Origin of the sequence: Actinoplanes palleronii, assembly GCF_016862315.1 — a bacterium.
GTDB lineage: Bacteria > Actinomycetota > Actinomycetes > Mycobacteriales > Micromonosporaceae > Actinoplanes > Actinoplanes palleronii.
This window is the reverse complement of the sequence record NZ_BOMS01000164.1, coordinates 1-53347: the sequence shown is the minus strand read 5'-3', so window position 1 is coordinate 53347 and position 53347 is coordinate 1. Positions and strand designations below refer to the sequence as shown.

General features: G+C 71.5%; 44 protein-coding genes and 3 tRNA genes. 31 read left to right on the top strand and 16 right to left on the bottom strand.

Annotated features, from left to right (window positions below):
* Positions 1-217: 217 nt before the first annotated feature.
* Genes Apa02nite_RS45915 through Apa02nite_RS45895 form a run of 5 tightly spaced genes read left to right on the top strand, consistent with a single transcriptional unit; the run spans position 218 to position 4217 of the window.
* The gene (locus Apa02nite_RS45915; protein WP_203830766.1) at positions 218-1468 is read left to right on the top strand and encodes a sensor histidine kinase; all 1251 of its coding nucleotides are present in this window, start codon (positions 218-220) and stop codon (positions 1466-1468) included.
* The gene (locus tag Apa02nite_RS45910; RefSeq protein ID WP_067708309.1) at positions 1465-1926 is read left to right on the top strand and encodes a roadblock/LC7 domain-containing protein; all 462 of its coding nucleotides are present in this window, start codon (positions 1465-1467) and stop codon (positions 1924-1926) included. The genes Apa02nite_RS45915 and Apa02nite_RS45910 overlap by 4 nt, the downstream gene beginning before the upstream one ends.
* 46 nt (positions 1927-1972) lie before the next feature.
* A complete protein-coding gene (locus Apa02nite_RS45905) occupies positions 1973-2323 on the top strand; it encodes a DUF742 domain-containing protein (RefSeq protein ID WP_203830765.1) in 351 nt (116 codons plus the stop codon).
* Positions 2324-2351: 28 nt separating this feature from the next.
* Positions 2352-2939 (top strand): GTP-binding protein, encoded by a 588-nt coding sequence (locus Apa02nite_RS45900; RefSeq protein WP_067708342.1) that lies wholly within the window; start codon positions 2352-2354, stop codon positions 2937-2939.
* Between the two features lie 24 nt (positions 2940-2963).
* Positions 2964-4217 carry a styrene monooxygenase/indole monooxygenase family protein gene (locus Apa02nite_RS45895; RefSeq protein ID WP_203830764.1) on the top strand — a complete coding sequence of 418 codons (1254 nt, stop codon included), beginning with the start codon at positions 2964-2966 and terminating at the stop codon, positions 4215-4217.
* A 96-nt stretch (positions 4218-4313) separates the two neighbouring features.
* On the opposite strand, the gene Apa02nite_RS45890 is transcribed toward Apa02nite_RS45895, so the two are convergent.
* Positions 4314-4988, bottom strand: a complete 675-nt coding sequence (locus Apa02nite_RS45890; RefSeq protein ID WP_203830763.1) for a hypothetical protein — start codon at positions 4986-4988, stop codon at positions 4314-4316.
* Between the two features lie 333 nt (positions 4989-5321).
* Positions 5322-5603, bottom strand: coding sequence for a hypothetical protein (locus Apa02nite_RS45885; protein ID WP_203830762.1), 282 nt, complete (start codon positions 5601-5603; stop codon positions 5322-5324).
* 221 nt (positions 5604-5824) lie between these two features.
* On the opposite strand from Apa02nite_RS45885, the gene Apa02nite_RS45880 reads away from it, so the two are divergent.
* The 10 genes from Apa02nite_RS45880 (at position 5825) to Apa02nite_RS45830 (ending at position 12891) form a co-directional block, all read left to right on the top strand.
* The gene (locus tag Apa02nite_RS45880) at positions 5825-6685 is read left to right on the top strand and encodes a S1C family serine protease (RefSeq protein WP_067708295.1); all 861 of its coding nucleotides are present in this window, start codon (positions 5825-5827) and stop codon (positions 6683-6685) included.
* Between the two features lie 35 nt (positions 6686-6720).
* On the top strand, positions 6721-7713 hold the full coding sequence (locus tag Apa02nite_RS45875) for an AAA family ATPase (RefSeq protein ID WP_203830761.1): 993 nt from the start codon (positions 6721-6723) through the stop codon (positions 7711-7713).
* Positions 7714-7716: 3 nt separating this feature from the next.
* Positions 7717-8772, top strand: coding sequence for a DUF58 domain-containing protein (locus tag Apa02nite_RS51690; RefSeq protein WP_239165034.1), 1056 nt, complete (start codon positions 7717-7719; stop codon positions 8770-8772).
* A gap of 61 nt (positions 8773-8833) precedes the next feature.
* Positions 8834-9802: a VWA domain-containing protein gene (locus tag Apa02nite_RS45860; protein WP_203830760.1), complete on the top strand. Its 969-nt coding sequence runs from the start codon at positions 8834-8836 to the stop codon at positions 9800-9802.
* Entirely contained in the window at positions 9802-10890 is a 1089-nt protein-coding gene (locus tag Apa02nite_RS45855; protein WP_203830759.1) for a VWA domain-containing protein, read from the top strand. The genes Apa02nite_RS45860 and Apa02nite_RS45855 overlap by 1 nt, the downstream gene beginning before the upstream one ends.
* Before the next feature lie 48 nt (positions 10891-10938).
* Positions 10939-12114: a cytochrome P450 gene (locus tag Apa02nite_RS45850; protein WP_203830758.1), complete on the top strand. Its 1176-nt coding sequence runs from the start codon at positions 10939-10941 to the stop codon at positions 12112-12114.
* A 118-nt stretch (positions 12115-12232) separates the two neighbouring features.
* Complete coding sequence (locus tag Apa02nite_RS45845; RefSeq protein ID WP_203830757.1) at positions 12233-12421, top strand: hypothetical protein; 189 nt, start codon at positions 12233-12235, stop codon at positions 12419-12421.
* A 186-nt stretch (positions 12422-12607) separates the two neighbouring features.
* A tRNA-Gly gene (locus Apa02nite_RS45840) sits at positions 12608-12679 on the top strand.
* 41 nt (positions 12680-12720) lie between these two features.
* A tRNA-Cys gene (locus Apa02nite_RS45835) sits at positions 12721-12791 on the top strand.
* Positions 12792-12819: 28 nt separating this feature from the next.
* A tRNA-Val gene (locus Apa02nite_RS45830) sits at positions 12820-12891 on the top strand.
* 170 nt (positions 12892-13061) lie between these two features.
* Here the strand turns inward: Apa02nite_RS45830 and Apa02nite_RS45825 are convergent.
* The gene (locus Apa02nite_RS45825) at positions 13062-13823 is read right to left on the bottom strand and encodes a methyltransferase domain-containing protein (RefSeq protein ID WP_203830756.1); all 762 of its coding nucleotides are present in this window, start codon (positions 13821-13823) and stop codon (positions 13062-13064) included.
* 55 nt (positions 13824-13878) lie between these two features.
* Between Apa02nite_RS45825 and Apa02nite_RS45820 the strand changes: the two genes are divergently transcribed.
* The 3 genes from Apa02nite_RS45820 (at position 13879) to Apa02nite_RS45810 (ending at position 14901) form a co-directional block, all read left to right on the top strand.
* On the top strand, positions 13879-14295 hold the full coding sequence (locus tag Apa02nite_RS45820; protein ID WP_203830755.1) for a MerR family transcriptional regulator: 417 nt from the start codon (positions 13879-13881) through the stop codon (positions 14293-14295).
* 70 nt (positions 14296-14365) lie between these two features.
* The gene (locus Apa02nite_RS45815; RefSeq protein ID WP_067708263.1) at positions 14366-14635 is read left to right on the top strand and encodes a type II toxin-antitoxin system Phd/YefM family antitoxin; all 270 of its coding nucleotides are present in this window, start codon (positions 14366-14368) and stop codon (positions 14633-14635) included.
* Positions 14632-14901, top strand: coding sequence for a Txe/YoeB family addiction module toxin (locus tag Apa02nite_RS45810; protein WP_203830754.1), 270 nt, complete (start codon positions 14632-14634; stop codon positions 14899-14901). Before Apa02nite_RS45815 ends, Apa02nite_RS45810 begins: the two co-directional genes overlap by 4 nt.
* A gap of 3 nt (positions 14902-14904) precedes the next feature.
* On the opposite strand, the gene Apa02nite_RS45805 is transcribed toward Apa02nite_RS45810, so the two are convergent.
* The 4 genes from Apa02nite_RS45805 to Apa02nite_RS45790 are packed head-to-tail and all read right to left on the bottom strand — an operon-like array spanning position 14905 to position 22257.
* Positions 14905-15864, bottom strand: coding sequence for an alpha/beta hydrolase (locus Apa02nite_RS45805; protein ID WP_203830753.1), 960 nt, complete (start codon positions 15862-15864; stop codon positions 14905-14907).
* Complete coding sequence (locus Apa02nite_RS45800; protein ID WP_203830752.1) at positions 15861-18482, bottom strand: helix-turn-helix transcriptional regulator; 2622 nt, start codon at positions 18480-18482, stop codon at positions 15861-15863. The genes Apa02nite_RS45805 and Apa02nite_RS45800 overlap by 4 nt, the downstream gene beginning before the upstream one ends.
* Positions 18479-19513 carry an alpha/beta hydrolase fold domain-containing protein gene (locus Apa02nite_RS45795; protein WP_239165035.1) on the bottom strand — a complete coding sequence of 345 codons (1035 nt, stop codon included), beginning with the start codon at positions 19511-19513 and terminating at the stop codon, positions 18479-18481. Before Apa02nite_RS45795 ends, Apa02nite_RS45800 begins: the two co-directional genes overlap by 4 nt.
* 32 nt (positions 19514-19545) lie before the next feature.
* Positions 19546-22257 (bottom strand): helix-turn-helix transcriptional regulator, encoded by a 2712-nt coding sequence (locus Apa02nite_RS45790; protein WP_203830750.1) that lies wholly within the window; start codon positions 22255-22257, stop codon positions 19546-19548.
* A gap of 173 nt (positions 22258-22430) precedes the next feature.
* Here Apa02nite_RS45790 and Apa02nite_RS45785 point away from each other — a divergent pair, with 173 nt between their 5' ends.
* Positions 22431-22751, top strand: coding sequence for a YciI family protein (locus tag Apa02nite_RS45785; protein ID WP_203830749.1), 321 nt, complete (start codon positions 22431-22433; stop codon positions 22749-22751).
* A 4-nt stretch (positions 22752-22755) separates the two neighbouring features.
* Positions 22756-24717, top strand: a complete 1962-nt coding sequence (locus Apa02nite_RS45780; RefSeq protein ID WP_203830748.1) for an RNA polymerase sigma factor — start codon at positions 22756-22758, stop codon at positions 24715-24717.
* A gap of 172 nt (positions 24718-24889) precedes the next feature.
* On the opposite strand, the gene Apa02nite_RS45775 is transcribed toward Apa02nite_RS45780, so the two are convergent.
* A complete protein-coding gene (locus Apa02nite_RS45775; RefSeq protein WP_373873098.1) occupies positions 24890-26056 on the bottom strand; it encodes an acyl-CoA dehydrogenase family protein in 1167 nt (388 codons plus the stop codon).
* A 133-nt stretch (positions 26057-26189) separates the two neighbouring features.
* Between Apa02nite_RS45775 and Apa02nite_RS45770 the strand changes: the two genes are divergently transcribed.
* The gene (locus Apa02nite_RS45770; protein WP_203830747.1) at positions 26190-27020 is read left to right on the top strand and encodes an MEDS and STAS domain-containing protein; all 831 of its coding nucleotides are present in this window, start codon (positions 26190-26192) and stop codon (positions 27018-27020) included.
* A gap of 22 nt (positions 27021-27042) precedes the next feature.
* Here the strand turns inward: Apa02nite_RS45770 and Apa02nite_RS45765 are convergent, their stop codons facing one another.
* The 6 genes from Apa02nite_RS45765 to Apa02nite_RS45740 all read right to left on the bottom strand — a co-directional run bounded on the left by Apa02nite_RS45765 (position 27043) and on the right by Apa02nite_RS45740 (position 36143).
* Positions 27043-28614, bottom strand: a complete 1572-nt coding sequence (locus tag Apa02nite_RS45765) for a ricin-type beta-trefoil lectin domain protein (protein ID WP_203830746.1) — start codon at positions 28612-28614, stop codon at positions 27043-27045.
* Positions 28611-29279, bottom strand: a complete 669-nt coding sequence (locus Apa02nite_RS45760; RefSeq protein WP_203830745.1) for a PulJ/GspJ family protein — start codon at positions 29277-29279, stop codon at positions 28611-28613. The genes Apa02nite_RS45765 and Apa02nite_RS45760 overlap by 4 nt, the downstream gene beginning before the upstream one ends.
* The gene (locus tag Apa02nite_RS45755; RefSeq protein ID WP_203830744.1) at positions 29276-30952 is read right to left on the bottom strand and encodes a putative Ig domain-containing protein; all 1677 of its coding nucleotides are present in this window, start codon (positions 30950-30952) and stop codon (positions 29276-29278) included. Before Apa02nite_RS45755 ends, Apa02nite_RS45760 begins: the two co-directional genes overlap by 4 nt.
* Positions 30953-31123: 171 nt before the next feature.
* Positions 31124-34219 (bottom strand): efflux RND transporter permease subunit, encoded by a 3096-nt coding sequence (locus Apa02nite_RS45750; protein WP_203830743.1) that lies wholly within the window; start codon positions 34217-34219, stop codon positions 31124-31126.
* 89 nt (positions 34220-34308) lie between these two features.
* On the bottom strand, positions 34309-34980 hold the full coding sequence (locus Apa02nite_RS45745) for a response regulator transcription factor (protein ID WP_203830742.1): 672 nt from the start codon (positions 34978-34980) through the stop codon (positions 34309-34311).
* Entirely contained in the window at positions 34977-36143 is a 1167-nt protein-coding gene (locus Apa02nite_RS45740) for a sensor histidine kinase (RefSeq protein WP_203830741.1), read from the bottom strand. The genes Apa02nite_RS45745 and Apa02nite_RS45740 overlap by 4 nt, the downstream gene beginning before the upstream one ends.
* A gap of 115 nt (positions 36144-36258) precedes the next feature.
* Here Apa02nite_RS45740 and Apa02nite_RS45735 point away from each other — a divergent pair, with 115 nt between their 5' ends.
* The 4 genes from Apa02nite_RS45735 (at position 36259) to Apa02nite_RS45720 (ending at position 41442) form a co-directional block, all read left to right on the top strand.
* Positions 36259-38619 (top strand): ATP-binding cassette domain-containing protein, encoded by a 2361-nt coding sequence (locus Apa02nite_RS45735; protein WP_203830740.1) that lies wholly within the window; start codon positions 36259-36261, stop codon positions 38617-38619.
* A 61-nt stretch (positions 38620-38680) separates the two neighbouring features.
* Positions 38681-39646, top strand: a complete 966-nt coding sequence (locus tag Apa02nite_RS45730; protein WP_203830739.1) for a quinone oxidoreductase family protein — start codon at positions 38681-38683, stop codon at positions 39644-39646.
* A 408-nt stretch (positions 39647-40054) separates the two neighbouring features.
* A complete protein-coding gene (locus Apa02nite_RS45725; protein WP_067708216.1) occupies positions 40055-40561 on the top strand; it encodes a SigE family RNA polymerase sigma factor in 507 nt (168 codons plus the stop codon).
* Positions 40558-41442: a hypothetical protein gene (locus tag Apa02nite_RS45720; protein WP_203830738.1), complete on the top strand. Its 885-nt coding sequence runs from the start codon at positions 40558-40560 to the stop codon at positions 41440-41442. The genes Apa02nite_RS45725 and Apa02nite_RS45720 overlap by 4 nt, the downstream gene beginning before the upstream one ends.
* 147 nt (positions 41443-41589) lie before the next feature.
* Here the strand turns inward: Apa02nite_RS45720 and Apa02nite_RS45715 are convergent, their stop codons facing one another.
* Positions 41590-44028 (bottom strand): glycogen/starch/alpha-glucan phosphorylase, encoded by a 2439-nt coding sequence (locus tag Apa02nite_RS45715; protein WP_203830737.1) that lies wholly within the window; start codon positions 44026-44028, stop codon positions 41590-41592.
* A gap of 16 nt (positions 44029-44044) precedes the next feature.
* Positions 44045-45094 (bottom strand): LacI family DNA-binding transcriptional regulator, encoded by a 1050-nt coding sequence (locus tag Apa02nite_RS45710; RefSeq protein ID WP_239165033.1) that lies wholly within the window; start codon positions 45092-45094, stop codon positions 44045-44047.
* Positions 45095-45255: 161 nt separating this feature from the next.
* Between Apa02nite_RS45710 and Apa02nite_RS45705 the strand changes: the two genes are divergently transcribed.
* The 6 genes from Apa02nite_RS45705 (at position 45256) to Apa02nite_RS45680 (ending at position 53315) form a co-directional block, all read left to right on the top strand.
* Positions 45256-46497: a sugar ABC transporter substrate-binding protein gene (locus tag Apa02nite_RS45705; RefSeq protein WP_067708208.1), complete on the top strand. Its 1242-nt coding sequence runs from the start codon at positions 45256-45258 to the stop codon at positions 46495-46497.
* Positions 46494-47420, top strand: a complete 927-nt coding sequence (locus Apa02nite_RS45700; RefSeq protein WP_203830736.1) for a carbohydrate ABC transporter permease — start codon at positions 46494-46496, stop codon at positions 47418-47420. Before Apa02nite_RS45705 ends, Apa02nite_RS45700 begins: the two co-directional genes overlap by 4 nt.
* Positions 47413-48222 carry a carbohydrate ABC transporter permease gene (locus Apa02nite_RS45695; protein ID WP_203830735.1) on the top strand — a complete coding sequence of 270 codons (810 nt, stop codon included), beginning with the start codon at positions 47413-47415 and terminating at the stop codon, positions 48220-48222. Before Apa02nite_RS45700 ends, Apa02nite_RS45695 begins: the two co-directional genes overlap by 8 nt.
* Positions 48223-48234: 12 nt before the next feature.
* On the top strand, positions 48235-50112 hold the full coding sequence (locus Apa02nite_RS45690; RefSeq protein ID WP_203830734.1) for a glycoside hydrolase family 127 protein: 1878 nt from the start codon (positions 48235-48237) through the stop codon (positions 50110-50112).
* Between the two features lie 4 nt (positions 50113-50116).
* Entirely contained in the window at positions 50117-51802 is a 1686-nt protein-coding gene (locus Apa02nite_RS45685) for a carbohydrate-binding protein (RefSeq protein ID WP_203830733.1), read from the top strand.
* Between the two features lie 709 nt (positions 51803-52511).
* Positions 52512-53315 carry an MOSC domain-containing protein gene (locus Apa02nite_RS45680; RefSeq protein WP_203830732.1) on the top strand — a complete coding sequence of 268 codons (804 nt, stop codon included), beginning with the start codon at positions 52512-52514 and terminating at the stop codon, positions 53313-53315.
* Positions 53316-53347 lie beyond the last annotated feature (32 nt).

The following is a 53347-nucleotide window of genomic DNA, read 5'->3' as shown; positions in this document are numbered from 1 at the left end:
GGCTAGGCGCTCCGCAAGGGCGGGCCAATCCACTGTGGATTGGTCCGCTTTCGCGTTTCCGCCAGGGGGTACGCGGCCCGAGCACATTCACGCTTGTGAGGTAATCCCGCGGCGCGAGCGATAGCCAGCCCGACAATCCGGCGGGTACGGTACAGACCTCGTAGCCGGTGATCTTCTGCCGTTTCGGTAGGACGGCAGGCTGATTGGGGAGCAATCGATGCCCGAGGCAAGCCGCTGGATGAGCTGGTTGCGGCGACGGCCTCCCCAGCAGGACGTACCCGAGGTCGTACCGGAAAAAGACCCGCCGCCGCAGACGCGGCCGGAACCACCGCCGGTCGACGGCCCGGTGGACAAAGCGGACCCCTGGCGTCCGGTGGCCGGTGAGTTCGCGCTCCGGCTGCTCACTCTGACGTGGGAAGCGGTTCATCACATCGGGGAGGCCGAATTCCGCGAGCAGGACGCCGAACGGCGCAAGATCCTGTTCCGGATCGACCACTCGGTCACCCGGGTCCGCCGCCTCGCCGAGAACCTGCGGGTGCTCACCGGCGAACCGCTCGACGACCCGGATCAGCAGATCACCTCACTGCACGACGTCACGCACGCGGCCGGCGCCGCCGTCGAACACTACGAGCGGCTGCACTTCGGCTCGATCGCCGACCTCGCGGTGGCCGCGGTCGCCGCCGACGACGTGATCCGGATCCTGACCGAGCTGATCGACAACGCCGACCGCTACTCCCCGCCGACCGAACCGGTCACCATCGCCGCGCACCTGACCGGCGACGGCGACGTGGTGATCCGGGTCGAGGACAACGGCATCGGTCTCAACCCGGCCCACCTGCCGTGGATCGAGCGGATGCTGGCCGACCCGGAGAGCCCGCCGGCCACCGAGCTGCAGCCGGCCCACCTGGGCCTGTCGGTGGCCGCCGTGCTCACCCGGCGGCACCGGTCGCTGCGGGTACGGCTGGTGCCGCGCCAGCCGCGGGGCACCATCGCGATGCTGCTGATCGGCGCGGACCTGCTCTGCGAGGCGCCGCGGGCCTCGCCGTCGACCTCGCCGTCGTCCTCGGCCTCGGCGTTCCCGGACTCTTCGTCGTTCGCGGGCTCCTCGGGATTCCCGGAGTCCTCGTTCCCGGAGTCGCTGTTCCCGGAGTCGGAGCCGCCGCCGGGGATGCCGCCGGCAAACCACCACGACGACGTGACGATGGTCCTGCCGCTGCACCGGCCGGTCCCGATGCCGCGCCGGGTGCCGGCCAGCGTCCGCGGCACCGACCCGCCGCCGCCCCCGCCCACCACTCAGGTCCACCAGACCACCTGGCACGACGACGCCGCGGACTTCAACGCGGGTGTCGACGCCGCACGCTCCAAGGCCCCGCGCCACGGGGTCGATTCCCCCAATGCCGCTCCCCATTCCTCGAGTGCCACCCCTCGCGCCTCGAGCGCCCCTCAGAATGCCGAAGGACCGCAATGACCGACTACCGTTCCACCGCCGACGGCGGGCCACCGGACGTCTCCTGGCTGATCGGCCAGCTCGTCCGTGAGGTGCCGACGATCACCGCGGTCGTCCTGGTCTCCGCGGACGGGCTGCAGCTCGCCTCGTCCGGCCACCTGAGCCGGGAACACGCGGAGAGCGTCGCGGCGCTGGCCGCCGGGTTCCTCGGCATCACCGGCCAGCTCGGCGGCCTGCTCCAGCTCGGCGCACCGGAGAACCTGAGCATCCGCTACCCGCACGGCCACCTGGCGTTCCTGCGGATCGACGACCCGGCCGGCGATTTTGTCGCGGCGCTGCTGGTGTCGGCACAGCCGCAGACCCAGATCGGCCACCTCGGGTACGCCATGACCACGTTCAGCCAGTCCGTCGGCCACGCGCTGACCCCGGAGACCCGGCACGCCATGCACCAGCGCACCCTGCCCGCACCGGTGCGCTGACCCCTTTCTCGCAGCACGTCGCACTTCGCTGAAACGGAGTCACCGCATGGCCCGAAGGCCGGGGCTGCACTGGAAGGTGCGCCCGTACATGACGGCGCGGGGGCGGACCAGCAGCCGCAGCCCGCTCCTGATCCACACCCTGGTGTCCACCGGCAACCGGTACGACCCGGTGCTGGCCGCGAGCCTGGCCCCGGCCACCCGGACGCTCTACGAGCAGGCCCGCCGGATGTGCTCGGTGGCCGAGCTGTCGGCGACCTGCGGGCTCCCGCTGGGCCTGACCCGGCTGCTGATCAGCGACCTGCTCAAAATCGGGCAACTCGTGGTCCACGAGGCCCGCCCCTCCCAAGACCTAGCGCTTCTGGAGAGACTCCGTGCCGGCCTTCTCCGACTCACCTGACCGGGAATCCGTGGCCTCCCCGGAGCAGATGTCCTCCGCGAAGATCGTCATCGCGGGCGGCTTCGGGGTCGGCAAGACCACCGCGGTCGAGGCCATCTCGGAGATCCCGGCGATCCGTACCGAATCCTGGATGACCGCGGCGGCGGCCCAGATCGACCGGCTCGACCCGGGCATCGACAAGGTCACCACCACGGTGGCGATGGACTTCGGCCGGGTCACCATCGACCCGGCCCTGGTGCTCTACCTCTTCGGCACGCCCGGGCAGCCCCGGTTCTGGCCGATGTGGGACGACCTGGTCCGGGGCGCGGTCGGCGCCCTGGTGCTCGTCGATACCAACAATCTGGAGAATTCGTTCGCCGCGGTCAACTACTTCGAGAACGACGCGGACGTACCGTGGGTTGTCTGCGTCAACCTGTTCCACGGTCTGCAGACCCACGAGCTCTCCGAGGTGCGCGAGGCACTCACCCTGCCGCCGTACGTTCCGTTGATCACTGCTGACATCCGCGAACCGCGCAACGTCGCACACGCCCTGCTGGCCGTGGTGAACCACGCGACCGAACGCGCTGCCGCGGCCGGTGTGCCGGCCATCCCCTTCGCCAACTCCGGCACCAGTTAGAGAAGCTCTACAGGAGGCAGTAACTTGCGCAAGATCCTCATTGTCGGAGCCGGTCAGGCCGGTCTCCAGCTCGCCCTCAGCCTGCGGGCCGAGGGCTACGAGGTCACCCTCATGTCGGCGCGCACCCCCGAGGAGATCCGCACCGGCTGGCCGACGTCCACCCAGGCCATGTTCCACCTGGCGCTCGAGACCGAGCGGGCCTACGGGTTGAACCACTGGGAGAACGAGACACCGGCGATCAACGGCCTGCGCGTCGCCCTCTCCGCCCCGCCCGGCCAGCTGGCCCTGGAGATCACGGCGCCGTTGGACCGGCCGGCCCAGTCGACCGACCAGCGGATCAAGATGGCCCGCTGGCTCCAGGACGCCGAGGAACGTGGCGTCGACGTCATCTACAACGCGGTCACCACCCAGGACCTCGACGCGATCACCCAGCTCGGCCGGTACGACCTGACCGTCGTCGCGGCCGGCAAGGGTGACCTGGTGGCGATGTTCGACCGGGACCCGAGCCGCTCGCAGTACTCCGAGCCGCAGCGGGGGCTGGCGGTCGCGTACGTGCACGGGCTCGAGCCGGATCCGAAGTGGCCGGTGCCGCATGTGGGGTTCCATGCCGTACCCGGTCTGGGTGAGCTCTTCGTGATCCCGGCGCTGACCCATACCGGCCCGTGCGACATCCTGTTCTGGGAGGCCGTCCCGGGCGGCCCGCTCGACCGCTGGGCCGGCAACACCGGCCGGATGGCACCCGAGCAGCACCTCGGGATCACCCTCGACCTGATCCGCGAATACCTGCCCTGGGTGCACGAGCGGGCCGGGAACGTCCGGCTCACCGACGCCAAGGCCACCCTGCACGGGCGGTACACGCCGACCGTCCGGCGCCCGGTCGCCCACCTGCCCGGCGGTGGCAAGGTGCTCGGCCTCGCCGACGTGGTGATCGCCAACGACCCGATCACCGGCCAGGGCAGCAACACCGCGGCCAAGGCCGCCCACCACTACCTGCAGGCCATCCTGGCGCGCGGCGACCAGCCGTTCGACGAGCAGTGGATGACCGACACGTTCGAGGCGTTCTGGACCGCGCACGGCATGGCCGTCACCGGCTGGACCAACGCGATGCTGCAGCCGCTCCCGCCGCACGTCCAGCAGCTGCTCGGCGCCGCCTCGCAGAACGAGCAGATCGCCCGTCGCTTCGCCGCCGGCTTCGTCGACCCGAACGACTTCCTCAACTGGTTCGTCGACCCGGAGAAGGCCTCCGCCTACCTCGCGGAAGTCAACGGCGCAGGCTGAGACCCTTTTCCGGTACGTCGTGAGCGTCGGGGGGCGCACCTCATCCGGGTGCGTCCCCGCGCCGCGTGCCGGCCGGCCCCGATCAGCGGCTTCCGGTCAGGTGCCGGTGCCGGTGCCGGTGGTGCCGCTCTGGGTGGTGCCCTGGTCGGTGGTGCCCTGATCGGTCGTGCCTTGATCGGTCGTGCCCTGGTCGGTGGTGCCGCCTTGCTGGCCGGACTGGCCGCCCATGCTGCCGCCGCCCCCGAAGCCGCCACCGCCGCCCGGCATGCCGCCGCCACCGCCGGGGCCGCCCTGCTGGGTGACGGCCGGGGTGGACGAGCCGCCGACCGTCGCCATGATCGCGGCGGTGATGCCGGAGCTGGCGACCGCGGTGGCCAGCACGGCGGCGATCAGGATCATCTTCGCGCTGCGGGGCTTCTTCGGCGCTTTGCCGCCACCGGTCGCCGGGCCGGCCGTCGGTGTCCAGGCGCCGGGCGGCGGACCACCGGCTGCCTGCCCCGGCATCGCCACCGGTCCGCTGAGGGCAGGACCGCTTCCGGCCGGGCCGCTCGGCGGAGTGGCGGCTGCCGGGGTGCCGCTGACCTCGATGACCTGACCGGTCCGGGCCCACTCCGGCGAGGTGGGCACCAGCTCGGTGGCCGGCTCGCCGTGCGGGTTCGCGGCGTTCTCGGCCCACGGGTCGCGGGGCTGCAAGGTGTCCACCGTGCCGGTGGGCTCGGTGACCGCCAGGGTCGACGTGGTCGGCAGGCCGGCTGCTTCGTTGTTGCTCATAACGGCGACTCCTCGGTTCATCGCGGAACACCAGCGTCGCCACCCGCACTATGTGGACCCTGTCCCCGTGATAGGCGTCCGCTGTCAGTCCCGACGCGCGCCGTGCGTGGGGCTTCTCGGCGCGAAGCGCACCGCAACTCCCCACGCTCACCTGGTTCGCTTCGTGTGTGGGGACTTTGGGTGCGGAGCGCACCGTAAGTCCCCACGCTCGTCTGGTTGGCTTCGTGTGTGGGGAGTTTGGGTGCGGAGCGCGCCGTAAGTCCCCACGCTCGTCTGGTTGGCGTCGTGTGTGGGGAGTTTGGGTGCGGAGCGCGCCTCAAAGCCCCACGCTTGTCAGGTGCCGGGGAAGGCTCGGCCGCCGGCCGGGCCGTTCTGCTGATTCATTCCCGGGGGGCCGCCTCGGCCGCCACCGGCGGGTGAATTGTCGTCGCCGGTGAGCGCTGCCATGATCCCCGCGGTCAGGGCCGAGCTGACGATCGCGGTGGCCAGCACCGCGGTGATCAGCGTTCGCTTGAAGGCGGGGGTGCCGGGCTCGCCCGGGCTGCGGGAGGCCGGCGGCGTCCACGGCTCCGGTGGTCCGTCGGCCTGTTCCGCTGCGGGTTGTCCGGTGGTCATCGGCTGCTCCTGAAAGTGCGTACGCGGGCGCGGGGGATCTTTCCGGCCGGGCCTGTGCGCGGGCTGTCGGTGATCTAGGTGGTACCTGGCAGCACTCCGGCATGACGGCTTTGCAGGTAAATGGGGGATCTTGCGTACCGGAAACCGTCAGAACTCTCACGGCGAATTCCTAGGAATCGCTTCTAGGGTCAAGTAATGCTGAGTGTGGCGGTCGTGCCGTGATGACCGTGCTCCGCCCGGACGGCTCCGAACCCCCGGAGCCCCGCCCGGAGGAGCCGGCCCCCAGCCGAGTGGCCCGGTGGAATACTCCTGACCTGCGCCGCACGGCTCTGATCGCGCTGGTCGCGGTCTGGGCCGTGTCGATCACCGCAGTCGTGCTGATGCGCGACGGCGGTGACACGACGACGCCCGGGGCCGCCGCGCCCAAGGTGTCGCCGTCCGCGTCGCAGGGCCCGCTCACCGTGTCCGAGGTCTACCAGACGCTGATCCCGTCGGTGGTGCTGATCCAGACCACCGGCCACGACGCCAAGAAGGCGCTCGAGGCGGGCACCGGCACCGGCGTGATCGCGAACGCCGACGGCACCGTGATGACCGCGAACCACGTGGTCGACGGCGCCGAGACGATCAAGCTGACGTACGCGGACGGCACCTCCTCGGCGGCCGAGGTGGCCAGCACCAACCCGGAGCAGGACATCGCCACGCTGACCCCGGCGAAACTGCCGGAGACGCTGGTCCCGGCGGTGCTCGGCGGCGGCGTCGAGGTCGGTGACACGGTCGTGGCGATCGGCAACCCGCTGGGCCTTGTCGACTCCACCACCAGTGGCGTCGTCTCCGGGCTGGACCGCAAACTGAACCGGGACGAGCAGGCCGACATCGCCGGGCTGATCCAGTTCGACGCGGCGGTCAACCCCGGCAACTCCGGCGGGCCGCTGATCAACGATCAGGGTCAGGTGGTCGGCATCGTGGTGGCGCTGGCCAACCCGACCGACGCCGGCACGTTCATCGGCATCGGTTTCGCCGTTCCGATCGGCGCCGCGCTCGGCGGCGGCGAGGACGGCGACGGCCGGGCACCGCCACTGTGAAGCCACAAGTCGAACCGAACCGAGGGACGGGTTACATGAGCTGGACCGATGCCCCGCCGGCCGCGGCCGGACCGATCGAGAAGGTGCTCTACGAGGTCAAGAAGACCATCGTGGGCCAGGACGTCCTGCTCGAACGCCTGGTCGTGGCGCTGCTCGCCCGCGGCCACATCCTGGTCGAGGGTGTGCCCGGGCTGGCCAAGACGCTCGCGGTGAAGTCCCTCGCCGAGGCGATCGGCGGCGACTTCCACCGGGTCCAGTTCACCCCCGACCTGGTGCCCGCGGACATCGTCGGCACCCGGGTCTACCACCAGCCGACCGGCGAGTTCCAGGTGCAGCTCGGCCCGGTCTTCACCAACCTGCTGCTGGCCGACGAGATCAACCGGGCGCCGGCCAAGGTGCAGAGCGCGCTGCTGGAGACGATGCAGGAGCGCCAGGTCACGATCGGCCGGGAGACGCACAAGCTGCCGAACCCGTTCCTGGTGATGGCCACCCAGAACCCGATCGAGAACGAGGGCGTCTATCCGCTGCCCGAGGCGCAGGTCGACCGGTTCATGATGAAGGTGCTGATCGGCTACCCGAGCCCCACCGAGGAGTTCGTGGTGGTCGAGCGGGCGCTCGCCCCGGCCGCCGTGATCCAGCGGATCATCGACCCGGAGACGCTGGTCGGCCTGCAGCAGGCCGCCGATCAGGTGTACGTCGACCCGTCCCTGATCGAGTTCGCCGTGCAGCTGGCCAACGCGTCCCGTGACCCGAGCCGGGTCGGGCTCACCGACCTGGCGCGGTATGTGACGTTCGGCGCCAGCCCGCGCGCCTCGATCAGCCTGGTACTTGCCGGTCGCGCCCTGGCGTACCTGCGCGGCCGGGAGTACGTCGTCCCCGAGGACCTCTCCGACCTGGCTCTGGACGTGCTGCGGCACCGGATGGTGCTCTCCTACGAGGCGCTCTCCGACGACGTCACGGCCGACCTGATCCTCTCCAAGATCATTGCGAACATGCAGTTCCCGGAGCCCGCCGGCCGGAGCCGCTGAGCCATGGTGACCCCTCCCGACCGGCTGCTGCGGCACCTGGAGTGGCGGCTCGGCCGCCGGCTCGACGGGCGGCTGCAGGGCGCCTACCGGACGGTCTGGCACGGCGCCGGGATCGACTTCACCGACCTGCGGGCGTATTCGCCGGAGGACGACGTCCGGCACATCGACTGGAACGTCACGGCCCGGCTGGACGAGCCGTTCGTCCGGCAGTACACCGAGGACCGTGAGCTCACCGCGTGGCTGGTGATCGACAAGTCGGCCTCGATGAAGTTCGGCGGTCACGAGGGGAAGGACTCGGTCGCCACCGAGCTGGCGGTCAGCCTGGCGCGGCTGGTGTCGCAGGGCGGCAACCGGGTCGGCGCGATCCTCTACGACAACGCGGCGCACCGGGTGATCCCGCCGCGCACCGGCCGCGACCAGATCCTGCGGATCGCGCACGAGCTGCTGAAACCGCCAGCTCCCGCAACAAAGCCAGAAAAGCCGAAAAATCGGATGTGGGGGAGGTGGGGCGGCGGCTCGGAGCAGAGCGCGGACCGCGCCCTGCCGGCCGGGCAGGGCGCGGGCGGGGCCGTCGGGAAGGGTGCTGCCGGGCAAGGTGCCGGTGGCACCGCGGGAAAGGGCTCCGCGAAGAACGCTGCACCCGCCACCACGGATCTCTCCGCGATGTTGCGGCTTGCCGCGATGACCACCGTCAAGCGGCGGAGTCTGATCTTTGTGATGTCCGACTTCATCGGGGAGCCGGGCTGGGACCGTCCACTGGGGATGCTCACCCACCGCCACGAGGTGGTGGTGATCCGGGTCGTCGACCCGGCCGAGCTGGACCTGCCCGACCTCGGTGTGGTCCTGGTCGAGGACGCCGAGACCGGTGAGCAGCTGCTCGTCGACACGAGTGACCCGCTGCTGCGTAGCCGGCTGGCCGGGGAGGTCGGCGCCCGCGAGGCGGAGCTCGCCGACGGGATGCGCCGGGCCGGCGTCGCCGCGCACCGGATCACCACCGACCAGGACCTGATGGCCGCGCTGGTCCAGATGGTCCACACCTCCGGGAAGGGCCGCCGATGAGCCGGGTGCGCGGGCCGGACCGGGCCGCTGTCACGGTACCGCCGACGAGACAGGGCCGCCGATGAGCTTCCTCTACCCGTTCGTGCTGGTCGTGGCGGTGTTGATCACCGGGGCCGCGGTGGCCGGCTACGTCACCCTGCAACGGCGCCGGACCGCTGCGCTCCAGACCGCCGGTTTCGGCACGCTTGTCGGCGGGGGCCTGCGGCGCCATCTTCCGTACGGACTGCTGCTCGCCGCGCTGCCGATCCTGCTGATCGGGCTCGCCCGCCCGCAGGCCCAGGTGGCCGTCCCGCGGGTGTCCGGAACCGTGCTGCTGGCCTTCGACATCTCCAACAGCATGTCGGCCACCGACGTGGCGCCGTCCCGGCTGGCCGCCGCGCAGGCCGCCGCCACCGCGTTCGTCGACGACCAGCCGGACACCGTGGACGTGGGTGTGCTGGTCTTCGGTGACCAGGCGCTGCTCACCCAGGCGCCGACCGACGACCACACCGCCGCGGCCGCCGCGATCGCCCGGGTGAAGGCCAGTGGCGGCACCTCGCTGGGCCAGGCCATCCTGGTCGGCCTGGGCGCGATCACCGGCAAACCGGTGAGCCTGCCGGAGGACGGCGCCACCACCGACACCGGCGCTCTCGGGTACTGGCCGTCGGCGACCATGGTGGTCTTCTCCGACGGGGAGAACACCGGCGGGCCGGACGCCGAGGCCGCCGCCGAGCTGGCCGCCGCGGCCGGGGTGCGGATCCAGACCGTCGGGGTGGGCACCGCCAAGGGCTCGACCGTCGAGGTGGACGGGTTCCAGCTGAACACCGCGCTGGACGAGCGCACCCTGACCGCGGTCGCCCAGGTCACCGGCGGGACGTACAACCCGGCCGGTGACGCGGCGACGCTCACCGACACCACCAAGTCGATCGACCTGCGGCTGACCACGAAGAAGGAGCCGCTGGAGCTGACCGCTCCGTTCGCCGGGGCCGCCCTGCTGCTGCTGGCGCTCGGCGGACTGCTCGGCACCCGCTGGCACGGAAGGATCGTCTGATGTCGTTCCACTGGCCGTGGGCGTTGGCGGCAGCCGGGATCGTACCGTTGCTGTTGCTCGTCCGATGGTGGCTGAACCGCCGCCGGAAGCGGACCGCGGTGACCGTCTCCAGCGTCGCCCTGATCCGGGCCGCGCTGCCCGGGCGGACCGCCTGGCGCCGGCGCATCCCGGTCTACCTCTTCCTGGCCGGGCTGGTGGCGCTGGCCGGCGGCCTGGCCCGGCCGCAGGCCCGGATCTCGGTGCCGTCCAACAACACCTCGATCCTGCTGGCCATCGACGTCTCCGGGTCGATGTGCAGCACCGACGTCGAACCGAACCGGCTGTCCGCGGCGATCGACGCGGCCCGCAAGTTCGTCGAGGCGCAGGACGACGGCACGAAGATCGGCCTGGTCGCGTTCTCCGGGATCGCCGGGCTGCTGGTCACCCCGACCACCGATCAGGGCCAGCTGCTGGACGCGATCGACACCCTGAAGACCGCGCGCGGCACCGCGATCGGCCAGGCCATCCTCACCTCGATCGACGCCATCGCGGAGACCAACCCGGACGTGGCGGCGACCGGTGTCGACCTGGGCGACGCGGCGCCGAACGCGCTCGGCGACTACGAGCCGGACACCATCGTGGTGCTCACCGACGGCTCGAACACCACGGGCGTCGACCCGGTGACCGCGGCCGAGCAGGCGGCGGCCCGCCGGGTCCGGGTCTTCACGATCGGCTTCGGCACCACCGAGCCGTCCCAGATGGTGTGCACACCCGATCAGGTCAGCGGCGACTCGTTCGCCGGCGGCGGATTCCGTGGTGGTGGCGGCGGGTTCGGCGGCGGCCGTGGCCGGGTTCAGGAGATCGACGAGGACGCGCTGACCAAGGTCGCCGACCTGACCGGCGGGCAGTACTTCAAGGCGCAGGACGCGGACGAGCTGGACGGCGTGCTCGGCGACCTGCCCAAGGAGATCGGGCTGCACCAGGCGAACGTCGAGATCAGCTTCTGGTTCGTGCTGGCCGGCGCGGTGCTGGTGTTCACCGGACTGGGGTTGTCACTGTGGTGGAACCGGGCTCCCGGGCTCACCGTCCGACCGGCGAAAAAGGTATGAAAGGCCGGAGTTAACCAGCCGATCTTCAAAGCTGGATAGGGTCCGCGGATGGCGCTCGACTTCGCGGACCCGGCGTTCCTGACCGACCCGTACCCGGCACTGGCCCGGCTGCGCTCGCAGGCGCCGTTGAGCTGGCACGAACCGACCGGGCGGTGGCTGGCGGCCGGGCACGCCGAGGCCAACGCGGTGCTGCGGGACCGGAGACTCGGCCGGTTCTGGACCGACCGGCAACCGGCCGGCGTGTGGGAGCCGTTCAACACGCTGCACCGCAACCAGATGATGGAGAACGAGCCGCCGGTGCACACCCGGCTGCGGTCACTCGTCGCGCAGGCGTTCGGGCGCGGGCACGTGGAGCGGCTCGGCCCGGCGATCGCCGCCGAGGCGAACACCTTGCTGGACCAGGCCGGGTCCGATTTCGACCTGCTCGCGGACCTGGCCGAGCCGCTCGCGGTGACGGTCATCGCCGAGCTGCTCGGTGTGCCCGCGCCGGACCGGGACCGGCTGCGACCGTGGTCGGCGGCGATCGTGCGAATGTACGAGGTCACCCGTACCGAAGCGGATGAAGCGGCCGCGCTCGACGCCTGCCGGGAGTTCGCCGGCTACCTGGACCACCTCGCCGCCACCCGCCGCGCCGCGCCGCGCGACGACCTGATCAGCCACCTCGTCGCGGCAAGCGACGGCGGCGACCGGCTCTCCGGCCCGGAACTCGTCGCGTCGGCGATCCTGCTGCTCAACGCGGGTCACGAGGCGTCGGTGAACGCGCTCGGCAGCGGTGTAGTGGCGTTGATGCGCCACCGGGGGCAATGGGAGCGGCTGCTCGCGGACCGCGGTCTGGTCCCGGCCGCCGTCGAGGAATTCCTTCGGTACGACCCACCGCTGCACATGTTCGTGCGCACCGCCGCGGCGGACGTGACGATCGGCGGGGTGACCGTGCCGGCCGGTGCCGAGGTGGCCGCGCTGCTCGGCGCGGCGAACCGGGACCCGGCCGTGTTCGCCGCGCCGGACACGTTCGACGTGGGACGCGACCCGAACCCGCACCTCGGGTTCGGCGCCGGGCTGCACTTCTGCCTCGGCGCCCCGCTGGCCCGGCTGGAACTGCGGGCGGCGCTGGGTGCGCTGCTCGAGCGGATGCCGGATCTCGACCTCGCCGTGGAGCCGCCGCAGCGGCCGACTTTTGTGCTGCGGGCCTTCACCGAGATCCGCGTGACGGCCACCGTGGGGTGATTCGGCCGACCGGCTTGACCTGCTCGGACGTTCAACAGGTCGGGACGGGTCGAACGGATGGCCCCCCTGGATCCGTACTCATGCGAGATTGCTGCGCGTGTTCGAGGAGGCCCCGTTGATGGAAGAAGCATTTCTGGCGTACACCGCCGGCCACGCCGACGGTTCGGCCGGGCGGCGTGACACCCATTCCGCCGAGGACCCGGAGACCGGGAACGACTACCGGATCGGGGTGGTGGACGGCAGCGTGGCGGCGTTCCAGGCCGAACTGGTCGCCGAGGTGCGCCGGCTGCTCGGCGAGACGCACTGACCCCCAGCAGCCCCGCTGAGCGCCGGCCGAGGCCGATCGGTCGGCGCTCAGCGTCGTCTCACCCCGTACCGCCGGGCCGTGCAGGTGTCCTGAGCAGGCGATTTCCCCGCAGGCGGGTACCCGCTTTGGCATCCGGTGGCCGGCTCGGCTAAGGTTTCCTTCGTCGCCAGGGAAACCTGACGCAACGCGGACGTGGCGCAGTGGTAGCGCATCACCTTGCCAAGGTGAGGGTCGCGGGTTCGAATCCCGTCGTCCGCTCGGAGAGGCTGTTGCCGGTTCCATTGGGCACCGGCCTGCTCGGTGGAGTGGCCGAGAGGCGAGGCAACGGCCTGCAAAGCCGTGTACACGGGTTCAAATCCCGTCTCCACCTCGCAAGCTGTGTGATGAACACAGCGTGAGGGCGATTGGCGCAGCGGGAGCGCGCTTCCCTGACACGGAAGAGGTCACTGGTTCGATCCCAGTATCGCCCACGAGTTGCACGGGCCGTGTGTTCGCAGAAAGCGCGAACCGCGGCCCTTCGTCATATCTGCTCCGGGGGCCGAGCCCCGGAAGCCCCGCATCACGGTGAGTGTGGCCCGTGGGTGGCTCGCGGTCACTGCTTCTGTGGTTTGCGGCTCTCGGGTGATGGTGTCGCCGGGGGTCAGCGGGTGGCTGCGGCCAGGAACATGGGGATTGCCAGCAGGAGCCGGTCGGTGGCGGCTCGGTGGTTCTGGTCGGCTGTCCACTGTTCGGCTTCGGCGGCGGTGATCGTGCCGGTGTCGTGGGCGGCGGTGGCGTGCTTGGCCAGCAGCAACCGCGCGGCGGCGTCAGTGCGGATCATGGTGTGCACCTCGAGCGTGACGTCGGTGAAGCCGCCGTCGAGCAGGAGGTTGCGGTAGGCGCGGGCGATCCGCGGGTGCGGGATCGTGTCGGCCCGCGCCGCGATGATCCGCCGGGTGAGTTCGCCCAGGCCGGAGTCGACGATCATGGTGTCCCAGTCCTGCCCGACCAGCACGATCCGCCCGCCCGGGGCCAGCACCCGCCGCGCCTCGGCGAGTGCCGACTCCGGATCGGGCAGGACGTGCAGGACCTTGTCGGCCCGATAGCCGTGGGCCTCGCCGGCCGCCAGCGGCAGGTCAGCGGCGTCGGCGGCGCGGACGTCGGCCCCGGGGAACCGCTCGCGCGCCGCGGCCAGCATCACCGGGTCGGGGTCCACCCCGATCGCCCGGGCCCCGCGCTCGGCGAGTTCGGCCACCGCACGCCCGGTCCCGCATCCCACATCGAGCACCGTCGCGCCCGGGTTCAGCCCCAGCAGCTCGTAGCCGCGCTCCCGCAGCGCGACCGCGCCGGGCGTGCTCTCCGCGGCGTCGAGCATCCGGATCAGCGTGGTGACATCGATGTGGTCACTGTGCGTCTTCAGCATCCGCCCACTCTGCGACTTAAGGTCGACCTGAAGTCAACCGTCACGGAGGTGCGGCGTGGAGTACGCGATCGGCGAGCTGGCGGCCCGGTGCGGCGTGGCCACCCACGTGCTGCGCCACTGGGAGCAGGTGGGCCTGCTCGCCCCCGCGCGCCGGGTGGCGTCCCGCCGCGCCTACAGCGAGGCCGACCTCGCCCGGGTCGCCGAGATCCAGATCTGCAAGGACGCCGGCTTCACCCTCGACGAGATCCGCGACCTCTTCGCCGCACCCACCCTCGAGGAGCGCCGCGCCATCCTGCGCGCCCAGCTGACCCGGGTCCGGGAACGCATCACCCGCTTGACCCTCTCCCGGACCCTCCTGGAACACGGCCTGCGCTGCCGCCACGACGACCACCGGGCCTGCGCGCACTTCCAGGAGATGATCAGCGCCCGCCTCGGTGGCGTCCCCCTCGCCGAGGCCCTCGACCACCCCTGAGCGGGCATGTAGCGCCCTTTTCGGAACAAGCTTTCCGACGTACGATATAACGTACAATCCTGGAGGGTTCATGAAGGTCATCACTGCTTCAGATCTACGCGCCAACCTTGCGAACGTCTTCGACGCGATCGAGGACGACGCTGAACACCTGGTGGTCACTCGGAGCGGGCATGAGCCGCTCGTCGTCATGCTCAAGAGCGACTATGACGCGTGGCGGGAGACCGAATACCTGTCTCGTGGCGCCAACGGTCGTGAACTGCGTCGACGCATCGCGGACATGGAGGCGGGCGCGCAGGTCCAGCATGAGTTGGAGGACCTCGACGCCGGAGGCGTTGCGTGAAGCTCCTCTGGCACCCGCAGGCCTGGCAAGAGTACGTGAACCTGCAGGCGAGTGATCGAAAGATCCTTACACGCGTCAATGCCCTCATCAGGGACATTCAGCGAGGTGATGAGGGGGGTATCGGTAAGCCGGAACTCCTCAAGGGCGATCTGGCGGGCTGGGCGTCACGGCGCATCACCGAGGAACACCGGCTTGTGTACCGCGTCGTGGAGACACGGGGGCAAGTAGAGATCCTGTCCTGTCGCTACCACTACGGCGACCGATAGCTGCTACGGGGCCAGGGCGTCGCGGAGGAAGGTGGCGGCCTGGGTGGTCGCGGCTCGGGCGGCGTGGGTGTCGCGCAGGGCCGCCAAGGTGGCGAAGTCGTGGATGGTGCCCTGGTAGCGGACCGCTGTCACCGGGACCCCGGCCGCGCGGAGTTTGGCGGCGTAGGCCTCGCCCTCGTCGCGCAGGACGTCCGCCTCGGCGACGATGACCAGGGCCGGGGGCAGGCCGGCGAGCTGTTCCGTGGTGGCCCGCAGCGGGGCCGCGGTGATCTCGGCCCGGGACGGGACGTCCGGGGCGTACTGGTCCCAGAACCAGGGCATGGTCTCGCGACGCAGCCAGTGGCCCTCGGCGAACTGGTGGTACGAGTCGGTGTCGAACGTCGCGTCGGTGACCGGGTAGAGCAGGGCCTGCGCGGCCAGCGTCGGACCGGAGCGCTGCTTGGCCATGACGGTCACCGCCGCGGCCAGGTTCCCGCCGGACGAATCGCCGGCGATCGCGATCCGGCACGGGTCCAGCAGGTGGGCGGCCCCGTGCACCGCCACCCACTCCAGCGTCGCGTAGATCTCCTCGATGGCGATCGGGTAGCGGGCCTCCGGGGCGCGGCTGTAGTCGACGAACACGATCGCGGCGCCGGACTGCACGGCCAACTCCCGGACCAGGCGGTCGTGGGTGTCGGCGTCACCGGACACCCAGCCGCCGCCGTGGGCGTACAAAATAGCTGGAAGCGGACCTGTCGCGGCGGCCGGGCGAACGAGCCGGAGCCGGATCCGGCCGGACGGACCGCCGGTGATCTCGACGTCCGTGGTCGCGGCGACCGGCAGCGGCACGTTGTCGCCGGTCTGCGCCGCGGCGAACGTCTTGCGGGCGAGCTCGATGCCGAGCTCGTGAAGGTACGGCGGCAGCGCGGTGTCCCGCGTGAACTGCTCGGCCGCGGGTTCCAGCACCGGCTTCGGATAGCTCATGACATCAGACTTCCGTCAGCGTCCCCCGCGCGTCGTCCGTCGAATGACTGCATCGCCGGCAGCTGCGTCCGGCGGGTCACTCCGAGGATCGGATATGCCCTGCTCAGGTGGGTTCCGACGGTGCGCGCCGAGAGCCCGAGCCGGGCCGCGATCTGCGGGTTGGTCAGCCCCTGCGCGGCCAGCCCGACCACCTGACGCTGCTGCGGGGTGAGCCCGGCCGCCGGAACACCGGGCCGGGGCGGTGCGGCGGCCGCGGCCAGTTCCGCCTCGGCGCGGTCCCGCCAGGCGGCCAGCCCGGCCGCCGCGAACACGTCCCGGGCCGCGCGCAGCAGCGGACGGGACTCGGCGGGCCGCTGCCGCCGGCGCAGCCACTGTGCGTAGTCCATCCGGGTCAGCGCCCGCTCGAACGCCCACTGGTCGGTGCCCGGGTCGGCCAGCGCCAGCCGGAAGAACGTCTCGGCCGCCGGGTCCGGGCCGGCCAGCAGCGCCCGCGCCCGGTGCCAGACCGCGGTCAGGCGCGCCGAGCGCAAGGCCCGCACCCTCGGCTCGGCCGCCGCGACGAGCACGGCGATTTCTTCCGTACGATCGAGCCCCGCCGCGACGAGCGCCAGATCGGCGAGCGCCAGATCGGCGACCCGGTGGTGCGCGGGCCGGCCGTCCCGGTCGAAGTGCCGCCGCAGCCGGTGCCGGGCCAGGGCGTGCTGGCCACGGATCCCAGCGATCAGGCCCTGCGCGCGGTCCAGCCGCAGGTCGTGCAGCGCGTGCCGTCCCGGCTGCAGGGCGTCCCGGGCGTCGCCGAGACGGTCGGCGGCGTCCGGATCCTCCCGGAGCAGGGCCACCGCGGCCAGGGTGGCGAGCGCGCCGGCCGCGGTGTCCGACGTGGTCGTGCCGTGCCGGGCGGTGTCGCCGAACTCCAGGGTGCGCAGCGCTTCGGTCCGTGCCGCGTCCAGGTCTCCGGCGTCGAAGTGCGCCCAGGCGAGGGCGCCCAGCGCGATCGGGCGGATCAGGCCACCGGGCGGGGCGAGCGCACCGGCCCGGGAGAGGTGACCGACGGCCAGGGCGGTCTCGTGCCGGGCCATCGCGATCGTGCCGAGCAGGACGGCGCGCTCGTCGGGCGCCAGGTGGTCCGGCTGCTGCGGCCGGTGGTACGCGTTGATCAGCCGCTGTGCGTCACCGCCCGGGTCGGCGTCGTCGACCACCGCGCGCGCCCACACGGCGAGCGGGCCGGGTGCGCCCGGGATCAGGGCGCGTACCTCGTCCCGGATCTGGTCGTCGCCCCGCAGCCAGGCGACCCGGAGCAGCTGGCCGAGCCCGGTGGCGGCCAGCGAACGCGCCGGGGTCAGCTGCCGTTCCCAGGCCGGTTCGCCCGCCATCCGGGCCTGGTGGGCGGCGAGCCGGTGCCGGGCGTCGGCGAGCCCCGGCTCCGGGCTGCGGGCGGCGGCCAGCCCGAGCGCGTATGCGGCGGCCCGCACCCGGCCGGACCTGGTCAGGTCGGCGCCGGTGCGTTCCAGGTGCGCGGCGACGGACTCGTCGGGGGTGGGCTCGGCGCGGGCCAGGTGCCAGGCGCGGGCCGGATCGTCGTACCGGAGAAGGTCGGCGATCTCGCGCCGCGCGGCCCGCCGGCTGACCGAATCTGCCCGGTCGAGCACGGCGGCCCGGACCACCGGATGCCGGAAATGTCGCCCGGGGCGCAGCACGCCGCTGTCGATCAGCCCGGTCCAGATCGCCGGGCTGATCGCGGTGGTCAGCGCGGCGGTGGTGTGCGGGCCGGGGGTCTCGGCGGCGGCGGCGACCAGCAGCGCGGCCCGGAAGTGGTGCTCGTCGAGGGTGTCGACGGCCGGCGCGAGGGCGCGGCGCAGGCGGGGCGGGACCGGGAGCTCGGTGGCGGTCGGCGGGAGCTCGGCCGGCGGGGGGAGATGGCGGGCGAGTTCGGTGAGGGCGAGGGGGTTGCCGGCGGCCTGGGCGAGCAGCAGGCGGGCGGCGGGGTGGGCGCGAGCACCGGGGATGCCGGCGAGGAGGCGCTCGGCCTCGAGGCGGGTCAACCGTCCGATTCGGATCGTGATCGCGCTGCGGTCCGGCGCGGCGTCGGCGGTGGGTTGCGGTGGTGCCGCGGCGTTGCGGTCCGGCGCGGGGTCGGTGGTGGGTTGCGGGAGTGCCGCGGCCAGGAGGGGGATGTGGGTCTGTGCGGCGATCACGGTACGGGAGAGCGCGTCCAGGCGGTCCAGGTCGTCGACGCACCAGAGCTGTCGGCCCCGGGTGGCCAGGTGCTCGGCGAGCAGGGCGACCGCCTCGGGCAGCGGGGCCGGGGTCACGTCGGGGGCGTCCGCGCCGAACAGCCGGGCGAACGCGGCCGCGGCGGGCGGGGGGAGGGCGACGGTCTCCTGCTGTACCGGGTTGAGCAGGCGTTGCAGGCCGGCGCCGGGCAGGGACTCGTCGCCGGGCAGTGCGCGGACTGCGAGCACGGACATTCCGGTCGGCGCGTGCCGGCGGACGGCCTCGGCGAGGAGCGCGGAGCGGCCGGTGCCCCGTTCGCCGAGGACCAGGACCGAGCGGCCGTCGCACAGGGCGGCGGTGATCGCGGCCAGCTGTGCGGAACGCCCGATGAGGGGCACGGTCATGCCTGCCCGGCGATGCGGCCGGTCTCCTCGGCTTCGGTCATTTCCGGCCGTGAGATGAAGGCGGTCACTTCCGGCAGCGTGGTGAAGGCGGTCTTTTCCGGCAGCGTGGTGAAGGCGGTCTCTTCGGGCGGGGTGGTGAAGGCGGTGCGGAGGTAGTCGGTGATCTGGGTGATCGCGGTCCGGGCCGGTGAGGTCCAGCGCAGGGCGTCGAGCACCGCGAAGTCGTGGACCGCGCCGAGGTAGCGGGTGACCGTGACCGGGACGCCGGCGGTCCGCAGGCGGTTGCCGAAGTCCTCGGAACGGTCCCGGGTCACGTCGGCCTCGGCGGTGATCAGCAGGGTCGGCGGGAGGCCGGTGGGGTCCGGGGTGCCGATCGGGTCGGCGAGGGCTTCACCGCGGGGGGCGTATTCGTGGCAGAGCCGCCGGACGTCGGCCAGGCGGAGGGCGGCGCCGGTGGCGAAGTCGGATGCGGAACGGTCGCCCGGTGCGGGACGGGCGATGGGGTAGAGCAGCACTTGGGCCACGAGCGGGGTGGGGCGGTCGAGCAGGGCCAGGGAGAGGGCCAGGGTGGCGCCGGCGCAGTCGCCGAGCAGGGCGATCCGGTGCGGGTCACCGGGGATCGGGAGAGTGCCGGAGCGGATCGCGGCCAGGGTGGTGGCCAGTTGGGTGATCGCGACGGGGTAGCGGGCCTCGGGGACCCGGTCGTACTCCGGCATCACCACGATGGCGCCGGTCTCCCGGGACAGCGTGGTGGCCAGGCGGTGGTGACTGGACCAGCCGCCGAGGACCCAGCCGCCGCCGTGGGCGTACAAAATGATCGGCGCGGAGACCGCGCCGCGCGGGATCACCAGATGGACCGGCATGGCCTCGCGTCCGGTGGTGATCTCGATGACCCGGTGCTCGAGGTCGGCCGGGACCTCCGGCGGGGCCTGCATCAGGTCCAGCGCGAGGCGCGCGTCGTCCGGGCCCATCGCATAGAGGAACGGCGGGTGCAGGGCACCGTCCGCCAGCCGGCGAGTGGCATCGTCCATTGCGGTCACGGGCACCTCATCGCGGTTGTGGATCATTGCTGGCGGTCCAGGGCGGTGACCAGGTCGCCGAGCTGGGTGCGGTTGGTGACGCCGAGCTGGGGGAAGAGCCGGTACAGGTGGGAGCCGATGGTGCGCGGGGACAGGAACAGGCGTTCGCCGATCTCGCGGTTGGTCAGCCCGTGCGCGGCCAGCCGGACGATCTGCTCCTGCTGGGCGGTCAGCGCGGCGAACCCGTCGCCCTCGGCCGGCGGCGCGGCGATCCGCAGGTCGGCGTGCACCCGGCTGGTCCAGGCCGCGGCGCGCAGCCGTTCGAACGTGTCCAGCGCGCCGACCAGCACGTCACGGGCCCGGGCCGGTTGCTGGGCGCGGCGCAGGCGGTCGGCGAACTCGACCGCGAGCACGGCCCGCTCGAACGGCCATCGATGCGTGCCGGGGTCGTCGAGCACCGCGGCGAGCCGCTCGGCGGAGGCGGCCGGATCCGGGATCAGGAGCGCGGCGGCCGCGGCGAGGCGGGCCCGTCTGCGACTGGTCAGCCAGGAATCGCCGGACGCCAGGAGCACCCGCTGGTGGATCGCCCGGGCCTCCGCCGGGTGGCCGGCGTGCCGGGCCGCGGTGATCAGATCCGGTAGTACCAGCATCTGCCACGGGTGCGGAATCTCCGCAGCGGCGCGGAGCGACAGGTAGGCCTCACGGTGGTTCCCGGCGGCTGCCGCGGCGACACCGCGGGCCCAGTGCAGGCGCAGCGCGAAGACCGGTTCGCGGGGCTCCGCATCCCCACCAGCCTGACCGAGAGCGATCGTCGTTGTCTCGGGGGTGCTGCGAGCTCGGCCGAGGCCGATCACCGCGAGCTGGACCTGGGCGCCGGTCCGGAGCACCGGGGCCTCGGCCATCACCGGGGAGGCGAGCAGCGGCACCAGCCACTGCTCCGCCTCGACCCAGCGGCCGGTGTCGATCAGTGCCCAGCAGGCGGCGCCGGGCGCGGCGAGGAATGCGCTGGCCGCGGTGCCGTCGATCGCGGCCTGCACCGCGGGCCCGAGCAGCCGCAGGGCGTGTTCCGGCTCGTCGCACAGCAGAGCTCCGGCGCCGGCCGACGCGGCCCGGCCGATCTCCGCGGGCGCGACAGGTTCGGGCACCGCCAGGATCGCCGCCCGGACGTCCTCGCCCGGCCGGGTCAGCGCCCGCGCCAGGAACCCGTCCCCGGAAGCGGTGGGCAGCGCGGCCCGCAGCGCGGCGAACAGCGGCCCGTGCCCGAGCAGAAACGCCGGAAAAGCGCTCGTCTCGACCAGCCCGCCCGGCACCGCACCGGCCGGCGGGGTGGCGTAGCCGGTGAGAGCTTCGGTGAGCAGGGCCGCGGCGTCGGGTACCCGGCCGTGCATGGTCAGGACCCAGGAGGTGAGGGAGGTCAGCGCGGCCCGCAGCTCCGGGTCCGGGTGGGGTGTCGCGCGGGCGCGGGCCAGGACACCGGTGGCCCAGCGGATCCGGCCGACCGCCGCCGCGCGGCCGGCCGCCTCGAGCAGGACCGGGGCCCGGTCGGCGGGTGGGAGCAGGTCGGCGGCGCGTTCGAGCAGGCCGATGGCGGTCACCGCGGCCGCGCCGTTCAACGGGCGGGCGGCGGCGATCAGCTCGGCGGCGAGGCCCGGGTCGGTGCCGTCGGCAGCCTCGGCCCGGTGCCACAGGGCGCGGCGCGGATCGGCGGTGACCTCGGCCAGCATCCGGTGAGCCCGGCGGCGTGCGCCCGCACCGGCCGCGTCCAGCACCGCGAACTCGACGAGCGGATGCCGGAACCGGACCACCGCGTCGGTCACCGTGATCAGCCCGGCCGCCTCGGCGGGCTGCCAGTCCGCGGGGGTCAGCGAAGGCTCGGCCCGGGTCAGCACGGCGACGCTGCGCTCGCCGGCCGCCACCAGGGTCAGGGCCCGCCGCACGGTTTCCGGCAATTCTCGTACGCGACGAGCGAAGACCTGCGCGACGCCGCCCTCTCCACCTGCTCGGTCCTCCGGGAGGATCCCGCGGCTGCCGGCCACGGTCGCCGCCACCGGGGTGGGGTCGGACAGGGCGCCGTACTCCCGCAGCGCCAGCGGATTGCCGGCCGCCCGACGCAGGATCTCCCCGCGGGCCGAGCCGGTGGGCGCGCCCAGGCGGTCCAGCAGGTGGTCCGCCTCCCGGTCGGCCAGTGGGGGCACCGGGATCTGGCGCAGGAGTTCGGCGAGTTCGACCGGGAGGTGTTCGGTGCGGCTCGCGAACAGCGCCACCACCGGCAACTGCCGCCAGGTCAGCACCGAGGCCAGGGTGAGCAGCACGTCGAGGGTCTGCGGGTCGGACCGGTCCACGTCGTCGACCACCAGCACCAGCGGTCCGTCGCCGGCCAGCAGCGAGCAGGCGGCACAGACCGCGGAGCGCAACGCCAGCAGATCCACCGGTGCGGCCGGGGTCCGCGGGGTGAGGGCGGCGCGCAGGGCCCGGCGCTGCCCGCCCGGCAACTCGTCGAGATCGGCACCGCCGAACAGCGCGCGGAGCACGGCGTACGGTTCCGCGCCCGCCTCGCCGGTCGCCCGGATCACCGGGAAACCCCGGTCCCCGGCGTACGAGACGAAACGCTCCACCAGCGTGGTCTTGCCGATCCCGGCGGCGCCCACGAGCAGCGCCCCGGTGCTCTCCGGCCGGTCCCGGTCCAGCAGCGTGAGCAACTCGGCCCACACCCCGGCCCGGCCGATCAGGCCCGGTGCGTCCCGGTCGAGATCCATCCCGCGTCCTCCCGGCCTGCCGACGATGGCCCGCCCAGTCTGCCCGCGCCCGCGGTGCGTCCCAAGCCGCAGTGACCCGTCCCACCAGGCCCGCGATCTGTGATTACCTGTCATATGAGCCGGTTCGACGTGGGGGTGACGGTTCACCAGGAACCCGGAGAACGGAGAAACCGATGCGTTACCTGATGCTCTCGAAGACCCAGGACAACCAGCCCGACGAGAAGCTCTTCACCGAGATGGCCGCGTTCATCGAGGAGATGACGGCGTCCGGCGTGCTGCTGGCCACCGGTGGCCTCGACGCGTCCGGCTTCAAGCTCACCTCGGCCGGTGACCAGGTGACGGTCACCGACGGCCCGTTCACCGAGGCCAAGGAGGCGATCGGCGGGTTCGCCCTGGTCGAGGTGCGCTCCCGGGAAGAGGCGATCGAAATCGGCCGCCGCTTCCTGGCGATCGTCGGTGACGGCGAGAGCCTGGTCCACGAGGTCTTCAGCTGATCTGATGATCGACATCCGGGCCACGGTCGGCGTCGTCTGGAAGCAGGAGTCCGCGCGGATCATCGCGGCGCTCCTGCGGATGGTCCACGACGTCGGCCTGGCCGAGGAGCTCGCGCAGGACGCGCTGGTCGCGGCGATCGAGCAGTGGCCGGTCCAGGGCCTGCCGGACAACCCGGGCGCCTGGTTGACCACGATCGCCCGGCGCAAGGCCGTCGATCACCTGCGGCGTTCGAGCAGATTCGACGGTACGGACATGGAGCCGCCGGACAGCCCCGCGGCGTCGTCCGGTGACGACGTTCTGCGGCTGCTGTTCATCTCCTGTCACCCCGTACTGGAAAAGCCGGCCCGGGTGGCATTGACCCTGCGCGTGATCGGCGGCCTCAGCCCGGCCGAAATCGCGCGGGCCTTCCTGATCGGCGAATCGGCGATCGCGCAGCGGATCGCCGCGGCCAAACGCACCCTGGCCGATTCCGGCGTCGCTTACGGACTGCCGGACGGTCCCGAACTCGTCGGCCGGTTGTCGTCGGTGCTCGAGGTCGTGTACCTGATTTTCAACGAGGGCTACTCGGCCACGTCCGGCGACGACCTGATGCGTCCCGGCCTGTGCCTGGAGGCGCTGCGGCTGGGCCGGCTGCTCGCCACATCGGCGCCGGACGATCCGGAAGTGCACGGGCTCGCCGCCCTGATGGAGATTCAGCAGTCCCGTGCGGCGACCCGGATCGGGCCCCGCGGCGAGCCGGTCCCGCTGCACGAACAGAATCGCGGGAAATGGGACCGCCTGCTGATCAACCGCGGTTTCGCGGCCATGTTGCGGGCCCGGTCGGCGGGTGCCGGGAAAGCGCCGGGACCCTACGTTCTGCAGGCGGCGATCGCGGTCTGTCACGCACAGGCGAGCACCGCCGCGGCAACGGACTGGGCCCGGATCGCGGTCCTCTACGACGCTTTGGCGCGACTGTCGCCGACCCCGGTGGTGCGACTGAACCGGGCGGTCGCGGTGGGGTTCGCCCGGGGTCCGGAGGCCGGGCTGGCCCTGGTCGACGAGCTGCGGGCCGACCCGGTGCTCCGGGACTACCACCTGCTGCCCGGGGTGCGCGGGGACCTGCTGCTGCGGGTGGGCCGGGTGGCCGAGGCGCGCCGGGAGCTGGAACGTGCCGCGTCCCTGACCCGCAACGCCGCCGAACGTGACTTCCTCCGAGCCCGGGCGGAAGCAGCCGCCGGCCGGCTCCGCCCCGACGTGCCCGCTGCTGACGCGGCTGCTGACCAGTTTCGGTCTGGTGCGGACGCCGGGGAGGGGCCGCTGCTCGGCGCGGCGGTGGACGATTTCCTCGGCGGGTTGCGGCCGGTGACCGCTCAGGCGTACCGGAAATCGCTCTTCCGGATGCGCCGGGCCCTGGGCGAACGGACTCCGTTGACCACCCTCGATCCGGCCGGCGTAGCCGCGGTCGTCGCCACCCTCTGGCCCGGCGCCGCGCCGCGTGGCTGGAACCGGCACCTGGCCGCGTTCCGCTCGTTCGCCGCGGCGGCCGGATTTCCGCAGCTCGCGAGCGGCCTGCGCAACCGGCCGGTGGAGCGTGCCGCCCGATCACCCGCAGACTCGGCCGGCGCGCACGATCCGTGGGACCGGGTGGATGTCGCGGTGCGGGAGCGGGTGCTGTGGCTGATGGTGCGGGAGTCGGTGGCGCCGATCGGTGCGGTGCTGGCGCTCGACGTCCAGGATCTCGATCTCGTGGCGCGCCGGGGGCCGGGGGTGAGCTGGGGGGAGCGGACGGCGGCCCGGTTACCGGAAGTGATCGCCGGGCGCACCCGAGGGCCGCTGTTCCTCTCCGACCGGCGCCCGGCCCCGGCCCGCCGGCCCGCGCCGGCCGATCTCTGCCCGGAGACCGGGCGGCGCCGGCTCTCCTACGAGCGCGCCGAATACCTGTACAAACAGGCCACCGGCCACACCCTCCGCACCCTGCGCCCTTGACCCCACCCCGCGTGGGGACTTTGGGTGCGGAGCGCGCCGCAACTTCACACGCTGGGGAGGGGACGCATCAGCCCGGATGCGGCGTCGCGGTCGGGAGGGAACAACCGCGTCGCGTTGAGCCACGGGACCGGGCAATGCTTGTGGGGACCTTCAGGTCGTACCGAAAAAGGGTTTATCGGTAGGCGGCGTGGCCGGTGAGGGTGTGGCCGATGACCAGGGTGTGGATCTCGGAGGTGCCCTCGTAGGTGAGGACCGACTCGAGGTTGTTGGCGTGGCGCAGCGGTGAGTACTCCAGCGTGATGCCGCTGCCGCCGAGGATCGTGCGGCACTCGCGGGCGATCGACAGGGCCTTGCGGACGTTGTTGAGCTTGCCGACGCTGACCTGGTGCGGTTTCAGGGTGCCGGCGTCCTTCAGCCGGCCCAGGTGCAGTGCGAGCAGGGCGGCGGTGTTCAGGTCGACCGCCATGTTGGCCAGTTTTTCCTGGGTGAGCTGGAAGGCCGCGATCGGGCGGTCGAACTGGACGCGGGTCTTGGCATAGTCCAGGGTGCTGCTCAGCGCGTCCCGGCCGGCGCCGGTGGCACCGAAGATGATGCCGAAGCGGGCCTCGTTCAGGCAGCTCAGCGGGGCGCCGAGACTGCGGGCGCCAGGCAGCCGGGCGGCGTCGGGCAGGCGCACGCCGTCCAGGATCAGCTCGCCGGTGATCGACGCGCGCAGCGAGAGTTTCTGCTTGATGGTGCGGGTGGTGAAGCCGGGGGTGCCGCGCGGGACCAGGAAGCCGCGGATGCCGTCCTCGGTCTGCGCCCAGACGGTGGCGATGTCGGCGATGCTGCCGTTGGTGATCCACATCTTGGTGCCGGTGAGGATCCAGTCGTCGCCGTCGCGGACCGCCCGGGTGCGCATGTTGGCCGGGTCGCTGCCGAAGTCCGGCTCGGTCAGGCCGAAACAGCCGATCGCCTCGCCGGCCGCCATCCGGGGCAGCCACTCGAGTTTCTGCTCCTCCGAGCCGTACTTCCAGATCGAGAACATCGCCAGGGAACCCTGCACCGACACGAAACTGCGCAGGCCGGAGTCGCCGGCTTCGAGCTCCAGACAGGCCAGGCCGTAGGCGACCGCGCTGGTGCCGGCACAGCCGTAGCCGTCCAGGTGCATGCCGAGCACCCCGAGTTTGCCCAGCTCCGGTGCGAGCTCGCGGGGGAACGTGCCCTCCTCGAACCACTCCGCGACATACGGCCGGACCCGGTCGGCGACGAAGCGCGCCACCGTCTCCTGGATCTGCCGTTCCTCGTCGCTCAGCAGGCCGGCGATGTCGAGCAACTCGAGCGGGTCGGTCATCGTCATGCGTCCTCCAAAGAAGCTTCCCCGGCAGTATGCCGCCTGCTGGGCACCCGATTCAGCGATGGTCCCCGGCGGGCGGCCGTGACTACGGTGATGGCCAGCATTTCCGGCACGGGGCGATCACCGAGAGGACACGATGGCCGAGGCCAGCACGCTCGACCACCTGAGCCCGGGTGACCACGCCTGTCTGATCTTCGACGACGAGCCGCTGCGGGCCCGCAGTGTGGCGGCGTACGTCCGGGCCGGGCTGCGCGAGCACCACCGGATCCTCTACCACGGGCAGCGCGCCGACCGGCTGCCCGCGCTCCTCGCCGAGCAGGGCATGGACGTCACGAACGCCCTGGCCAGCGGGCAGTTGTCGCTCGTCGAACCGGGCCCGGCGTACCTCAGCCTGGCGGCCTGGAAGGGCGAGGCGACCGCGTCCCGCGCGGCGGGTTACCGGGGCATGCGGGGCATCGGCGACATGTCCTGGGCCAGCCGGCGCACCCTCGTCGACGAGCTGTTCTGGTACGAGTCCCGGGTCAACCGGATCTTCGCGGACGGCTACGCGATGGGTGTCTGCCTCTACGACCGCCGCCTGTTCAGCGAGCCGGAGCTACGGCGGCTCACCCGTTCGCACCCGGCCACGATCAGCCGGAACACCGACCCGGAACGGGTGCCGCTGCTGCGCGGGGTGCGTACCCAGCGGCCGCTCGGGCTGCGCCTGGAGGGTGAGGCCGACCTGTCCAACCGGCACGCGCTGCGGGCCATGATGGAGCACCTGATCGAGGACACCGTGATGGGCCGGATGCCACTGGTGCTGGACCTGACCCGGCTGCGGTTCGCCGACTCGGCCGCGGCCCGGATCCTGCTCGCCCCGGCCGCGGCCGGCACGCATCGGCTGCGGATCGTCGGGCTGTCCCGGCCGGTCCGGCGGCTGCTGACCTTCCACTGGTCGGGGCCACCGGACCGGGTGTGGCTGGAGTGACCGCCCCCAACGGAGTGACCGGCTACTGCTCGGTCAGGTCGGTCAGCGGGGTCGGCTGGTTGACGTTCGGCGGAGCGTTCCACTTCTGCAGCTCGGACTTGTTGCACACGGCGACCTTGACCTTGCTGGTTCCGTCGCCGTGGAAGTCGTTGGCGACGCCGCTGGCCTGGTCGGTGGGCTGCAGGCAGTAGCCCTTGTAGTCCTTGATCCGGTAGCTGGTGCCGTAGTCGCCGGTGTCGTGGTAGACCGTCCAGGTCAGGGCCTGCTGGGCCTGGACCGCAGCGGTCGTGCAGCTCACCACGGTCACCCAGGACGTGCTGGTGGCGGTGCCCGGCGTCTTGAGGCAGTAGTTGTTGGCCGCGGTGCCGTTCTTGCTGTTGCTCGTGGCGTTGGTGTTGTTGACGATGATCGGCCCGGTCGCGGTGACCGCGGGGAAGACCGGTGTCGGGTGCACCCACTGCTGGTTGAAGTCGACGACGCCGCCCGGGTCCTGCTTGCAGAACCAGGCGATCATGTATGTCGCGGACATCGACTTGCCGGTCACGTCGAGGCACCGGCTGAACTGGGCGTAGTTGACCAGCTGGTTGGTGCTGTCACCGGCCATGCCCGCGCCGACCCCGGTCGCCGACCGGAAGATGCTCGTGGTGGCGCCGGCGGAGCAGCTGCCGAGGGTCACGCTCCGGGTCGTGGTCGACCCGGGTGACGTGACGTTCACGCAGGTGCCGCTCTCGGCCTTGCTCGCGGTGCTGGTGGAGTGGAACACCGAGTTGCCGTCCAGGCTCCACTGGAACGTGGTGGTCCGGACCGTCGGGCACGGCTGGAAGACCAGGGCGTTGCCGGACTGATGGGTCGCGCCGGCGTAGAGACACATGCCGTCCGAGGCACCCGTGGTATCCGAGTTGATCAGCTTGAGGTAGAGGTCCGGGGTGTAGCCGAACTGCTGCCGGCTGCTGCCGTCGCACGGCGCCATCAGGACCGCGGAGCCGTTCACCGGCGCCTTGCTCGACCCGGAGTCCATGCACTGGTTGCCGAGGGTGGAACTGGAGATCCGGATCTGGCCGCCCGGGATGTTCGTGTTGCTGGTGGAGAAGACGTAGGTGGCGGTCAGGGTCCGCTTGACCGAGCCGTCGCCGCCGACCGACGTGACCACCGCGGTGGCGGGTACGTCGGTGGTCGGGCAGGTGGTCAGGTCCTTGCCGTCCTGGTCGCGGTAGACGAGGGTGACCGCGTAGGTGAGCTTGGTGCCGGTGTCGCTCACCCCGGCGTCGCCGACCAGCGAGCAGGGCGGCAGGTTTTCCAGATACCCGTCCAGTTTGTCCGGGTCGGCGGCGGCGCGGACCCGGGCCATCATCATGTCCAGGCCGGCCTGGGCGGCGTTGAGCGCGGTGTTGCGTTCGGCCAGGTTCTGGGTGGACTTGATCTGGCGGAGCACGATCGGGACCATGATCGCCGAGAGCGACATCACGACCGTGATGACCAGCATCGCCATCGGCAGCGAGCCCTCGTCGTCCCGGCGTTGCCCTCCGCCGTCCCGGCGTCGCCCCTCGTCGTCCCGGCGTTGCCCCTCGTCCCGGCGTTGCAGCGAGAGCTTCATGTGGTCGGCCTTCCCTTGCTGCAGTCGTTGGGCGTCAGCTTGCCGGGGTCGGTGAAGACGTTCGCGGCGTTGGTGTTCTGCGCGGTGAACAGCACGTCGAACGGCAGCGTGGTGGTGCCCACCTTGCCGGTGAACTGGAGCCGGACCTGACTGTGCGCGAGCTGGTAGTCGACGCCGACGCCGGAGACGCCTGGTGCGGCCGAGGCGTACGGCTGGGAGTTGACCGTGTAGACGGTGAACGGCGGGGTCGTGCCGGTCAGGGCCAGGTCGGTGGCGATCGTGGTCGGCGTTCCCGGCGTGGTGGCGGGCAGGGTCCAGCTCGCCGTGGTCAGCACGCCGCCCTTGTACGCGAGCTGGCGGCACCCACCGGAGGTGGCGTACTCGAGATACCAGTTGCCGCCCACCTGGCCGGGGGTGTTGAGCCAGTTGGCGTACCGCAGCTCCTTGTCGAGCCGGCGGAAGCTGTTGCTCAGCTGGTCCCGGGCGACGGTGATGGTGTCCGCCCGGTTGACGTTGGCGTAGACCTCGATCAGCCCCCCGGTGACGATCACCAGCACCACCGACATCAGACCCATGCCGACCAGCAGCTCGATCAGGGTGAAACCACGATCGTCGGCGTCGTCGGCCGGGCGCGGGCCGGTGCTCAGGTCGGGATCGTCGATCATGTGATCTTCCAGATGAGGGTGAGGACGCTGGTGGCGGTGACGGTGGTGGCCGTCGCGGTGACCGTGTAGGTGCCCGCGGTGGTCGGCGTCCCGGAGATGACCCCGGTCAGCGTGTTGTAGGTCAGGCCGGCCGGCAGCCCGGTCACGGTGACCACCGGGCTCAGGCCGAGCAACCCGCCGTTGGTGGTCAGGGTCAGCGACGCGGCGGTGCCCTTGACGGTGCTCTGGTCGGCCGCGGTGAACACCGGTGCGGTGAAGACCAGCGAGGTGGTGGTGTTGACGATGACGGCGATCTGCTGGCTCGCGCTGCCGCCGGCGCCGCCGATGCCGTCGGTCACGGTGATCGTCGGCAGGAACCGGCCGGAGACGGTCGGCTTGTCGTTGATGACACCGCTGCTTTTGTTGATCGTCACCCCGGCCGGCAGCCCGGTCGCGGTGTACGTGTAGTTCCCGTCGCCGCCCCCGCCGTTCGCGGTGAAGGTGACCTTCGAACCCAGGGTGATCGCCTGGTCGGCGAGCAGGTCCAGGGTGACGGCGGGGTACACCACGTGGGTGTACGTACCGGTGCCGGCGACGCCGTTCTGATCCTTGACGGTCACCGTGGTCAGGTAGGTGCCGGCCGTGGTGGGCGTGCCGGTGATCGCCCCGGTGGTGGGGTTCACGGCCAGGCCGGGCGCCAGGGCGGTGCCGGTGTAGACGTACGGTGCGACCCCGTTCGCGGCGGTGGCCTGCAGGCTGACCGCGTCGCCGACGTGGTTGGCGGCGTTGGCGGGCATGGTCAGGGTGGGCGGCAGCACCACGGTGAAGGTGATCGGCTCGGTGTCGGTGCGGTTCAGCTTGTCGGTGACGGTCGTGGTGGTGACCGTGACCCCGGCCGTGGTCGGGGTCCCGCTGATCACGCCGGCCGGGGTCATCGAGAGGCCGGCCGGGAGCTTGGCCAGCGTCCAGGTGTTCGGCAGCTGACCGCCGCGCGCCTCCAGCTGGGCGGTGGTGACGACGCCCTTGTAGAAGGTGAGCGACGAGGTGAGGACGGTCGGCGACGGCCGGTGGATGTCGAAGTTCGGCTCCGAGGCGCGCGAGACCAGCGTCGTGATGACGTACTGGCAGGTGTTCGCGGGGTTGCCGGTGGTGCCGGGGCAGGAGTTGTCCGGCCAGCTGACCAGTACCACGGTGCGGAAGAACTTCAGGATCTTGGTGGTGTCGGCCGGCGCGCCGACGGTCAGCGGATAGACGCAGTCGGTGCTGCCGGTCAGGTAGACCTCGCAGGCGCCCACATAGATCATCCGGGTGAACGGCGTGCCCTCGATCGTGCTGACCTGGGCGATGGTGGAGAGCGGCGCGTTGGCGCCATCGGTGGTCGCGGTGGTGTCGTCCTCGTCGTGTTGCACCTTCATGGTGGCCAGGTAGGGCTTGACCACGGCGGGTGCGGCCGCGAACTGCGCCTCGCCGGCCTGCTGGCCGTGCCCGCTCAGCAGCGAGCTGCCCTTGAGCCCGCGGACCTGCTCCATCGCGGTGTCGGCGAGCTGGATCGCGGCCTGCTTGGTCCGCTGTTTGTTCACGTACGTCAGGCTGCTGACGAAGAACGGGGTGCTGGCGAGCAGCGTGACGGACAGGATGGCCAGCGAGACCAGGATCTCTATGAGGGTGAAGCCCTCGTCGCCGTCGCTGTCCAAGGCACGCTCCCGCTGCATTCCGTCCGCCGCGCCGGTCCGTCACGGCGGGACGCCGGGGCCCGGCGTCCAGATGTCGCTCGTGCAGATCATCGGCAGCGGAGGGGGAGCGTTTAGCACTTCGCCACCCGGCACGGACATCCGTCGCGGACATCCGTGCCGGGCGGCGCGGGCTCAGCCGACCGGCACCGGCTCCGGCGACGGCGTCGCGGGCGCGGGCGCGGCCACCGCCCGCGACCGTTCCGGCCGGCGGCGGGACTCCACCATCGTGTAGAGCACCGGGATCAGCACCAGGGTGAGCAGCGTCGAGGTGACCAGACCGCCGATCACCACGACCGCCAGCGGCTGCGAGATGAACCCGCCCGACCCGGTGATCCCGAGCGCCATCGGCAGCAGCGCGAAGATCGTCGCGAGGGCGGTCATCAGGATCGGCCGCAGCCGGCGCAGGCCGCCCTCGACCACCGCCTCGGCGACCGGCAGGCCACGCTCCCGGTACTGGTTGATCAGGTCCATCAGCACGATCGCGTTGGTCACCACGATGCCGATCAGCATCAGCAGCCCGATCAGTGCCGCCACCCCCATCGGGGTGCCGGTGACCAGCAGCAACGCGATCGCGCCGACGAACGCGAACGGGATCGAGACCAGCAGCACGAAGGTCTGCCGGATGCTGCCGAAGACCGCCACCAGGATCAGGAACACCAGGCCGATCGCCACGGCGATCGCCAGGATCAGCTGGCTGAAGGCGTCGCCCTGCTGCGAGGTCACCCCACCCATGTCGTACGTCGCCCCGGCCGGAAGCGCGAGCCCGCCGAGCGCCGACTGCACCGCCGAGCTGGCCGCCCCGGTGTCGTCACCGACCGGCGTGGCGGTGACCGTGTTGGTCCGGTCGCCGTCGATCCGTACCCGCTGCACCGGCCCGTCGACCTGGGTCACCGTGGCGACGCGGTCGAGTCGTACCGGGCCGGCCGGTGTCATCAGCGGCAGCGCCTTGACGGCGGCCAGGCTGTCCGGCGCGCTGGCCCCGGTCCGGACGACCACGTCGTGCTGGGCGCCGTCCAGGGTGACCCGGGTGACGGTGGCGCCCTGCACGGCGGTGCGCAGTGCCGAGACGATCGCCTGGTCACCGACGCCGTAGCGGGCGGCCTGCTCGCCCTTGGCCACGATGCTGATCTGCGGGGCGCTCTCGCTCAGGTCGCTGCTGACGTCCTTGACCTCGGTGACCTTCGCGAGCGCCTGCTGCACCTGCGTGGTGGCGGCGGTCAGGGTGGCGTCGTCAGCGGCGCGCACCGACACCTCGATGGCGCTGCCGCCGCCGAACCCGCCACCGCCGCCGACGCCGATCTCCCCGGCACCGGCAGAGGACAGCGCGGTCAGGCTCGCGGTGATGGCGTCGGCATCCGCGCCGCCGGCCAGGTTGACCGTGTACGAGACGGTGTTCGTCCCGTTCGACGCCCCGAAGAAGCCACCCGACGACCCGATCGTCACCTGGTACGACGCCACCCCGGCCGTCGCGGCGAGCACCTTCTCCACCCGCTGTGCCGCCGCGTCCGTGCCGGCGAGATCGGTACCGGCCGGCAGCGTCTGGGTGACCCGCAGGCTGTCCTGGCCGGAGTCGCCGAGGAAGCTGGTCTTCAGCAGCCCGGCCATGCCGACCGTGCCGGCCAGCAGCGCGGCCGCCGCGCCCAGCACGGTCTTCCGGTGCCGCACCGACCAGTTGATCACCGGAAGGTAGATCCGGGGCAGCCGGCCGGCCCGCTCCTGCTCCTCGACCCGGGCCCGGTGCTCCTCGGCGTCCCCGGTCACCACCGGCGCCTTCAGGAACCAGTACGCCAGCGCGGGCACCACGGTCAGCGAGACGATCAGCGAGGCCAGCATCGCCACGGTCACCGTGATCGCGAACGAGCCGAACAGCTCACCCACCATGCCGCTGACGAACGCGATCGGCAGGAACACCGCGACGGTGGTCAGCGTCGACGAGGTGACCGCCGAGGCGACCTCGCGGACCGCGCCGATGATCGCGTCCCGGCGGTCCTCGCCGTACCCGAGGTGCCGTTTGATGTTCTCCAGCACCACGATCGAGTCGTCGACCACCCGGCCCACCGCGATGGTCAGCCCGCCCAGCGTGAGGATGTTCAGCGAGTAGTCGCGCAGCCAGAGCACGGTCAGCGCGATCAGCAGGGAGAGCGGGATGGAGACCGCGGTGACCAGTGTCGACCGGCCGGAACGCAGGAACAGCACGATCACCACGATGGCCATCAGCAGACCCAGCGCGCCCTCCTCGAGCAGGCCGTCGACGGAGTCCTTCACCTGCGGGCCGCTGTCCGAGACGACGGTCAGCGCGGCGCCGGCACCCAGCGACGCGACCAGCCCGGGCAGCTGTGCGCGGACGTCGTCGGAGATCGAGGACGACGAGCCGTCGTGGTCCATCGTGAGGGACAGGCCCAGGCTGGGCCTGCCGTCCGTACGAGTGATCGATGTGACCTCGGCGTCCGCGACCGTGACCGCGGCGACGGTCTCGAGCTGCACGGGCCTCTTGCCGCCGGCCAGCCAGAGGGACTCGACCCGGTCGAGCGAGGTGATCGAGGCGCCGACCGCGAGGCTCAGGTTCTTCCCGCCCGCGGTGATCGAACCGGCCGACGACGTGCCGCCCAGCGTGCTCAGCGCCGTGATGATCGACTGCTCGGTCAGCCCGGCCCGGCGCAGCGCCGCGGCGTCCGGGGTGACCGTGACGATCCGGTCCCGGGTCCCGGAGACGGACACCTCGTTGACCCCGTCGATCGCCTGCAACGCCGGCACCACCGTCGAGGTCAGCTTCGCCGCGAGGGCGCGCTGATCGGTGCCGGACGTCGCGGCCAGGGTCATCGTCGGCATGTCGCCGGTGCTGCCGGTCAGCACCTGCGGGTCGACACCCTCCGGCAGCCGGGCCTTGGCCAGCGACTCCTGGATGTCGCCGGTCGCGGTGTCGATGTCGGTGTCGTAGCCGAAGGACAGGGTGACGGTCACCGAGCCCTGCCGCGAGGTCGAGGTCATCGTCTCGACCCCGGTCACGGCCTTGACCGCGTCCTCGATCGGCGCGGTGACCTGCTCCTCGACCACGTCCGGCGCGGCGCCCGGATAGGCGGCCAGCACGGTGACGGCCGGGAACGACAGGTCGGGCAGGAGCTGCTGTTTCAGCGAGGACGCCGCGTAGCCGCCGAGGGCGACCACCAGCAGGGTGACCAGGGCCACCAGCTTGCGGTTGGCGAGAGAGATCCGGGACAGATAAGACACCCAGGCAGTCTCGATGCCCGGACCGCCGCGGCGCGTCGTCCGCCGGTGGTCCGGGCGGCTACCACGGTTGCGGTAGTCGGCGCCTGCGGCTACTGCGTCCGCGGACTGCCGGGCCGGACCAGACCACTCTGGTACGCCACCACGACCAACTGCGCCCGATCCCGTACGCGTAACTTCGCCATCGCGCGGTTGACGTGCGTCTTCGCGGTCAGCGGGGAGAGGAACAGCCGCTCGGCGATCTCGTCGTTGGTGAGCCCGTGCGCGACGAGCACCAGCACCTCCCGTTCCCGCTGGGTCAGGTCGTCCAGGGCGGCCGGGGGTGGGCCGGCCTCCGGCTGGGTGAGCAGGTGGTCGAGCAGCCCCCGGGTGGCCTTGGGGGAGAGCAGCGCGTCACCGGACGCGACCACCCGGACCGCGTTGATCAGCTCGTCCGGGCCGACGCCCTTGCCCAGGAACCCGCTGGCACCGGCCCGGACCGCGAGCATCACGTTGTCGTCGTTCTCGAACGTGGTGAGCACCAGGACCCGGACCCCGGCCAGGTCGTCGTCGGCGGCGATCCGGCGGGTCGCCTCGATCCCGTCCATCACCGGCATCCGGATGTCCATCAGGATCACGTCGGCGCGCTGGGCCCGGGCCAGGTCGACCGCCTCCCGGCCGTCCACCGCCTCGGCGACGATCTCGATGTCCGGCTCGGAGTCCAGGATCATCCGGTAGCCGGCGCGGATCAGCGGCTGGTCGTCGGCGAGCAGTACCCGGATCATCTCTGGCCCTCGATCGGTGCTGGTAGTTCGGCGTGAACCGTGAATCGTCCCTGGTCGTCGGCGCGGGCGTGCAGGGTGCCGTCGGCGGCGGCGGCGCGCTCCCGCATCCCGATGAGCCCGTAGCCGTCGCCTTCCCGGTGGTGGTCCGTCACCGTGTTGACCACGTCGATGCGGACGCCTTCCCGGGTGTAGGTCATCGTCAGTCTCGCGTGCCCGTCACCGTGTTTATGGGCGTTCGTCAGGGACTCCTGGATGATCCGGTACGCCGCCAGGTCCACCACGGCGGGCAGCTCCCGCTCCGCGCCGGCCCGTTCGAAGGCGACCTTCAACCCGGCCGCCGCGACCGCGTCCAGCAGCTCGGGCAACCTCGCCAGCCCCCGGGTCGGCTCGGTGCCCGCCTCCGGGTCGTCGGACTGCCGCAGCACCCCGACGATCGCGGCCAGCTCCTTGAGCACGGTGTCACCGGCGTGCCGGATGTGGTCCAGCGCCGGGCGGACCTGGTCCGGACGCCGGTCCAGCAGGTGACTGGCCGCGCCGGCCTGCACGTTGATCACGGCGATGTGGTGCGCGACCACGTCGTGCAGCTCCCGGGCGATCCGCAGCCGCTCCTGGATCACCCGGCCGCGGGCCTCCTCCTCGCGGGTCTGCTCGGCCCTGCGGGCGCGCTCCTCGACCTCGGCCAGGTACGCGTGCCGGTTGCGGGTGGCGTCACCGAACGCGGTGGCCATCCCGATGAACGTGACCACCGGGATGGTCGCGGCGGTCAGCACCGGGTACCGCCCGGAGAGCACGTCACCCAGGTAGAGAGCGACCGCGCAGCCGGTGAAGAACAGCCAGGTCTCGCGCCGGGTGCTGCGGGTCGCCATGGTGTACGAACACATGCCGGCGGCCAGGATCAACAGCGGATGGCGGTCGGCGTTCGTCCAGGAGTGCGCGATGATCGCGCAGGTGGTGGCGACCAGGGCTTCCCGGGGCCACTTCCGGCGGACCGTCATGGCGATCGTCGCGACCACCACGCCGGCGACATCCGCCCAGGTCAACGACGGGATGTCGGCCCGGGAGGCGCGGGCCGTGTAGGCGAAGGCGCTGACGGTCACCAGCGCGACGGCGATCAGCGCGTCGGTGCGGACCGGGCGCCCGGCGAACCAGCGGCCCAGGATCATGCTCCGACCGTAGTTTCCTTCCCGTGGCGCCGCGTCGTCCTGCCGCGGTATTTCTGCCGGTAAGCGGTCAGGAAAGAAGAAGCACGGTGTGTGACCCGCCACTAACCTTTCCGCCATGGAGAAGACGCACGCAGCCGACAACCACGACCTCATCCGCGTGCACGGCGCGCGCGTGAACAACCTCAAGGACGTCAGCGTCGAGATCCCGAAGCGCCGGCTCACCGTCTTCACCGGCGTCTCCGGCTCCGGCAAGAGCTCGCTGGTGTTCGGCACCATCGCCGCCGAGTCGCAGCGGATGATCAACGAGACGTACAGCGCGTTCGTGCAGGGCTTCATGCCGAGCCAGGCCCGCCCGGACGTGGACGTGCTGGAGGGCCTGACCACGGCGATCCTGGTGGACCAGGAGCGGATGGGCTCCGACCCGCGTTCGACGGTCGGCACTGCCACCGACGCCAACGCCATGCTCCGGATCCTGTTCAGCCGGCTCGGGCAGCCGCACATCGGCTCGCCGCAGGCGTACTCGTTCAACGTCGCCTCGATCTCCGGCGCCGGCGCGGTGACCATGGAGAAGGCCGGCGTCACCACCAAGGAACGGCGCAGCTTCAGCATCACCGGCGGCATGTGCCCGCGGTGCGAGGGCCGCGGCGCGGTCACCGACTTCGACCTCACCGCCCTGTACGACGACAGCAAGTCGCTCAACGAGGGCGCGCTGACCATCCCCGGGTACAGCATGGACGGCTGGTTCGGCCGGATCTTCCGCGGCTGCGGGTACTTCGACCCGGACAAGCCGATCAGCAAGTACACCAAGAAGGAGCTCGCCGACCTGCTCCACAAGGAGCCCACGAAGATCAAGGTCGACGGCATCAACCTGACCTACTCCGGGATCATCCCGTCGATCCAGAAGTCCTTCCTGTCCAAGGACCGGGAGGCGATGCAGCCGCACATCCGGGCCTTCGTGGACCGGGCGATCACGTTCACCACCTGCCCGGAGTGCGACGGCACCCGGCTCAGCGCCGGCGCACGCTCCTCGAAGATCCAGGGCAAGAGCATCGCCGACGCGTGCCAGATGCAGATCAGCGACCTGGCCGACTGGGTGCGCGGGCTGTCCGAGCCGACCGTCGCCCCGCTGCTCGGGAAACTCCAGCACACCCTCGACTCGTTCATCGAGATCGGGCTCGGCTACCTGTCCCTGGACCGGCCGGCCGGCACCCTCTCCGGCGGCGAGGCCCAGCGCACCAAGATGATCCGGCACCTCGGGTCGTCGCTGACCGACGTCACGTACGTCTTCGACGAGCCGACCATCGGCCTGCACCCGCACGACATCCAGCGGATGAACGAGTTGCTCCTGCAGTTGCGCGACAAGGGCAACACGGTCCTGGTGGTGGAGCACAAACCGGAGGCCATCGCGATCGCCGACCACGTCGTCGACCTCGGTCCGCGGGCCGGCTCGGCCGGTGGCGAGGTGGTCTTCGAGGGCACCCTGGACGGGTTGCGGGCCAGCGGCACGCTCACCGGGCGGCACCTCGACGACCGGGCCGCGCTCAAGGCCGACGTCCGCAAACCGTCCGGCCAGTTGGAGGTACGCGGTGCCGGCACCCACAACCTGAAGAACGTCGACGTGGACATCCCGCTCGGCGTGCTCTCGGTGATCACCGGGGTGGCCGGGTCCGGCAAGAGCTCGCTGATCCACGGCTCGGTGGCCGGCCGGGACGGCGTGGTGGCGGTCGACCAGGGCGCGATCAAGGGCTCGCGGCGGAGCAACCCGGCCACGTACACCGGCCTGCTGGAGCCGATCCGCAAACAGTTCGCCAAGGTCAACGGGGTGAAGCCGGCGCTGTTCAGTGCGAACTCCGAGGGCGCCTGCCCGAACTGCAACGGCGCCGGGGTGATCCTCACCGACCTGGGGATGATGGCCGGGGTGGCCACCACCTGCGAGGTGTGCGAGGGGCGGCGCTTCGACGCGTCGGTGCTGGACTACAAGCTGGCCGGCCGGGACATCAGCGAGGTGCTGGCGATGCCGGTCGCCGAGGCGGTGGAGTTCTTCGCGGCCGGCGACGCCAAGAACCCGGCCGCCCACAAGATCCTGGAGCGGCTCAACGACGTCGGGCTCGGCTACCTGACCCTCGGCCAGCCGCTGTCCACGCTCTCCGGCGGCGAACGGCAGCGGGTCAAGCTGGCCGTCCACATGGGGGAGAAGGGCGGTGTCTTCATCCTCGACGAGCCCACCACCGGCCTGCACCTGGCCGACGTGGAGCAGCTGCTCGCCCTGCTCGACCGCCTGGTCGACGCCGGCCGCACGGTGATCGTCATCGAGCACCACCAGGCCGTGATGGCCCACGCCGACTGGATCATCGACCTGGGCCCGGGGGCCGGCCACGACGGCGGCACCGTCGTCTTCGAAGGCACCCCCGCCGACCTGATCGCCGACCGCTCCACCCTCACCGGCCAGCACCTGGCCACCTACGTCACACCCTGACCGCCGGCCGCTTTCCTATCGGAGATGGGTCGATAGGGTGGCCGGGACGAGAGGGGCGCGCATGCGGGGGATTCTGGTCGAGCGGTTCGGCGGCCCGGAGGTGCTGGTCCCCGCGGACCTGCCCGAGCCGGTGCCGGGGCCCGGGCAGCTGCTGGTCGAGGTGTCCGCGGCCGGTGTGAACTACGCCGACACGCACCGCACCGACGGCAGCTACCGGGACGCGCCACGGCTGCCGTTCGTCCCCGGCACCGAGGTGGTCGGCCGCACGCCGGACGGCCGCCGGGTGCTCGCGCTGACCTTCGGCGGCGGCGGGTACGCCGAGCGCGCCGTCGTCGACGAGGCGGACACCGTCGACGTCCCGGACCAGGTCGACGACGCCACCGCCCTGTCCCTGCTGGTCCAGGGCCTGACCGCGTGGCACGTGCTGCGCTCCAGCGCCCGGCTGCTTCCCGGCGAGACCGTGCTGATCGGCGCCGCGTCCGGCGGGGTCGGTTCGATCGCGATCCGGCTGGCCCGCCACCTCGGCGCCGGCCGGATCGTCGCCGGCGGCTTCACACCGGAGAAACGCGAGCTCGCACTCACTCTGGGCGCGCACGTCGCGGTTTCCAACAACCCCATGGGGTACGCGGAGCGAGTCCGCGAGGCCACCGCCGGCCGGGGCGCCGACGTCATCCTGGAGTCCACCGGCGGCGCCGCGCTGACCGCCTCGATCGACGCGCTGGCCCCGTTCGGCCGCCTGGTCAGCTACGGCAACGCCTCCCGCGAGGGCCGGCCGCCGATCGACGCCGGTGTGCTCTCCGCGCGCAACCTCTCGGTCGCCGGCTTCTGGCTGCGTCCCGCCCTCGACCTGCCCGGCTTCTTCCGCGAACCGCTGACCGAACTGTTCGCGCTCGTCGCCTCCGGCGAGTTGAGCCTCCCGCCCGGGCCGGCCTACCCGCTGGCCGACGCCCACCGCGCCCACGAGGACCTGCTCGCCCGCCGCACCACCGGCAAAGCCACCCTGCACCCCGCCGCGTCGAGTGTGTGAAGTTGCGGTGCGGAGCGCGCCGAAAGTCCCCACGCAGCGTCGGGTCGCGTCGAGTGTGTGAAGTTTCGGTGCGGTGCGCGCCGAAAGTCCCCACGCCGCGTCGGGTCGCGTCGAGTGTGTGAAGTTGCGGTGCGGTGCGCGCCGAAAGTCCCCACGCCGCGTTTCCGGGTGGCGCATTGACTTGTTTCATTCTTTTCGGCAGTGTGGCCAGGTGCCATCGACGGCCGTCACGGCGCAGTGCGCGGACCGGCAGGAAAGCGCTGTCCTCAACGTCTCCCGGAAATCGGATCGACGATTAAATCTCATCACCCGGTCGTACCTTGCGGGAACCTTCGGATGATCTCTAACGTCGTCCGGTCCGGGAAAAGTTCAGGAAAGATTCCGGCCAGTTAACCGGGAGGGGTGCCGATGCGCGACGACGCTTTCCGCGCGTATTTCGAGCGGCATCACGCGTCGCTGTCGCGGCTGGCCTTCCTGATGACCGGGGAGGCGCAGGTCGCCGACGACCTCGCCGCCGACGCGCTCACCGAGGTGTGGCGGCACTGGGACCGGGTGCAGGCGGCCGACGACCCAGCCGCGTACGGGCACGGCATCGTGATGAACCTGGCCCGTGCGTGGGTGCGCCGCCGCGGCCGGGAACGCCTGCTCACGCTCGGGCTGTCCGGGCGCGCCCCGGCCGGCAGTGACGTGCCGGCGGTCCTCGACGTCCGCAGCGCCCTGCGCAAGCTCCCGCATCGCCGCCGCGCCTGCGTAGTCTTGCGGTACGCGTTCGACATGTCCGAGCGCGACGTCGCCGCGACGCTGGGGATCTCCGTCGGCGCGGTGAAGAGCGCCACCTCGCGGGGTGCCAAACAGCTGGCCGACCTGCTGGGCGGGGCGGTCACCCGGATCGACGGTTGGGAGGCGGCCCGATGAGGCTCTCGGACGAGCAGCTGCGCGCTGCCCTGCGGGCCGAGGCGGCCGCCCATCAGCCCGACCGGGACGCGATGCTGGCCCGGATCACCTCGACCGCGATGAACGAGCCCGGCACCGCGCACCGGCACACCCGGCGGCGCAACGGCCCCCGGCTGCGGCTCGCGGTGGTCGGCGCGCTGGTCGCGCTCACCGGCGGGGGAGGGTTCGCCGCACAGTGGGCACTGGCCGGGGCCGACGGCGACGACACCGACCGGGCCATCCCGGTCGTCTCGGCGCCGGCCACGCCCGCGCCTTCCGCTTCGAGTGCTCCGCCGACCGGCTCGCCCCCGGTGAAGCCTTCGGCGACGGGTGGCGCGACCGGGAAGCCCGGCGGCACCGGAAAACCCGGCACCACCACGGAGCCCGGCACGCCTGCCTCGACCGGGGCGACGACCACCCCGCCGACCACGGGGCCGACCAAGGGGCAGCCCGGGAACACCCGGGTCGAGCAGGGGCCGCTCTGGTCGGACGGCTCGATCGATCCGGACAGCGGGGACACCCGGGGCGCCGGGGTGATCACCCTGAAGACCGGGGAGAGGCTGACCGCGCTGACGGTGACCGTCCGGGTGGCCAGGACGACCGGGCTGACCTCGCGCGGCGGCACCAAATCGGTGCCCGGCGCGAGCGTGACCAGCAACGTCACCGAGCAGGCGAACGCGCTGCTCTACACGTTCACGCTCGCCTCGGCCGACGAGATCGCCCCGGGGACGTACACGTTCACCGCGAAGTACGGCTACCCCGCGGGCGGCCGGAACGCCGGCGGCGACACGTACGAGGCGGTCGCCACCACGGCGGGCGGCCAGTCCCTCGACGTCTACGGCAACTTCTACCCGGCGAGCTAGCGCTCCGGGGTGTCATCCGGCACGGATGGCACCCCGGAGAACCAGCCGGGACCGGGAGTCGCCGGACGGCCCGGTGCGGCGGCGGGCGTCGCGCGAGACTGTCACGGGACGCGGCTCGTAGCCTGCGGACGGGACTCCCTGTTCGTACTAAATATCTTTGGGGACCGGGACCGGAGCGACCCGCCAGATGCGGGCGGCGTAGTCGGCGATCGTGCGGTCGGCGGAGAAGAAACCGCTGTGTGCGGTGTTCAGGATCGACAGCCGGGTCCAGCGGTCCGGGTCGCGCCAGGCCCGCTCGACCTCCTCCTGGCAGTCCAGGTAGGACCGGTAGTCGGCGAGGGTGAGGTATTCGTCCCAGCCCAGCAGCGAGTCGGCGACCTCGCGGCCGACGCCCCCGAACGTGCCCGCGGTGATCGCGTCGATCGCGGCCTTGAGCTCGGCGTCGCGGTCGTAGTGTTCGCGCGGGTGGTAGCCGCTGATCTGGACCTCGGCGGCCTGGAACGCGTCGAGGCCGAAGAGGAAGAAGTTCTCCTCGCCGACCCGGGCGCGGATCTCGATGTTCGCGCCGTCGAGCGTGCCGATGGTGATCGCGCCGTTGAGGGCCAGCTTCATGTTGCCGGTGCCGCTGGCCTCCTTGCCGGCCAGCGAGATCTGCTCGCTCAGGTCGGCGGCCGGGATGATCCGCTCGGCCAGGGTGACGTTGTAGTTCTCCGCGAAGACCACCGTGAGGTGCGGGGCGACCACCGGGTCGGCGGCGATCGTGGCGCCGACCGCGTTGATCAGCCGGATGATGTTCTTGGCGGCGTGATAGGCCGGTGCGGCCTTGCCGGCGAACAGCACGGTCCGGGGCACCCAGTCGCCGGCCGGGTTCGCCCGGATCCGGTGGTACATCGTGATCACGTGGAGCAGCTTGAGCTGCTGACGCTTGTACTCGTGGAACCGCTTGATCATCACGTCGGTGAGCGAGTCCGGGTCGCCGGCCGCCAGGTCGACCTTGTTGGCCCGCTTCACCGCCCGCCAGCGTTCCATGAACGACGCGTCGCCGGCGAGCCGCTCCAGCCCGGCCAGCCGGTCCAGGTCGTTGAGCCAGCCGTCGTCGCCGAGACCCTCGGTGATCAGGTCGGACAGGCGCGGGTTGGCCAGCTTCATGAACCGGCGGGGCGAGACGCCGTTGGTGACGTTCTGGAACTTGGCCGGCCAGAGGTCGGCGAAGTCCTGCAGCACGGTCTCCCGCAGCAGCTTGGAGTGCAGCTCGGCGACGCCGTTGACGGCCTCGGTGCCGACCACGGCGAGGTGGGCCATCCGGACCCGGCGCTCGCTGCCCTCCCCGATGATCGACATGCGGCGCAGCCGGTCGCTGTCGCCCGGGAAGCGGGCCTCGACCTCGCGCAGGAAGAACATGTTGATCAGGTAGATGATCTCCAGGTGCCGGGGGAGCAGGCGCTCGAACAGCGGCACCGGCCAGGTCTCCAGGGCCTCCGGGAGCAGCGTGTGACAGGTGTACGCGAACGTGCTCCGGGTGATCGACCAGGCCTTGTCCCAGTCCAGCTCGTACTCGTCGACGAGCAGCCGCATCAGCTCCGGGATGGCGATCGTCGGGTGCGTGTCGTTGAGCTGGATGACGGTCTTCTCGGCGAAGTCGTCCCAGCCCTCGTTGCGCAGCCGGAACCGCCGGATGATGTCCCGCAGCGAGCAGGAGACCAGGAAGTACTGCTGCTTGAGCCGCAGCTCCCGGCCCAGCTCGGTGCTGTCGTCCGGGTAGAGCACCTTGCTGATGTTCTCGGCGCGGACCGCCTCCTGCACCGCCTCGGCGTACTGGCCGGCGGCGAAGCGGGACAGGTCGAAGGACGCCTCGCTGCCCCGGGCCCGCCACAGCCGGACGATGTTGACCGTCTCGGTCCGGTAGCCGGGCACCAGCATGTGGCTGGGCTCGCCGAGGACGATCTCGCCGGGCACCCAGCTCTTGCGGGTCGGTGAGCCGGCGACCGGCTCGGTGTGGCCGTAGAAGCCGACGGTCTGCCGGTCGTCCGGCGCCGGGAACTCCCACGGGTTGCCCTGGAACGCCCAGTCGTCCGGGCGCTCGGCCTGCGCGCCACCCTCCAGCGACTGCCGGAAGATGCCGAAGTCGTAGCGGATGCCGTAGCCGACCGCCGGGATGTCCCGGGTGGCCATCGCGTCGACCAGGCAGGCGGCGAGCCGGCCCAGGCCGCCGTTGCCCAGGCCCGGCTCGACGTCGAGGTCCTCGATCTCCTCCAGCGTGCGGCCCAGCACCTTGAGCGACTGGGAGGCGAGGTCCCCGGTGCCGGAGTAGAGCAGGTTCTGCTCGAGCTGGGCGCCGAGCAGGTACTCCGCGGACAGGTAGTAGACCCAGCGGGGGTTGCTGGCGAAATGTGCGGCCGCGGTGCGGGCGCGGCGTTCGGCGAGGCGGTCGCGGACGGTCAGGGCGAGAGCTTCGTACGCGTCCCGCGGGCTGGCCGACTCGACCGTGGTGCCCCGCCGGTAGTAGAGGCTGCTCAGCAGGTCCTGTTGGAACTCGTCCGCGGTGGTGCCCAGTCGTCGCAGACCGATGCCTTGGCGAAGATCCATGCGTCCCATTGTGCCGTCACCACGTTTCCGGCGGCTGACGTTCGCCGTTCCGCGGTTCGCTGTTCCGGGGTTCTCCGTTCCGCGGTTCTCCGTTCCGTGGGGCGACGAAGCCCGCGGCCGTCGACTCCCGGGGGACGAGGCGGCACGGGCGGGCCCGCTGGCCGTGCGCCGGGGCGCCGTTGATCGCCGCCAGCAGCAGCTCGGCCGCGGTCCGGCCGATCCCCTCCAGGTCCATGTCCACGCTGGTCAGGGACGGGCGGCAGGCGTCGACCATGACGTCCCAGTTGTCGAAGCCGACCAGGGCCACGTCGCGCGGCACGTCCCGGCCGGCCTCCCGCAGGCCTTCCGCGACGCCGCGGGCGATCTGATCGTTGCCGCAGAGCACCGCGTCGAAGTCGATCCCGCCGGCGAGGAGCATCCCGGCCGCCTGTCGCCCCCACGCCTCGGTCCACTCGCCGTACAGGACCGGTGCGGCGAGTTCCCACTCCGCGGCCGCGGCGGCGGCGCGGACCTGCGCCGAGTGGTGGTGTTCCGGGCCGGTGACGTGCGCGATCCGCCGGCGGCCGGTGTCCAGCAGGTGCCGCACCGCGCGGCGGGCGCCGTCCGCCTCGTCCGGGACCACCGAGCAGTCCTGCGGGTCGGTGGAGCTGATGAACGCGTAGACCACCGGCACCGGCAGGTCGGCGCCGATCGGGGCCCGCGCCTGGGTCCGGCGGCCGGTCACGATGATCCCGTCGACCTTGCGGCCCAGCAGCGTCCGCAGGTAGTACTGCTCCCGGATCGGGTCGTCGCGGGCGTCGCAGAGGAACACCGACATCTGTCCCGCCCCGAGCGCGTCCTCCGCGCCGATCAGCAGCGGGATGCTGAACCGGCCGATGGTGTCCGTGGTGATCATGCCGACCGTGTACGTACGCCCGGTCTGCAGGCTGCGTGCGGCCGCGTTGACCACGAAGCCGAGCTGGTCGGCGGCCTGCTGGACGCGCAACCGGGTCTCCGGGCGCATGGCGCCGCGGCCGTTGAGCGCCTTCGAGGCCGTACCGGTGGAAACCCCCGCGAGTGCGGCCACTTCGCTGATCGTGGAGCCGCGTCGTTCGGTGCTCAGTGTTTCCTCCCAGGTTTCCTTCGCCTCGTGTAATGCGACGGTAACTTCCTATTGACAGGCCTGCAAGGTCATCCCTAGCGTCAAGGCAATCGTTTTCCTGAAAGTTTCCCTGAGGGGTAACACAGATGACTTTCCCGTCCGTCCGCCGGGGGCTCACCGCGGCGACCGCGCTCACTCTGACCGCTTGCCTGATCACCGCCTGCTCGTCCGACTCCGGCGGTGAGAAGACCCAGGCCGCCACCGAATACACCGTCTGGGATCCGTACCCGCAGTTCGACGCGAGCTCGGACTGGGTGAAGCTGCTGACCACCTGCGGCACCGACGCCGGTGTCACGGTCAAGCGCACCGGCTACGACACCACCGACCTGACCAACAAGGCGCTGCTCGCCGCCCAGCAGGACAACTCGCCGGATGTGCTGATCGTCGACAACCCGGTGGTCTCCACGCTCGCTGAGGCCGGGGTGCTGACCACCACCGACGAGGTCAAGACCGACACCTCGGCGATCTCGCCGAACCTGCTCGCGGCGGGCCAGCTCGGCGGCAAGACCTACGGCGTGCCGATCGGCGCGAACACCCTCGCGCTCTACTACAACAAGAAGGTCCTGGACGCGGCGAAGGTCGACCCGGCGACGGTCAAGGACTGGGCGTCGCTGACCGCGGCCCTGGACAAGGTGAAGGCGGCCGGCAAGAAGGGCATCACGTTCTCGGCGATCGGCACCGAGGAGGGCTCGTTCCAGTTCCTGCCGTGGTTCTGGGGCTCCGGCGCGAACCTCACCCAGCTCGACTCGGCGCAGGGCGTCGCGGCGCTGACGCTGTGGACCGACTGGGTGAAGAAGGGCCTGGCGCCGAACTCGGTCCTGAACAACACCCAGACCACCAGCTGGCAGGAGTTCGCCACCGGCGACTTCGCGTTCAGCGAGAACGGCACGTGGCAGCTGGCCAACGCGAAGAAGACCGGTTTCGAGTACGGCATCATCCCGATCCCGTCGCAGGCCGGCGGCACCGCACCGGCGCCGACCGGCGGGGAGTTCGTCACCGCCCCGGTCCAGTCGGACACCGCGAAGTACGCCACCACGCAGAAACTGATCGCGTGCCTGACCAGCGCGGACAACGCGCTCACCACGGACACCACGCTCTCCTACGTCGCCGCCACCGACGCGGTGCAGCAGAAGCAGGTCGCGGCGAACCCGGAGCTGAAGGTGTGGGTCGAAGCGGTCGCGGCCGCCAAGGGCCGGACCAGTGACGACCTCGGCACCAAGTACCCGAAGATCTCCCAGCCGCTGTGGACCGCGTTCCAGGCGGCGCTCTCCGGCTCCAAACAACCGCAGCAGGCGCTCACCGACGCCCAGAGCGCGGCGGCCAAGTGACCTCGCACGCCGAGACGCTCGTCCGGACCCGGGGCTCCTCCCGGGTCCGGCGGGCTCGGGGGCAGTGGGCGGCGTGGGGCTTCCTCGCCCCCGTGGTGATCTATCTGCTCGCGTTCTACGCCTACCCGCTCTACCGCAACCTGGACCTGAGCCTGCGGCACTACACCGTACGCAGCTTCGTGCAGGGGAACGCGCCGTTCAGCGGCGCCGACAACTACCGGACGGTGTTCGACGACCCGACGTTCGGGCCGGCGCTGCTGCACACGCTGGTGTTCACGTTCGTCAGCATCGCGTTCCAGTTCGCCATCGGGCTGGCCCTCGCGGTCTTCTTCACTCAGCACTTCCGGTTGTCGGCGACGTTACGGGCGCTGTTCCTCGTACCGTGGCTGTTGCCTTTGATCGTGAGTGCGTCGACCTGGTCCTGGATGCTCAACAGTGACTCGGGGATCGTGAATTTCTTCTTGAAGGGAATCGGCCTCGACCCGGTCAACTGGCTCACCTCGCCGGACTGGGCCCTGACCAGCGTGATCATCGCGAACGTCTGGATCGGGATCCCGTTCAACCTGGTCATCCTGTACAGCGGTCTGCAGGCGATCCCGGTGGACGTGTACGAGGCGGCCGCCCTGGACGGCGCGAGCGGCTGGCAGCGGTTCTGGCGGATCACCTTCCCGCTGCTGCGCCCGGTCTCGGCGATCACCCTGCTGCTCGGCCTGGTCTACACGCTCAAGGTCTTCGACCTGATCTGGATCATGACGAAGGGTGGGCCGACCGACGCGTCGACAACGCTCGCCACCTGGTCCTACCGGCTGTCGTTCGGCAACCTGCTGCCCGAGTTCGGGCCGGGTGCCGCGGTCGGCAACCTGCTGATCATCATCGCCCTGATCTTCGGGCTGCTCTACATCCGGAGGCAGCGCCGTGACTAGGCACGTCAAGACCGCCGTCGGCGTCGTCCTCACCGCGATCATGCTGTTCCCGGTCTACTGGATGATCAACGTGTCCTTCACCAAGGACACCGCCATGCGCGCCGACCCGCCGCACCTGTTCCCGTTCGACGGCACGCTCGAGGGTTACCGGGCGGTGCTCGACCAGCAGATGCCGTACCTCGGCACCAGCCTGCTGATCGGCCTCGGCACCGTCGCGCTCACCCTGCTGATAGCGGCGCCGGCCGGGTTCGCGCTGGCCAAGCTGCGGCCGCGCGGCACCGGGGCGCTGAACTTCGTGCTGCTGATCGCGCAGATGATCCCCGGGATCATCATGGCGATGGGCTTCTACGCCATCTACCTGCGGGCCGGCGTGCTCAACTCGGTGCCCGGGCTGATCCTGGCCGACTCCACCATCGCGGTGCCGTTCGGCGTGCTGATCTTCACGGCGTTCATGTCCGGCATCCCGGACGAGCTGATCAACGCGGCGCTGATCGACGGCGCGTCGCGATGGCGCACGTTCGTCTCGGTGATCCTGCCGATCTCCCGCAACGCGATCGTCACGGTCAGCCTGTTCGCGTTCCTCTGGGCCTGGTCCGACTTCGTCTTCGCCACCACGCTCGACGGCGGCGGCGACCACCAGCCGATCACGCTCGGCATCTACCACTACATCGGCAACAACAACCAGCAGTGGAACGCCATCATGGCCACCGCCGTGATCGCGTCCATCCCGGCGACGTTGCTACTCATCGTCGCCCAGCGCTACGTCGCCGCCGGCGTGACCGCCGGCGCCGTCAAGGATTGAGGACCACGAGTTATGGACGTCTCCCACGGCCCCGTCGTGCCCACCGCCCATGCCGTCTCCGCGCTGCGGCCGCTGCCGCGCGACGCCGTGAGCCTGCGGCCGGAGAGCCTGCTCGGCGGCTGGCAGGCCCGCAACGTCGCGGCGACCCTGCCGCACTGCGTGGACCAGCTCGACGCGTACGGGAACCTGGCCAACCTGCGCCGGGTCACCGGCGACGACGGCTCGTTCCGGGGTTTCTGGTTCGCGGACTCCGACGTCTACAAGACTCTCGAAGCGGCGTTCTGGGCCGGCTCCGCCGACGGGTTCGTCGCCGACGCCGCGGCGCTGCTGGAGAAGGCCCAGGACGAGGACGGATACCTCGACTCGTACTACCAGGTCGACAACCGGGACAAGCAGTGGAGTGAACTGCACTTCAGCCACGAGATGTACTGCGCCGGGCACCTGTTCCAGGCCGCGGTCGCGGCCGCGCGGTCCGCCGCCGGCGATCCCGCGGCCCAGCAGGTGCTCCAGGTCGCCCGCCGGTTCGCCGACCTTTTGGTACGACGATTCGCCGCATCCCCGGATGTCGACGGGCACCCCGAGGTGGAGACCGCGCTCGTCGAGCTGTACCGGGTGACCGGGCACCGGCCGTACCTCGACCTGGCCGCCCACTTCGTCGAGAACCGCGGTCACGGGGTGCTGGGGGAGGGCCGGTTCGGGCCGCGCTACTTCCAGGACCACGCCGCGGTGAAAGCTGCCGAGGAGGTCACCGGTCACGTGGTCCGGCAGGTGTACCTGCTGGCCGGTGCGGTCGACGTGGCCGTGGAGACCGGCGACCTCGAGCTGCTCGCCGCCGCCGAACGGCTCTGGGACTCGGCGCTGGCGAGCCGCACCTACATCACCGGCGGCCAGGGCTCCCGGCACCGGGACGAGGCGTACGGCGACCCGTACGAGCTGCCGCCGGACCGCGCGTACGCGGAGTCGTGCGCGGCGATCGGCAGTTTCCAGTGGGCCTGGCGGCTGCTGCTGGCCACCGGCCGCCCCGGTTACGCCGACGAGATGGAACGCCTGCTCTACAACGGGATCGCCGGCAGCACCGGGGTGGACGGGGTCTCGTTCTTCTACTCCAACCCGCTGCAGCTGCGTACCGGGCACGACGGCTCGCACGAGGACGCGCCGTCCCAGCGGCTCTCCTGGTACTCCTGCGCCTGCTGCCCGCCGAACCTGGCCCGGCTGATGGCCTCGCTGGACAGCTACGCCGCCACCGGCGACCCGGCCGGGCTGCAACTGCACCTCTACACCGCGGGCACGTTCCGGGCCGGCGGGCACACCGTCGAGGTGCAGACCCGGTACCCGTGGGACGAGACGATCACGGTGACGATCACCGAGGTCGGTCCCGGGCCGTGGACGCTGTCGCTGCGGGTGCCGGCCTGGTGCGGTGACGCGCGGCTGACCGTCAACGGGGAACTGGTGGTGGCCGAGGCCGGGTACGTGCGGCTCACCCGTACCTGGCTGGTCGGCGACCGGGTCGAGCTGATCCTGGTCATGCTGCCGCGCCTGATGGCCGCGCACCCGCGGGTCGACGCGGTCCGTGGTGCCGCCGCCGTGGTCCGCGGCCCGATCGTGCACTGCCTGGAGCACGCCGACGCCCCGGCCGGCGTCCCGTTCGAGGACCTGGAGCTGGACTCGTCCGCCCCGCTGCAGGTCAGCCGAGACCCCGGCGGCCTCGCGCCGGTGCAGCTGCGGATCCCGCTGCGTGCCCGGCCCACCGACACCCCGCATCTGTACCGGCCCCTCCCGGCCCCGGCGCGCGTCACCCCACCGGTGATCGTGTCCGCCATCCCCTATTTCCTCTGGGCCAACCGGGAGCCGGGACCGATGCGGGTGTTCATCCCCCTATCCGAGAGGTAAAACCGTGCGCCGCTCCGTCGTACCCGTCCTCTTGCTGGTCCTCGCCGGGCTGGCCGTCCCCAGCCCGGCACAGGCCGCCGGCAACACCCTCACCGTCAACGTCGGCACGACCGTCCGTCCGGTCACGCACGTCGCGGCCGGCGGCCTCTACGCCGTCGACACGGGCAGTAAGCCGCCGCTGGATCAGATGTACCCGCTCCGCCTCAACCACCTCACCCAGCCGCCGCCCGGCACGCAGCAGCTCGGCAACGGCGCGACCACGCCGTGCTGTGACGGCGCGCTGGTGGCCGGCAAGGTGACGAGTGCCGGCGCGCAGCAGTTCTGGCGGCTGCCGGACATCTACCCGAACTTCCCGTACCGATGGGTCAGCTGGGCCGACTGGGAGTCCAAGGTCCGCACCATGGTGACCACCCGGACCGCCGCCACCGGCACCACCAACGTCGACGGTTACGAGCTGTGGAACGAGCCCGACTGGACCTGGAACACCAGCTCGGCCGGGACGTTCAACGCCGGCTGGACCCGGACGTTCCAGCTGATCCGCTCGCTGGACACGGTCACCCCGGTGGTCGGGCCGAGCTATTCGATCTACAACCACGACTGGATGGTCGCGTTCCTCACCAACGCGAAGAACACCGCCACGCTGCCCGACGTGATCGTCTGGCACGAACTCGACGATCACAGCTACAACAACGTCGCCGCGCACGTCAGTGACTACCGTGCGATCGAGACGTCGCTGGGCATCTCACCGCGTCCGATTTCGATCAATGAGTACGCGTCGCCGGCCCAGGTCGACATCCCCAGCGTCGCGGCGCACTACATGGCGGTCTTCGAGCGGTACGGCATCCGCGACGCCGAGCGCGCCTACTGGTACGAGGCCGGCACCCTGAACGGCCTGCTCTACAACAACGCGCCGACCGCGACGTACTGGGCCTACAAGTGGTACGGCGACATGGCCGGCAACGTCGTGCAGACCGTCCCGCAGTCCTGGCTGGACGGTGTCGCCGCGTACGACAGCACCCGCAAGATCGTCAACGTGGTCTTCGGCGGCGACAGCGGCGCGAACACCGTCAAGGTCAACGGCTTGGCGGCGCTCGGCTCCCAGGTCAGCGTCAAGCTCTCCCGTACCGGGACCACCGGCCGCACCACCGCCTCGTCCGCGACCACGGTCTCCACCGTCACGTACCCGGTGACGAACGGCAGCATCACCGTCGGAGTGTCCGGAATGGACTCCCTCGCCGCCTACCAGCTCCTGATCACCCCGACGTCCGGCGTGCCCACCTGGCAGCAGCGTTACGAGGCGGAGAACGCCACGGCGGTCAACGCCAACCGCTTCTCCTCGGCGTCGGCGTCCAGCGGCGGTTACGTCGGCCAGATCGACGGCACGGCCAACTCCCGCAACCAGTCCTTCGTCGACTTCCTGGTGAACGTGCCCACCGCCCGCGCGTACACGATGACCGTCGGCTACGCCAACGCCACCGGCGCGACCGCCACCCAGGGCCTCGCCTACAACGGCGGCGCCTGGCAGACCCTGAGCTACCCGCCGACCGCGGCGTGGGGCGTCTTCGGCTCCACGGTCAGTACCTCGGTCACCCTCAAGGCCGGCTGGAACGTGATCCGCCTGGCCAAGGGCGCCCCGAACCTCGCCACCACCACCGGCTACGCCGAGCTGGACTACCTCCAGCTCGCCTGAGACCGCCCTCCGCTGCCGGGCCCGCTCCGGGCCCGGCAGCCCTTCCCGGTACGCCGGCAATCGCGCCCACTCGCCCACTCCCGGCCACCGCCTATCGCGCCCGGCTCACCCCGTGTTCCACCCGCTTCGTCCAGCTCGCCGTGGGGGAGTCCCCGCTCGCCTTGGCCCGAGTCCCGGGGTGCGGCAGCACGTGTCGCTGCCCCGGCTGGTTCTCGCGGTCCTATTCGGTGTTCATGGCAGCGCGTGTCGCTGCTTCGGCTGGTTCTCACGGCCCTGTTCGGGCGTTCTTGGCAGCGCGTGTCGCGGCCTCGGCTGGTTCTCACGGTCCTATTCGGGCGTTTATAACGGCTGTCAGGTCCAGCTGGGCGAGTTCGGCTGGGTCTCCCGTGCCGTATTCGGGTGGGTGGCAACGGCCGTGAGGGTCAGTTGAGCGAGCCTGGCTGGTTCTGAAGGGCGACGCGGATCCGCGATGCCTGATTGCGTGCGTTTGCCGCCCAGGGGTGGGCGGTAGACGTCCGCGCTACCGGATTGCGGCCTGCCGCCGCCCCGCCGCCCCGGCGTCGGTGCGTGTGGGGCTTGGGGTGCGGGCCCGAACTTCACACGCTCGGCTGTTCTCGCTGGGGTGTGGGGGATTCGGGTCGCAATCTCACCCGCTCATGTGGAGGGACGGGGCATCGGGGAGGGGCCGGGCCTGGTAGGCACGGGCGTTATGGGAGAAGTTGCCGGGATCCGGCGGTATCCGGTGAAGAGCGCGCGCGGCGAGAGCCTCGGCGAGGTATCGGTCGAGAGCGGTGGGCTGGCCGGGGACCGGGCCTGGGCCTGTGTCGACGACGCAGATCAGACGATCGGGAGCGCCAAGCATCCGCGCCGGTGGGGTGGGCTTCTGGAGGTGACCGCGGCGGGTGTGCCGGCCACGATCGAGGTGGGCGGGTCACGGTACGCGGCCGGCAGCCCCGAAGCGGACAAAGCGCTCGGCGAGCATCTCGGGCGGCCGGTGCGGCTGACCCGTACCGTGCCGGCGCAGCCGCGGATCCACCGGTTGTTGCCGGACGACCCTGGGATGGTGCCGGACTGGCTCGCCGAGTTGCGACCCGGGCAGGAACGGCTCGAGGAGTCCGGCGGGTATGCGCGGACCGGGCGGTTCGTCGACTTCGGCGCGGTGCACCTGGTCACCACGGGGGCGCTGGCCGAACTGGCCGAGCGGGTCGGGCGCCCGGTGGCGGCCGACCGGTTCCGGCCCAACCTGGTGATCACGGCGGATGCCGACCCGGAGCCGGGCGCCGAACTGAGGATCGGTGACGTGGTGCTGCGGGTGCTGTTCCGCACGCCGCGCTGTGTGGTGCCGGGGCTGGGACAGACCGGGTTGCCGGCCGACCCGGCGGTGCTGCGGACCCTCGCCAGGCACTACCGGGTCAGGGTGTTCGGCGACGGCAAGGCCGCGTGTTTCGGGGTGTACGCCGACGTGCTCCAACCCGGCCACCTGAAACTCGGCACCCCAGTAACTCCGGCATAGCCCCCCCGCTGTGTGTGAAGTTGTGGTGCGCA

What these genes read in the sequence shown, in the direction of transcription:
- Apa02nite_RS45915 (WP_203830766.1), top strand. Translation starts at nt 218, where the DNA reads ATGCCCGAGGCAAGCCGCTGGATGAGCTGGTTGCGGCGACGGCCTCCC.
- Apa02nite_RS45910 (WP_067708309.1), top strand. Translation starts at nt 1,465, where the DNA reads ATGACCGACTACCGTTCCACCGCCGACGGCGGGCCACCGGACGTCTCC.
- Apa02nite_RS45905 (WP_203830765.1), top strand. Translation starts at nt 1,973, where the DNA reads ATGGCCCGAAGGCCGGGGCTGCACTGGAAGGTGCGCCCGTACATGACG.
- Apa02nite_RS45900 (WP_067708342.1), top strand. Translation starts at nt 2,352, where the DNA reads ATGTCCTCCGCGAAGATCGTCATCGCGGGCGGCTTCGGGGTCGGCAAG.
- Apa02nite_RS45890 (WP_203830763.1), bottom strand. Translation starts at nt 4,988, where the DNA reads ATGAGCAACAACGAAGCAGCCGGCCTGCCGACCACGTCGACCCTGGCG.
- Apa02nite_RS45885 (WP_203830762.1), bottom strand. Translation starts at nt 5,603, where the DNA reads ATGACCACCGGACAACCCGCAGCGGAACAGGCCGACGGACCACCGGAG.
- Apa02nite_RS45880 (WP_067708295.1), top strand. Translation starts at nt 5,825, where the DNA reads ATGACCGTGCTCCGCCCGGACGGCTCCGAACCCCCGGAGCCCCGCCCG.
- Apa02nite_RS45875 (WP_203830761.1), top strand. Translation starts at nt 6,721, where the DNA reads ATGAGCTGGACCGATGCCCCGCCGGCCGCGGCCGGACCGATCGAGAAG.
- Apa02nite_RS51690 (WP_239165034.1), top strand. Translation starts at nt 7,717, where the DNA reads ATGGTGACCCCTCCCGACCGGCTGCTGCGGCACCTGGAGTGGCGGCTC.
- Apa02nite_RS45860 (WP_203830760.1), top strand. Translation starts at nt 8,834, where the DNA reads ATGAGCTTCCTCTACCCGTTCGTGCTGGTCGTGGCGGTGTTGATCACC.
- Apa02nite_RS45855 (WP_203830759.1), top strand. Translation starts at nt 9,802, where the DNA reads ATGTCGTTCCACTGGCCGTGGGCGTTGGCGGCAGCCGGGATCGTACCG.
- Apa02nite_RS45850 (WP_203830758.1), top strand. Translation starts at nt 10,939, where the DNA reads ATGGCGCTCGACTTCGCGGACCCGGCGTTCCTGACCGACCCGTACCCG.
- Apa02nite_RS45845 (WP_203830757.1), top strand. Translation starts at nt 12,233, where the DNA reads ATGGAAGAAGCATTTCTGGCGTACACCGCCGGCCACGCCGACGGTTCG.
- Apa02nite_RS45825 (WP_203830756.1), bottom strand. Translation starts at nt 13,823, where the DNA reads ATGCTGAAGACGCACAGTGACCACATCGATGTCACCACGCTGATCCGG.
- Apa02nite_RS45815 (WP_067708263.1), top strand. Translation starts at nt 14,366, where the DNA reads ATGAAGGTCATCACTGCTTCAGATCTACGCGCCAACCTTGCGAACGTC.
- Apa02nite_RS45805 (WP_203830753.1), bottom strand. Translation starts at nt 15,864, where the DNA reads ATGAGCTATCCGAAGCCGGTGCTGGAACCCGCGGCCGAGCAGTTCACG.
- Apa02nite_RS45800 (WP_203830752.1), bottom strand. Translation starts at nt 18,482, where the DNA reads ATGACCGTGCCCCTCATCGGGCGTTCCGCACAGCTGGCCGCGATCACC.
- Apa02nite_RS45795 (WP_239165035.1), bottom strand. Translation starts at nt 19,513, where the DNA reads ATGGACGATGCCACTCGCCGGCTGGCGGACGGTGCCCTGCACCCGCCG.
- Apa02nite_RS45790 (WP_203830750.1), bottom strand. Translation starts at nt 22,257, where the DNA reads ATGGATCTCGACCGGGACGCACCGGGCCTGATCGGCCGGGCCGGGGTG.
- Apa02nite_RS45785 (WP_203830749.1), top strand. Translation starts at nt 22,431, where the DNA reads ATGCGTTACCTGATGCTCTCGAAGACCCAGGACAACCAGCCCGACGAG.
- Apa02nite_RS45780 (WP_203830748.1), top strand. Translation starts at nt 22,756, where the DNA reads ATGATCGACATCCGGGCCACGGTCGGCGTCGTCTGGAAGCAGGAGTCC.
- Apa02nite_RS45775 (WP_373873098.1), bottom strand. Translation starts at nt 26,056, where the DNA reads ATGACGATGACCGACCCGCTCGAGTTGCTCGACATCGCCGGCCTGCTG.
- Apa02nite_RS45770 (WP_203830747.1), top strand. Translation starts at nt 26,190, where the DNA reads ATGGCCGAGGCCAGCACGCTCGACCACCTGAGCCCGGGTGACCACGCC.
- Apa02nite_RS45765 (WP_203830746.1), bottom strand. Translation starts at nt 28,614, where the DNA reads ATGAAGCTCTCGCTGCAACGCCGGGACGAGGGGCAACGCCGGGACGAC.
- Apa02nite_RS45760 (WP_203830745.1), bottom strand. Translation starts at nt 29,279, where the DNA reads ATGATCGACGATCCCGACCTGAGCACCGGCCCGCGCCCGGCCGACGAC.
- Apa02nite_RS45745 (WP_203830742.1), bottom strand. Translation starts at nt 34,980, where the DNA reads ATGATCCGGGTACTGCTCGCCGACGACCAGCCGCTGATCCGCGCCGGC.
- Apa02nite_RS45740 (WP_203830741.1), bottom strand. Translation starts at nt 36,143, where the DNA reads ATGATCCTGGGCCGCTGGTTCGCCGGGCGCCCGGTCCGCACCGACGCG.
- Apa02nite_RS45735 (WP_203830740.1), top strand. Translation starts at nt 36,259, where the DNA reads ATGGAGAAGACGCACGCAGCCGACAACCACGACCTCATCCGCGTGCAC.
- Apa02nite_RS45730 (WP_203830739.1), top strand. Translation starts at nt 38,681, where the DNA reads ATGCGGGGGATTCTGGTCGAGCGGTTCGGCGGCCCGGAGGTGCTGGTC.
- Apa02nite_RS45725 (WP_067708216.1), top strand. Translation starts at nt 40,055, where the DNA reads ATGCGCGACGACGCTTTCCGCGCGTATTTCGAGCGGCATCACGCGTCG.
- Apa02nite_RS45720 (WP_203830738.1), top strand. Translation starts at nt 40,558, where the DNA reads ATGAGGCTCTCGGACGAGCAGCTGCGCGCTGCCCTGCGGGCCGAGGCG.
- Apa02nite_RS45715 (WP_203830737.1), bottom strand. Translation starts at nt 44,028, where the DNA reads ATGGATCTTCGCCAAGGCATCGGTCTGCGACGACTGGGCACCACCGCG.
- Apa02nite_RS45705 (WP_067708208.1), top strand. Translation starts at nt 45,256, where the DNA reads ATGACTTTCCCGTCCGTCCGCCGGGGGCTCACCGCGGCGACCGCGCTC.
- Apa02nite_RS45690 (WP_203830734.1), top strand. Translation starts at nt 48,235, where the DNA reads ATGGACGTCTCCCACGGCCCCGTCGTGCCCACCGCCCATGCCGTCTCC.
- Apa02nite_RS45680 (WP_203830732.1), top strand. Translation starts at nt 52,512, where the DNA reads ATGGGAGAAGTTGCCGGGATCCGGCGGTATCCGGTGAAGAGCGCGCGC.